This window comes from Nocardioides glacieisoli (assembly GCF_004137245.1).
Taxonomy (GTDB): Bacteria; Actinomycetota; Actinomycetes; order Propionibacteriales; family Nocardioidaceae; genus Nocardioides; species Nocardioides glacieisoli.
In genome coordinates this window covers 1-57,671 of record NZ_SDWS01000008.1, presented here as the reverse complement: position 1 = coordinate 57,671, position 57,671 = coordinate 1, and the positions used below count along the sequence as shown (strand labels likewise).

The 57,671-nt window shown below is 65.5% G+C and carries 52 protein-coding genes, 1 pseudogene and 2 riboswitches (1 of these 55 running past the window's edge); of the genes and pseudogenes, 34 read left to right on the top strand and 19 right to left on the bottom strand.

Features of this window, described 5'->3' with window-relative positions:
- The 4 genes from EUA06_RS16840 to EUA06_RS16825 all read left to right on the top strand — a co-directional run.
- Positions 1-382, top strand: partial view of a sugar ABC transporter substrate-binding protein gene (locus EUA06_RS16840; RefSeq protein ID WP_129477926.1) — the 3' portion only. 719 nt of this gene lie to the left of the window's left edge; the window shows 382 of its 1,101 coding nt (coding positions 720-1,101); its start codon lies beyond the left edge, outside the window; the stop codon is at positions 380-382.
- Between the two features lie 102 nt (positions 383-484).
- Positions 485-1,258: an ATP-binding cassette domain-containing protein gene (locus tag EUA06_RS16835; protein WP_129477924.1), complete on the top strand. Its 774-nt coding sequence runs from the start codon at positions 485-487 to the stop codon at positions 1,256-1,258.
- An 18-nt stretch (positions 1,259-1,276) separates the two neighbouring features.
- Complete coding sequence (locus EUA06_RS16830) at positions 1,277-2,560, top strand: sugar ABC transporter permease (protein ID WP_129477922.1); 1,284 nt, start codon at positions 1,277-1,279, stop codon at positions 2,558-2,560.
- A 9-nt stretch (positions 2,561-2,569) separates the two neighbouring features.
- Positions 2,570-3,799: an ROK family transcriptional regulator gene (locus EUA06_RS16825; protein WP_129477920.1), complete on the top strand. Its 1,230-nt coding sequence runs from the start codon at positions 2,570-2,572 to the stop codon at positions 3,797-3,799.
- Positions 3,800-3,809: 10 nt separating this feature from the next.
- Here EUA06_RS16825 and EUA06_RS16820 read toward each other — a convergent pair whose 3' ends face one another.
- Genes EUA06_RS16820 through xylB form a run of 3 tightly spaced genes read right to left on the bottom strand, consistent with a single transcriptional unit; the run spans position 3,810 to position 7,596 of the window.
- Positions 3,810-4,991: an ROK family transcriptional regulator gene (locus EUA06_RS16820; RefSeq protein ID WP_129477918.1), complete on the bottom strand. Its 1,182-nt coding sequence runs from the start codon at positions 4,989-4,991 to the stop codon at positions 3,810-3,812.
- Between the two features lie 23 nt (positions 4,992-5,014).
- Entirely contained in the window at positions 5,015-6,181 is a 1,167-nt protein-coding gene (gene xylA / locus EUA06_RS16815) for a xylose isomerase (RefSeq protein ID WP_129477916.1), read from the bottom strand.
- Complete coding sequence (gene xylB, locus EUA06_RS16810) at positions 6,178-7,596, bottom strand: xylulokinase (RefSeq protein ID WP_129477914.1); 1,419 nt, start codon at positions 7,594-7,596, stop codon at positions 6,178-6,180. The genes xylA and xylB overlap by 4 nt, the downstream gene beginning before the upstream one ends.
- Before the next feature lie 172 nt (positions 7,597-7,768).
- Between xylB and EUA06_RS16805 the strand changes: the two genes are divergently transcribed.
- Complete coding sequence (locus tag EUA06_RS16805) at positions 7,769-8,881, top strand: SGNH/GDSL hydrolase family protein (RefSeq protein WP_242498209.1); 1,113 nt, start codon at positions 7,769-7,771, stop codon at positions 8,879-8,881.
- On the opposite strand, the gene EUA06_RS16800 is transcribed toward EUA06_RS16805, so the two are convergent.
- Positions 8,844-10,079, bottom strand: a complete 1,236-nt coding sequence (locus EUA06_RS16800; protein WP_129477910.1) for a helix-turn-helix domain-containing protein — start codon at positions 10,077-10,079, stop codon at positions 8,844-8,846. The genes EUA06_RS16805 and EUA06_RS16800 overlap by 38 nt on opposite strands.
- Positions 10,080-10,201: 122 nt before the next feature.
- Between EUA06_RS16800 and EUA06_RS16795 the strand changes: the two genes are divergently transcribed.
- Both EUA06_RS16795 and speB read left to right on the top strand, forming a co-directional pair.
- The gene (locus tag EUA06_RS16795; RefSeq protein WP_129477909.1) at positions 10,202-11,533 is read left to right on the top strand and encodes a serine hydroxymethyltransferase; all 1,332 of its coding nucleotides are present in this window, start codon (positions 10,202-10,204) and stop codon (positions 11,531-11,533) included.
- A gap of 46 nt (positions 11,534-11,579) precedes the next feature.
- Positions 11,580-12,590: an agmatinase gene (speB, locus tag EUA06_RS16790; RefSeq protein ID WP_129477907.1), complete on the top strand. Its 1,011-nt coding sequence runs from the start codon at positions 11,580-11,582 to the stop codon at positions 12,588-12,590.
- A gap of 9 nt (positions 12,591-12,599) precedes the next feature.
- On the opposite strand, the gene EUA06_RS16785 is transcribed toward speB, so the two are convergent.
- From EUA06_RS16785 to EUA06_RS16775, 3 genes are all read right to left on the bottom strand, one after another.
- Positions 12,600-13,490, bottom strand: coding sequence for a hypothetical protein (locus tag EUA06_RS16785; protein WP_129477905.1), 891 nt, complete (start codon positions 13,488-13,490; stop codon positions 12,600-12,602).
- Between the two features lie 17 nt (positions 13,491-13,507).
- Entirely contained in the window at positions 13,508-14,296 is a 789-nt protein-coding gene (locus EUA06_RS16780) for a L,D-transpeptidase (RefSeq protein WP_129477903.1), read from the bottom strand.
- Between the two features lie 79 nt (positions 14,297-14,375).
- Entirely contained in the window at positions 14,376-14,912 is a 537-nt protein-coding gene (locus tag EUA06_RS16775) for a hemerythrin domain-containing protein (RefSeq protein ID WP_129477901.1), read from the bottom strand.
- Positions 14,913-15,050: 138 nt separating this feature from the next.
- Between EUA06_RS16775 and EUA06_RS16770 the strand changes: the two genes are divergently transcribed.
- Positions 15,051-15,230, top strand: a complete 180-nt coding sequence (locus EUA06_RS16770) for a hypothetical protein (RefSeq protein ID WP_129477899.1) — start codon at positions 15,051-15,053, stop codon at positions 15,228-15,230.
- Positions 15,231-15,627: 397 nt separating this feature from the next.
- Positions 15,628-16,029 (top strand): annotated as a pseudogene (locus tag EUA06_RS16765) (MaoC family dehydratase); the annotation flags it as partial.
- 411 nt (positions 16,030-16,440) lie between these two features.
- On the opposite strand, the gene EUA06_RS23425 reads toward EUA06_RS16765, so the two are convergent.
- Together EUA06_RS23425 and EUA06_RS23420 are read right to left on the bottom strand one after the other, a co-directional pair.
- Positions 16,441-16,563, bottom strand: a complete 123-nt coding sequence (locus EUA06_RS23425; RefSeq protein ID WP_207208401.1) for an Lsr2 family DNA-binding protein — start codon at positions 16,561-16,563, stop codon at positions 16,441-16,443.
- A gap of 157 nt (positions 16,564-16,720) precedes the next feature.
- Entirely contained in the window at positions 16,721-16,906 is a 186-nt protein-coding gene (locus EUA06_RS23420; protein ID WP_129478203.1) for a LysR substrate-binding domain-containing protein, read from the bottom strand.
- 1,113 nt (positions 16,907-18,019) lie between these two features.
- Between EUA06_RS23420 and EUA06_RS16750 the strand changes: the two genes are divergently transcribed.
- The 9 genes from EUA06_RS16750 to EUA06_RS16710 all read left to right on the top strand — a co-directional run bounded on the left by EUA06_RS16750 (position 18,020) and on the right by EUA06_RS16710 (position 27,800).
- Positions 18,020-18,826 (top strand): ABC transporter ATP-binding protein, encoded by an 807-nt coding sequence (locus EUA06_RS16750; protein ID WP_207208400.1) that lies wholly within the window; start codon positions 18,020-18,022, stop codon positions 18,824-18,826.
- 165 nt (positions 18,827-18,991) lie between these two features.
- The gene (locus tag EUA06_RS16745; protein ID WP_165354427.1) at positions 18,992-19,918 is read left to right on the top strand and encodes a LysR family transcriptional regulator; all 927 of its coding nucleotides are present in this window, start codon (positions 18,992-18,994) and stop codon (positions 19,916-19,918) included.
- A 162-nt stretch (positions 19,919-20,080) separates the two neighbouring features.
- Positions 20,081-21,535, top strand: coding sequence for an NAD(P)/FAD-dependent oxidoreductase (locus EUA06_RS16740; protein ID WP_129477895.1), 1,455 nt, complete (start codon positions 20,081-20,083; stop codon positions 21,533-21,535).
- On the top strand, positions 21,528-22,316 hold the full coding sequence (locus tag EUA06_RS16735; RefSeq protein ID WP_129477893.1) for an FAD-dependent oxidoreductase: 789 nt from the start codon (positions 21,528-21,530) through the stop codon (positions 22,314-22,316). The genes EUA06_RS16740 and EUA06_RS16735 overlap by 8 nt, the downstream gene beginning before the upstream one ends.
- Before the next feature lie 278 nt (positions 22,317-22,594).
- On the top strand, positions 22,595-23,431 hold the full coding sequence (locus EUA06_RS16730) for a class II fructose-bisphosphate aldolase (RefSeq protein ID WP_207208399.1): 837 nt from the start codon (positions 22,595-22,597) through the stop codon (positions 23,429-23,431).
- A complete protein-coding gene (locus EUA06_RS16725; RefSeq protein WP_129477889.1) occupies positions 23,428-24,246 on the top strand; it encodes an HAD-IA family hydrolase in 819 nt (272 codons plus the stop codon). The genes EUA06_RS16730 and EUA06_RS16725 overlap by 4 nt, the downstream gene beginning before the upstream one ends.
- Complete coding sequence (gene eutH, locus EUA06_RS16720) at positions 24,237-25,511, top strand: ethanolamine utilization protein EutH (RefSeq protein WP_129477887.1); 1,275 nt, start codon at positions 24,237-24,239, stop codon at positions 25,509-25,511. Before EUA06_RS16725 ends, eutH begins: the two co-directional genes overlap by 10 nt.
- Positions 25,508-26,503 carry a phosphotransferase gene (locus EUA06_RS16715; RefSeq protein ID WP_129477885.1) on the top strand — a complete coding sequence of 332 codons (996 nt, stop codon included), beginning with the start codon at positions 25,508-25,510 and terminating at the stop codon, positions 26,501-26,503. Before eutH ends, EUA06_RS16715 begins: the two co-directional genes overlap by 4 nt.
- Entirely contained in the window at positions 26,478-27,800 is a 1,323-nt protein-coding gene (locus EUA06_RS16710) for a transaldolase family protein (RefSeq protein ID WP_129477883.1), read from the top strand. Before EUA06_RS16715 ends, EUA06_RS16710 begins: the two co-directional genes overlap by 26 nt.
- A 302-nt stretch (positions 27,801-28,102) precedes the next feature.
- On the opposite strand, the gene EUA06_RS23100 is transcribed toward EUA06_RS16710, so the two are convergent.
- From EUA06_RS23100 to EUA06_RS23090, 3 genes are read right to left on the bottom strand one after another with little or no spacing between them, the layout of a single operon-like run.
- Entirely contained in the window at positions 28,103-28,519 is a 417-nt protein-coding gene (locus EUA06_RS23100) for a permease (protein WP_242498208.1), read from the bottom strand.
- The gene (locus EUA06_RS23095) at positions 28,516-29,013 is read right to left on the bottom strand and encodes a permease (RefSeq protein WP_242498207.1); all 498 of its coding nucleotides are present in this window, start codon (positions 29,011-29,013) and stop codon (positions 28,516-28,518) included. Before EUA06_RS23095 ends, EUA06_RS23100 begins: the two co-directional genes overlap by 4 nt.
- Positions 28,992-29,372, bottom strand: coding sequence for a permease (locus tag EUA06_RS23090; RefSeq protein ID WP_242498206.1), 381 nt, complete (start codon positions 29,370-29,372; stop codon positions 28,992-28,994). Before EUA06_RS23090 ends, EUA06_RS23095 begins: the two co-directional genes overlap by 22 nt.
- A gap of 705 nt (positions 29,373-30,077) precedes the next feature.
- Here EUA06_RS23090 and EUA06_RS16700 point away from each other — a divergent pair.
- From EUA06_RS16700 to EUA06_RS16650, 11 genes are all read left to right on the top strand, one after another.
- The gene (locus tag EUA06_RS16700; protein WP_242498205.1) at positions 30,078-31,439 is read left to right on the top strand and encodes a glutamine synthetase family protein; all 1,362 of its coding nucleotides are present in this window, start codon (positions 30,078-30,080) and stop codon (positions 31,437-31,439) included.
- Between the two features lie 10 nt (positions 31,440-31,449).
- The gene (locus EUA06_RS16695) at positions 31,450-32,811 is read left to right on the top strand and encodes an aldehyde dehydrogenase family protein (RefSeq protein WP_129477881.1); all 1,362 of its coding nucleotides are present in this window, start codon (positions 31,450-31,452) and stop codon (positions 32,809-32,811) included.
- Positions 32,812-32,875: 64 nt separating this feature from the next.
- Complete coding sequence (locus EUA06_RS16690; RefSeq protein ID WP_242498204.1) at positions 32,876-33,670, top strand: 3-oxoacyl-ACP reductase; 795 nt, start codon at positions 32,876-32,878, stop codon at positions 33,668-33,670.
- Positions 33,670-34,368, top strand: a complete 699-nt coding sequence (locus tag EUA06_RS16685; protein ID WP_129477879.1) for a gamma-glutamyl-gamma-aminobutyrate hydrolase family protein — start codon at positions 33,670-33,672, stop codon at positions 34,366-34,368. Before EUA06_RS16690 ends, EUA06_RS16685 begins: the two co-directional genes overlap by 1 nt.
- A gap of 207 nt (positions 34,369-34,575) precedes the next feature.
- Positions 34,576-35,391 carry a FadR/GntR family transcriptional regulator gene (locus tag EUA06_RS16680; protein ID WP_129477877.1) on the top strand — a complete coding sequence of 272 codons (816 nt, stop codon included), beginning with the start codon at positions 34,576-34,578 and terminating at the stop codon, positions 35,389-35,391.
- A 139-nt stretch (positions 35,392-35,530) separates the two neighbouring features.
- Positions 35,531-35,627: riboswitch (glycine riboswitch) on the top strand.
- Position 35,628: 1 nt separating this feature from the next.
- Positions 35,629-35,726: riboswitch (glycine riboswitch) on the top strand.
- Positions 35,727-35,775: 49 nt separating this feature from the next.
- Positions 35,776-38,658: an aminomethyl-transferring glycine dehydrogenase gene (gene gcvP, locus EUA06_RS16675; protein WP_129477875.1), complete on the top strand. Its 2,883-nt coding sequence runs from the start codon at positions 35,776-35,778 to the stop codon at positions 38,656-38,658.
- Entirely contained in the window at positions 38,655-39,770 is a 1,116-nt protein-coding gene (gcvT, locus tag EUA06_RS16670) for a glycine cleavage system aminomethyltransferase GcvT (protein ID WP_129477873.1), read from the top strand. The genes gcvP and gcvT overlap by 4 nt, the downstream gene beginning before the upstream one ends.
- Before the next feature lie 60 nt (positions 39,771-39,830).
- The gene (gcvH, locus tag EUA06_RS16665; protein ID WP_129477871.1) at positions 39,831-40,205 is read left to right on the top strand and encodes a glycine cleavage system protein GcvH; all 375 of its coding nucleotides are present in this window, start codon (positions 39,831-39,833) and stop codon (positions 40,203-40,205) included.
- A gap of 1 nt (position 40,206) precedes the next feature.
- Positions 40,207-41,478 carry a serine hydroxymethyltransferase gene (glyA, locus tag EUA06_RS16660; RefSeq protein WP_129477869.1) on the top strand — a complete coding sequence of 424 codons (1,272 nt, stop codon included), beginning with the start codon at positions 40,207-40,209 and terminating at the stop codon, positions 41,476-41,478.
- Between the two features lie 16 nt (positions 41,479-41,494).
- A complete protein-coding gene (gene lipA / locus EUA06_RS16655; RefSeq protein WP_129477867.1) occupies positions 41,495-42,424 on the top strand; it encodes a lipoyl synthase in 930 nt (309 codons plus the stop codon).
- The gene (locus EUA06_RS16650; RefSeq protein ID WP_129477865.1) at positions 42,421-43,794 is read left to right on the top strand and encodes an L-serine ammonia-lyase; all 1,374 of its coding nucleotides are present in this window, start codon (positions 42,421-42,423) and stop codon (positions 43,792-43,794) included. The genes lipA and EUA06_RS16650 overlap by 4 nt, the downstream gene beginning before the upstream one ends.
- A 154-nt stretch (positions 43,795-43,948) precedes the next feature.
- On the opposite strand, the gene EUA06_RS16645 is transcribed toward EUA06_RS16650, so the two are convergent.
- Positions 43,949-44,689: a FadR/GntR family transcriptional regulator gene (locus EUA06_RS16645; RefSeq protein ID WP_129477863.1), complete on the bottom strand. Its 741-nt coding sequence runs from the start codon at positions 44,687-44,689 to the stop codon at positions 43,949-43,951.
- Positions 44,690-44,953: 264 nt separating this feature from the next.
- Here EUA06_RS16645 and EUA06_RS16640 point away from each other — a divergent pair, with 264 nt between their 5' ends.
- From EUA06_RS16640 to EUA06_RS16630, 3 genes are all read left to right on the top strand, one after another.
- Positions 44,954-46,585, top strand: a complete 1,632-nt coding sequence (locus EUA06_RS16640) for a flavin-containing monooxygenase (RefSeq protein ID WP_129477861.1) — start codon at positions 44,954-44,956, stop codon at positions 46,583-46,585.
- Positions 46,582-47,985 carry a glutamine synthetase family protein gene (locus EUA06_RS16635; RefSeq protein WP_129477860.1) on the top strand — a complete coding sequence of 468 codons (1,404 nt, stop codon included), beginning with the start codon at positions 46,582-46,584 and terminating at the stop codon, positions 47,983-47,985. The genes EUA06_RS16640 and EUA06_RS16635 overlap by 4 nt, the downstream gene beginning before the upstream one ends.
- 164 nt (positions 47,986-48,149) lie before the next feature.
- Positions 48,150-48,917: an alpha/beta hydrolase gene (locus EUA06_RS16630; protein ID WP_165354426.1), complete on the top strand. Its 768-nt coding sequence runs from the start codon at positions 48,150-48,152 to the stop codon at positions 48,915-48,917.
- Between the two features lie 468 nt (positions 48,918-49,385).
- Here the strand turns inward: EUA06_RS16630 and EUA06_RS16625 are convergent, their stop codons facing one another.
- Both EUA06_RS16625 and EUA06_RS22530 read right to left on the bottom strand, forming a co-directional pair.
- Entirely contained in the window at positions 49,386-50,066 is a 681-nt protein-coding gene (locus EUA06_RS16625; RefSeq protein ID WP_165354425.1) for an HAD family hydrolase, read from the bottom strand.
- A 29-nt stretch (positions 50,067-50,095) separates the two neighbouring features.
- The gene (locus EUA06_RS22530) at positions 50,096-50,485 is read right to left on the bottom strand and encodes an SDR family oxidoreductase (protein WP_165354424.1); all 390 of its coding nucleotides are present in this window, start codon (positions 50,483-50,485) and stop codon (positions 50,096-50,098) included.
- A 672-nt stretch (positions 50,486-51,157) separates the two neighbouring features.
- On the opposite strand from EUA06_RS22530, the gene EUA06_RS23415 reads away from it, so the two are divergent.
- Positions 51,158-51,559, top strand: coding sequence for a response regulator (locus EUA06_RS23415; protein WP_129477854.1), 402 nt, complete (start codon positions 51,158-51,160; stop codon positions 51,557-51,559).
- 987 nt (positions 51,560-52,546) lie between these two features.
- Here the strand turns inward: EUA06_RS23415 and EUA06_RS16615 are convergent.
- From EUA06_RS16615 to EUA06_RS16600, 4 genes are all read right to left on the bottom strand, one after another.
- Positions 52,547-52,981: a hypothetical protein gene (locus tag EUA06_RS16615; protein WP_129477852.1), complete on the bottom strand. Its 435-nt coding sequence runs from the start codon at positions 52,979-52,981 to the stop codon at positions 52,547-52,549.
- A gap of 105 nt (positions 52,982-53,086) precedes the next feature.
- Positions 53,087-53,371: a hypothetical protein gene (locus EUA06_RS16610; RefSeq protein ID WP_129477850.1), complete on the bottom strand. Its 285-nt coding sequence runs from the start codon at positions 53,369-53,371 to the stop codon at positions 53,087-53,089.
- Between the two features lie 1,326 nt (positions 53,372-54,697).
- Entirely contained in the window at positions 54,698-55,033 is a 336-nt protein-coding gene (locus EUA06_RS16605) for a hypothetical protein (protein WP_129477848.1), read from the bottom strand.
- A 563-nt stretch (positions 55,034-55,596) separates the two neighbouring features.
- Positions 55,597-56,553, bottom strand: coding sequence for an IS481 family transposase (locus EUA06_RS16600; RefSeq protein ID WP_129477846.1), 957 nt, complete (start codon positions 56,551-56,553; stop codon positions 55,597-55,599).
- 637 nt (positions 56,554-57,190) lie between these two features.
- Between EUA06_RS16600 and EUA06_RS16595 the strand changes: the two genes are divergently transcribed.
- Positions 57,191-57,613, top strand: coding sequence for a hypothetical protein (locus EUA06_RS16595; RefSeq protein ID WP_129477844.1), 423 nt, complete (start codon positions 57,191-57,193; stop codon positions 57,611-57,613).
- The last annotated feature ends 58 nt before the right edge of the window (positions 57,614-57,671 follow it).

The following is a 57,671-nucleotide window of genomic DNA, read 5'->3' as shown; positions in this document are numbered from 1 at the left end:
CGGTCTCGGTGGCGCGGCGATCAGCATCCTCGAGGGCGCCGGCCAGGCGGGCAAGGTCCCGGTCACCGGCCAGGACGCCACCGTCGAGGGCCTGCAGAACGTCCTCGCGGGCACCCAGTGCATGACGGTCTACAAGTCCGCCACGCAGGAGGCCGGCGCGCTGGCCGACGTCGCGATCGCGCTCGTCAACGGTGAGGACGCCGAGGTCACCGGCAGCACGGTCGACTCCTCCGACGACAGCGAGGTCCCGTCGATCCTGCTCGAGCCGCAGGCCATCACCAAGGACAACGTCGGTGACGTGATCTCCGACGGTGGCCAGTCGGCCGATGACGTGTGCACCGGCGAGTTCGCCGACCTGTGTGCCGAGGCCGGGATCTCCTGATCCCCTGATCCACCCTTCGCGGAACGACGCCCGGGCCGCACCACGGCCCGGGCGTCGCTCCGCTGATTCGCACAACTTATTCCTGTCGATCGGAGTACGACCATGGAACCGCTCCTGCAGCTGCGCGGAGTCAACAAGAGCTTCGGTGTGGTGCACGTCCTGCACGACGTCGACTTCGCCGTCTACCCCGGACAGGTCACTGCCCTGGTCGGCGACAACGGAGCCGGCAAGTCCACGTTGGTCAAGATCATCGCCGGCATCTACGGCCGCGACAGCGGCGACTACCTCTTCGACGGCAAGCAGGTCGAGGTCCACGGTCCCCGTGACGTGGCCGCGCTCGGCGTCGAGGTCGTCTACCAGGACCTCGCCCTCTGCGACAACCTCGACATCGTCGAGAACATGTTCCTCGGTCGTGAGGAGACCACCCGCTTCGGGCTCGACGAGGTCTCCATGGAGACCCGCGCCCGCGAGACCCTCGCCTCCCTCTCCGTGCGCACCGTGAAGTCCGTGCGCCAGAGCGTCGCCAGCCTCTCCGGCGGCCAACGACAGACCGTGGCCATCGCCAAGGCGGTCCTGTGGAACTCCAAGGTCGTCCTCCTCGACGAGCCCACCGCCGCCCTCGGTGTCGCCCAGACCCGGCAGGTCCTCGACCTCGTCCGCCGTCTCGCCGACCGCGGCCTCGGCGTCGTGCTCATCTCCCACAACATGGGTGACGTCCTCGAGGTCGCCGACCGGATCACCGCTCTCTACCTCGGCCGGGTGGCCGCGGACGTCTCCTCGAAGGACGTCACGCACGGCCAGATCGTCGAGCTCATCACCGCCGGACGATCCGGTGACCTCGGCATCGCCGAGAACCCCGCGACCGCGACCGTCTGAGAAGGACCGGAGACCACCATGACCGTCGACCCCGACACCCAGTCCACCCCCGCAGCCCCCGTCGCGAGCGGCTTCGACAACGACAACCGCCAGGCCGGCAGCATCGGCGAGTCGGCCCGCGACTACGTCAACCGCCTGCGCGGCGGCGACATGGGCTCGCTGCCCGCCATCCTCGGCCTCGTCGTCCTGATCGTCATCTTCGCCTCGCTCAACGACCGGTTCCTCACGACCTACAACATGGCCAACCTGGTCGTGCAGGCCAGCGCGATCATGGTCCTGGCGATGGGCATCGTCTTCGTGCTGCTGCTCGGGGAGATCGACCTGTCGGCCGGTGTCGCCGGCGGCGCCTGCGCGACGATCACCGCCCTGATGCTCATCGACTACGACTGGACGTGGTGGCTGGCGACGCTCGCCGGCGTCGCGTTCGGCATGGTGGTCGGCCTGGCCATCGGCGCGCTCGTGTCGTTCCTCGGCATCCCGTCGTTCGTCGTGACCCTCGCGTTCTTCCTCGGGCTCCAGGCGGTCCCGCTCAAGCTCATCGGCTCGGGCGGCTCGCTCCGCTACAACGACCCGGTGCTGCGCGGACTGTCGATCAAGAACGTGCCCGTCACGGCCGGCTGGATCGCCGCGGTGGTGATCGTGCTCGCCTTCGCCGCGCTCTCGCTGTGGCGCTACCGCTCGCTGTCGGCCAAGGGCCTGGTCCACCCGCCCATCGGCCTCGTCGCGATCCGCATCGCCGTCCTCGCGGCCATCGTCCTCGGGCTCACCGCGCTGCTGAGCGCCAACCGCGCGCCCAACCCCAACCTCTTCGAGATCAGCGGCATCCCGTGGGCGGCTCCGGTCGTCATCGCGCTGCTGCTCTTCTGGACCTTCATCCTCACCAAGACCCGTTTCGGCCGGCACCTCTACGCGGTCGGTGGCAACGCCGAGGCCGCTCGCCGGGCCGGCATCAACGTGCGCCGGGTGCGCATCATGGCCTTCGTCATCTGCACCGGCATGGCGGCCCTCGCGGGCCTGCTCTCCGCGTCCTACACCGGCAAGGTGTCGCCGGGCTCGGGTGGCGGCAACGTGCTGCTCTACGCGGTCGCGGCGGCGGTCATCGGCGGCACCAGCCTCTTCGGTGGTCGTGGCCGCGCGATCGACGCCGTCATCGGCGGACTGGTCATCGCGACCATCTCCAACGGCCTCGGGCTGCTCAACCAGGCGGCCTACATCAACTTCGTGGTCACTGGTGGCGTGCTGCTCCTCGCCGCGAGCGTCGACGCCATCTCGCGTCGCCGTCGCTCCTCGGCGGGCGTCTAGGTCACGACCTTGAGCCCGCAGCGGCGCTCGGGCCTCGGCACCAACCAGGAGGCCATCCGGCGCCACAACCTCGGCACGGTGCTCCGGCACGTGCACAGCGCCGGTGAGATGTCGCGCGCCGAGCTGACCGCCATCATGGGCCTCAACCGCAGCACCATCGCGGGTCTGGTCGGCGAGCTCGAGTCGCTGGGAATCTCCGAGCGCACCACGCCGGTGGAGGGCGCGCGCCAGGGCGCCGGCCGGCCGTCGGCGGGCGTACGGATCGCCGAGGACGGGCCCTACGTCATCGCGGTCGACCTCGGCGTCGACCGTGCGGTCGTCGCCCGGGTCGGTCTCGGCGGCCGCATCCTGCAGCGCGCCCAGGCGCCCGTGCACAGCGACGGCGAGGCCTGGCAGGTCGGTGCGGCCGTCGCCGCCCTGATCCGCACCGTCGTCGCGGACGCCCCCGCAGCGTCCGCTCTGGTCGGCATCGGGATCAGCGTCCCGGGCCTGGTGCGCCGCAGCGACGGACTCATCCGGCTGGCCCCCAACCTCGAGTGGCACGACGTGTCGTTCGGCGGCATCGTGCTCGCGGCGTTGGGGCTGGACGTCCCCGTGTCCCTGGCCAACGACGCCGACCTCGGCGCGCTGGCCGAGCACACCCGTGGCGCCGGCGTCGGCACCGACGAGCTCATCTACCTCTCCGGCAACGTCGGCGTCGGTGCCGGGATCATCACCGGCGGCCACCGGCTCGAGGGTGCAGGCGGCTACGCCGGCGAGGTCGGCCACCTGCGCTTCAACCCCCAGGGCCAGACGTGCCACTGCGGCAACCGCGGCTGCTGGGAGACCGAGGTCGGCGCCCACGCCATCGCCGCCGCCATCAAGTGCCCGCTCGACAAGGTGCCCCAGCTGGGCGAGGTGCTCGACGCCTTCGACAAGCCGTCGCCGGCGCTGCGCGCGACCGGCACCGCACTGGGCCAGGGCCTCGCCAGCCTGGTCAACATGTTCAACCCGCAGACGGTGATCCTCGGCGGCTACTTCCGCTCGCTCTACGTGCTCGTCGGGCGCGAGGTCGACGCCGGACTCGCCGAGCGGGCGCTGCCGGCTCCCCACGAGTCGGTGACCCTCGCCCTGCCGGGTCTGGGCCAGGACTCGTCCCTGCTCGGAGCGGCGGAGATCGCGCTGGAGCCGCTCTTCGTCGACCCGGTCGCCGCGCTCGGCACCGCCATCGACGACGTACGCTCCCGCCTCGCCGGCTGACCCACGACCGTCAGGCGGGGAGGTCGATCTCGCCCGCCAGCACCGGGCCGAAGGACTGCTCGGCCGCACCGAGTGCGGCGGCCTCGATGCCGAGCGTGCTGGTGCGCAGCTCGGGCCTGACCTGGGCGGTGGAGACGAGCCGTTCGTCGAGGGTGCGTCGTGCCGGGTCGAGGACGAGGTCGCCCAGGGGCGCGAAGTAGCCGCCCATCACCACGACCTGGGGATCGAGGACCGTGCTCAGCACGGCGATCCCGAGGCCGACGTCGCGGCCGACCCGCTCCAGCCCGGCGCGGACGTCTGCATCCGTGCGGGCGCGCTCGGCCACCGACTCGGCGGTGAGCAGCGGGGTGTCCAGCTCGGGCATCCCGACGGCCGCGAGCATCGCGTGCAGACCGATCGCCGCCTCCCAGCAGCCGCGGCGGCCGCAGCCGCACAGGGCACTGGAGTCGCCGACGGTCATGTGGCCGACCTCGCCCGCGAACCCTGCGCCGCCGCGCACGAGCTCACCGTCCTGCACGATCCCGGCGCCGATGCCGACGGTGCCGGTGACGTAGAGGGCGTGGCTCGTGCCGCGGGCGGCGCCGTGGTGCGACTCGGCGTACGCCGCACAGTTGGCGTCGTTGCTGACCTCCACCTGCTGGTCCGGGACGAGCGATCCCAGCGCGTCGGCCAGCTCGCCCCACTCGACCCGCAGGTTGGGCGCCCAGGCCACGGTGCGGTTGTCGCCGCGGACCAGGCCGGGCACCGCGAGGGTGGTGCCGACCAGTGTGCAGTCGGGTCCGACGTGCTCGTCGAGCGCCGAGCGGGCCAGGTCGCGGAGGTCGTCGCTGGTCCCACCGGACCGGCTGGTGCTGGAGACGACGCCACCGGCGAGGTCGAGCACGACGGCCGACACGTAGTCGACGTTGAGCTCGAGGCCGAGCGAGACGAACCGGTCACCCCGGAGCGCGACCGGCCGGCCGGGGCGCCCGCGCACGCCCGGACGCGACCCCTCCTCGGCGACGGCCCGTGCCGCCTCGAGGTCCGCGACGATGGCGCCGACGGTCGCCTTGGCGAGGCCGGTGTGCGCCGCCAGCTCGGACCGCGTCGACGGTCCGAGCTCGCGCAGCGCCCGGAGCACGGCGCCCGTGTTGGCGCGCCGCAGCCCCTCGGTGCCGGACGTCGAGCGGCGCAGTCCCTCGGCGTCGGTCACCGCACGCAGGTGTGGCCGCACGGTCAGCGGACGCCGTAGAGGTGCTCGAGCGCCAGCTGGTCGAGCAGCTCGAAGCCGCCACCGATCTGGGCCAGCTCCTCGGGGTCGCGCAGGTCGGCGGTGAGCAGGCCCTTCCAGCCCTCGTCCTCCGCGACGGTGGGGACGCCGAGCTCGGGCACCTTGGCGGCCTCGAGGGCTGCCTGCACCTCGGGGTCGGCGCGGAACGCCTTCACCTTCTCGCGCAGGATGAGGTAGTTGCGCATGTTGGCGGCAGCCGACACCCACACGCCGTCCTCGTCCTCGGTGCGGGCCGGCTTGAAGTCGAAGTGGACGGGGCCGTCGTAGCCGCCGGCCAACAGGGTGTCGACCACCCAGAAGGCGCCGCGGACGTTGCCGGCGCCGAAGCGCAGGTCCTGGTCGTACTTCGGGCCGTTCTGGCCGTTGAGGTCGATGTGGAAGAGCTTGCCCTGCCACAGGGCCTGCGCGTAGCCGGCAGCGGCGTTCATGCCGGCCATCTCCTCGTGCCCGATCTCCGGGTTCACCCCGACCAGCTCGGGACGCTCCAGCCGCTCGATGAACGCCAGGGCGTGGCCGATGGTCGGGAGCAGGATGTCGCCGCGGGGCTCGTTGGGCTTCGGCTCGATGGCGAAGCGCATGTCGTAGCCCTGCTCGGTGACGTAGTCGCCGAGGAGGTCGAAGGCCTCCTTCATCCGGTCCAGCGCGACCCGGGTGTCCTGCGAGGCGCCGTACTCCGCTCCCTCGCGACCGCCCCACGCGACGTAGACCTTGGCGCCGAGCTCGGCGGCCAGGTCGACGTTGCGCATCACCTTGCGCAGCGCGAAGCGGCGGATGTCGCGGTTGTTGTTGGTGAATCCGCCGGACTTGAACACCGGGTGGCTGAAGAGGTTGGTCGTCGAGGTGGTGACCACCAGGCCGGTGTCGGCGAGGCCCTTCTTGAAGCGGGCGATGATCTGGTCGCGGGTGGCGTCGTCGCTGCCGAAGGGGATCACGTCGTCGTCGTGGAAGTTGACGCCGTACGCCCCGAGCTCGGCGAGCTTCTCCAGCGCGTGGACGGTGTCCATGAGCGGGCGGGTGGCGGGCCCGAACGGGTCCACGCCCTGCCAGCCGACGGTCCAGAGGCCGAAGGAGAACTTGTCCTCGGGGGTGGGCGTGGGGATCTGGGTGCTCATCGGGTGCCTTCCGTTGCAGTTGCCGTGTGGGTTGTCCATGACTCGGTGCGATCGCGCAGGTCTGCGTAGACCTCGCGGACGTGGGGGGTGGGGTCGGCCTCGAGGACCGTGGTCTCGGCGGCGGACCAGGTCGGCGGCTCGGTCGTCCCGGCCAGCGCCCAGGCGGCCTGCCGGGCCGCACCGAGGGCGACGTACTCACCCGGGGGTGGCAGCACGACCGGGCAGCCGAGCACGGCGGGGGCGAGCTCGCGCACGGCCGCGCTCTTCGTCGCGCCACCGACCATGAGCACGCGCTGCGGGGTCTCGCCGGTGGCGGCGACGAGCCGGTCGACGGCGTCGGCGAGCGAGCAGAGGAGTGCCTCGTACGCCGCTCGCGCGAGGTCGGCGCGCGTCGTGGCGGGCGTGAGCCCGGTCCAGGTGCCGACGGCGTCGGGACGGTTGGGGGTGCGCTCGCCGCCGTAGTAGGGGACGAAGGTCACCCCGCCGGCGCCGGGCGCTGACTGCAGGGCCAGCGCCGCCAGCTCGTCGTGGTCGACGCCGAGCCAGCGGGCCTGGAGGTCGAGGATGCCGGCGGCGTTCATCGTGGTGACCATCGGCAGGAAGCCGCCGCTGGCGTCGGCGAAGCCGGTGACCACGCCGCTGCCGTCCGCGACCGGCACGCTGCTGATGGCGGACGCGACGCCGGACGTGCCGATCGAGACGAGCACGTCGCCGGGCTCGAGCGCCATGCCGAGCGCGGCGCCCATGTTGTCGCCGGTGCCGCCGGCGATCGCCGCTCCGCTCCTCGTCGTGCCGGCCGCCCGGCCGGGCGCGACGAGGCGGGGGAGGTCGGCGCCGTGCCCGAGCGCCTGCTCGAGCAGGTCGGGCCGCCACTCGCCCGCGGCGGTGGCGAAGTAGCCGGTGCCCGAGGCGTCGCCGCGGTCGGTGAACGGCTCGGTGCCGTCGGCGCCCAGATGGAGCGAGACGTAGTCGTGGGGGAGCAGGACGCGCGCCACCCGCGCGGCGTTCTCCGGCTCGTGGTCGCGCAGCCAGCGCAGCTTGGCGGAGGTGAACGAGGCGACGAGCACGCTGCCGATCGCGTCGGCGCAGGCCTGCGGTCCGCCCATCTCCTCGATCAGCTCGACCGCTGCGTCCGCCGACCGGGTGTCGTTCCAGAGCAGGGCGTCGCGCACCGGTGCACCGGACTCGTCCAGCGTGACCATGCCGTGCTGCTGGCCGGCGACCGCGACGGCGTCGGCTCGTTCGAGCAGGCCGTCGGTCGCCTCGTCGACCGCGCTCAGCCAGGTCCGCGGGTCGACCTCGGTGCCCGGCGGGTGCGCTGCCGCACGAGCCTCGACGACCTCGCCGCTGTCGGCGTCCACGAGAAGGGCCTTGGTCGACTGGGTGGAGGAGTCGATGCCCAGGATGAGAGCCACGTCACTATTAAGTATGAGTCTCGAACTAATGTCAAGGTGGTCTGGCTCGGGTGACGGCACACGACAGGGCGCGGTCGGAGGGTGGCGGCACACGACATCGAATCGAGGGTCTGGGATGTCGTCCGCCGCCACCCGGGAACGAGGGCCGGGAGGCTGGCGGCAGACTGGCGCCGTGATCGACCCGAACCTCGTCCACGGTGCGCTCGAGCTCGCGCGCACCGACCGCGGCCTGCTCCCGCACCGGCTCCCGACGTGGGCGCGGGCGCAGACCGACGACCCGCAGCTCCACCTCGTGGAGGCGCAGCCCGCCGGCGTACGACTCGCGCTGCGGACCACGGCGACGCGCATCGAGCTGGACGTGCTGCCCACGAAGCGGCGCTATCCGGGCACGCCGCCGCGGCCCGACGGGTGGTACGACGTGCTCGTCGGCGGCGAGCTGGTCGAGCGGCTCCAGGCGCCGGGCGGCAACGTGCTCGACGTCGAGATGATGACCGGCGCGAGCACGTTCACGGCCGGCGAACCGACGACGCTGACGATCTCCCTCCCGGGTGGCGAGCAGGACGTCGAGGTCTGGCTGCCGCACGACGAGCAGACCGAGCTCGTCGACCTGCGCGCCGACGGCCCCGTCGAGCCGCTGCCGAGCGACAGGCCCCGGTGGCTGCACCACGGCAGCTCGATCAGCCACGGGTCGATGGCGACGCACCCGACCGAGACCTGGCCTGCCGTCGCCGCGCGCCTGGCCGGGCTCGACCTGGTGAACCTCGGCCTCGGTGGCAGCGCCCTGCTCGACCCGTTCGTCGCGCGCACCATCCGCGACACCCCGGCCGACCTCATCTCGGTCAAGCTCGGCATCAACCTCGTCAACCAGGACCTGCTCCGCCGCCGCGCGCTCGGCCCGGCCGTCCACGGCTGGCTCGACACGATCCGCGACGGCCACCCGGAGACGCCGATCCGGCTCATCTCCTCGATCCACTGCGCGATCCACGAGGCGACGCCCGGACCGAGCTCACCCGACATGGCCGCCCTCGCCGAGGGTCGGTTGGCGTTCGTCGCCGCCGGTGACCCCGCGTCGGTCGCGAGCGGCAGCCTCACCCTCGAGGTCGTCCGGGAGGTCCTCGCCGAGGTGGTCGAGCGACGCGGCGACCCGCACCTGTCGTACGTCGACGGGCTGGGGCTCTACGGCGCCGTCGACGCCGAGCGGCTGCCGCTCCCCGACAACCTCCACCCCGACTCCGCCACCCACCGCCTCATCGGTGAGCGGTTCGCGGCGCTGGGGGACTGGTAGGCCGGCAGGCCCTCTCCGCCAGGCGGTCGCTCCACGCGTACCTGTCCCGGGCCGCCCGGATCCGCTGGGCCTTCAGTGCCAGGTGGGCGCCGGAGCGGGCGAGCCCGTCGTCGAGGTCGATCCCGTGCATCCGCGAGATCTTGTCGAGGCGGTAGTAGAAGGTCGTGCGGTGGATGCCGAGCGCGTCGATCGAGCGGGCCGCGCTCCCGGCGTGGTCGAGGTACACCTCGAGGGTGTGCCGGAGCATCTCGGCGGACCGGTCGCTGGCTGCGACGGGGCTCGATGCGTCCCACGCGATCGGCCCGGCGGCCAGCAGGTGGGCGTAGATCCCCAACGCGTCCCAGCCGCAGGTCGCTGGTAGCGCCGGGTCGACGGCGGCGCAGTCCGCGGCCAGGATCGCGCGCGCGGCGGCCGTGGACAGCGCGGCCTCGCCATTCTCCCGGTCGCCGTCGCCGCGCGCGTCCGCGGCTGCCCAGCCGAGGGTGCACGGCTGGTCGACGCTCGCGAGCAGGTGTCGTACGTCGCCGGGGCCGGGGCCGGCACCCGCGGGCCGGCCGATGACCAGCAGGGTGCGACCGTGCCGGGTCGAGCGACCGAGCTCGGTCCGCAGGTGTGGCACGTCGGTGGGTGCTGTGGTCGGCGCCGGAGCGCGGCGGCCCCGCAGGTCGACGACGGGAGCGAGCGCGAGGAACACCAGCCGACCGGCGACGGCGGGGGTGCGCTCGGCCGCCATGTCCAGCAGGGCCGTCGTCGACCCCTCCTCGAACAGGTCGGCCACGAGCTCCGCCGGGTCGACGCGTGCCTCGACGCCCAGCAGCTCGGCGAGCCGGTGCCCCGCGGCCTCGAGTGACCGCAGCGAGTCGTCGTCGAGATCGGCGCCGGGGTGCAGCACCCACACGTGGCCGACGAGCCGGGTGCCGGACCACAGCGGGAGGCAGGTGCGCTGCTCCATCCCGAGCGCCGCGTTGGCCGGGACCGCGACAGGTCCTGTGGCGTCGTCGATGCCGTGGCTGCGCTGGTAGGCCAGCACCGTGTCGGGGACGTGCCGACTCAGGATCGCCTCGATGCGTACGACGTCCGCCCCGGGCCGCTGGCTGCTGTAGCCGAGGAGGCTTCCGTCGACCGCGTCCAGGCTGACCGAGCACCCCAGCTCGCCCGCAAGGGAGTCGAGCCGCTGCTGGAGCTCGTCCGCGTCCATCCTACAAGTGTAGGACGCTCTGGCATCAGGTTGAGGCACGACTCCGATGACCGTGGCCGCGTGGTCCTCCTAGGTTCGGGGGCACCGGCGCACGCTGCCGCCCGCCTGATCCTGGAGCCGTCATGACCGAGACCCTCGCCCCCCGCCCCTGGCTGCCCGCACCGGTCAGCAACCGGGTCGCGGAGTCGACCGCCGCGCTCGGTGGGCTCGACGCGACCGGTGTGCAGGGCCTGCTCGCAGAGCTGGTCGCGGAGAACGGCCGCATCCACGACGAGACCTGCCTCAACCTCAATCCCGCGACCAACCGGATGAACCCGCGGGCCGAGGAGATGCTGTCCGCGCGCCTCGGCTCCCGCGCCTCGCTGGGCTACCCGGGTGAGAAGTACGAGACCGGCCTGGAGGCCATCGAGCAGATCGAGGTCATCGCCGCGGAGCTGGCAGCCCGTGTCTTCCACGCCTCCTTCGCCGAGGTCCGCGTGGGGTCCGGGGCGCTGGCCAACCTCTACTCCTTCATGGCGGTCTGCGAGCCGGGCGACACGATCATCGCGCCGCCCGCGACGATCGCCGGGCACGTCACCCACCACGGCGCTGGCGCGGCCGGTCTCTACCGGCTCCGCACGGTCCCGGCGCCGGTGGACGCGTCGACCTACACCGTCGATCTGGTCGCCCTCGCGGAGCTGGCCCGGGTGGAGCGCCCGCGCATGATCACGATCGGCGGCAGCCTCAACCTCACCCACCACCCCGTCGCCCAGATCCGCGAGATCGCGGACGATGTCGGGGCCGTGGTGCTGTTCGACGCCGCGCACCTCGGCGGCGTGATCGCCGGTGGCGCCTGGCCCAACCCGCTCGACGAGGGCGCACACCTGATGTCCATGAGCACCTACAAGAGCCTCGGGGGGCCGCCCGGGGGGCTGCTGCTGGGCAACGACCCCGCGCTCGCCGAGCGCATCGAGGCCATCGCCTACCCCGGGCTCACTGCCAACTTCGACGCGGGCAAGACCGCGGCGCTTGCCCAGACGATGCTCGACTGGCAGGTCGCCGGCCGGAGCTATGCGCGCGCCATGGTCGACACCGCGGCCGCGTTGGCCGAGGCGCTCGTGGCGGCCGGCGTCCCGGTCTTCCGCCGCGACACCGTGGTCACCCGGTCGCACCAGTTCGCCGTCGAGGCAGCGGCCTACGGCGGTGGGCAGACCGCCGCGGCCCGCCTGCGTCGTGCCAACCTCCTGGCCTGCGGCATCGGCCTGCCGATCGACCCGGTCGAGGGCGACCTCAACGGGCTGCGGATCGGCACGCCCGAGCTGGCGCGCCTCGGCATGACGGTCGAGGACATGCCCGTCCTGGCCGGCTTCATCGCGCGGGCGCTGACCGGCGAGCCCGAGCCGGTCGCCGCGGAGGTCACGGCCTGGCGCAGCGACTTCCGCGACATCCACTTCACGACCGACCGGCCCGACTGACGAGTCATGGGTCCGCTCCGTCGACGAGTCACCCTAGAGTCCCCCCATGGCTCGCTACGGCGCTCAGTTCGGTCCCGACATCACCTTCCTCGGCGTGCCCGCCTGCGACCTCGACGACGAGTCGACCTACGCCGGCGCCGACGTCGTCGTGGTCGGCGCACCGTTCGACGGTGGTACGTCGCACCGGCCGGGCACGCGGTTCGGGCCGCAGGCGATCCGGATGACCGACTACCTCCCGCACGACGGCTCGCGGCCCTCGCTCGCGCTGCGCACCGACGGGCTCCAGGACCTGCGCGTCGTCGATGCCGGTGACGTGGAGATGCCGCCGGGCGACATCGAGCGCGCACTCGGCGTGCTCGAGGCAGCGGTGGAGAAGGTCGCCCGCGCCGGCGCGATCCCGGTCGTCCTCGGGGGCGACCACTCGATCGCGTTCCCCGACGCCAAGGGCGTCGCCAACGTGCTCGGCCACGGCCGGGTCTCGATGATCCACTTCGACGCGCACGCCGACACCGGCGACATCGAGTTCGGCTCGCTCTGGGGCCACGGCCAGCCGATGCGCCGCCTCATCGAGTCCGGGGCGCTGCGCGGCGACCGGTTCCTGCAGATGGGTCTGCGCGGCTACTGGCCCGGTCCCGAGACGCTCGACTGGATGGCCGCGGAGAAGATGCGGTCCTACGAGATGACCGAGATCGTCCACCGCGGCCTCGAGGAGTGCCTCACCGAGGCCTTCACGATCGCGACCGACGAGTGCGACGGCGTCTTCCTCTCCGTCGACATCGACGTCTGCGACCCGGGCCACGCACCGGGCACGGGCACCCCGGAGCCGGGTGGCCTGTCGGCGCGCCAGCTCCTCGACGCCGTACGCCGCATCTGCCTCGAGCTGCCCGTCGTCGGGGTGGACGTCGTCGAGGTCAGCCCGCCCTACGACCACGCCGACATCACCGCGGCGCTGGCCAACCGCGTGGTGCTCGAGGCGCTGTCGGCCATCGCCCGCAGGAGACAGGACGAGCGCGACGGGACCACCTGGGACCCGTCGCGCCCGTTGCTGGACCGCTAGCGCGGCTGCTCAGCCGGTGACCGGCGCCGAGGTCTTGACCGGGGTGGGCTTGGGCGCCTGCTTGGTCTTGGTGGGCTTGGCCGGAGCCGGTGCCTGCTGGACGACAGGCTCGGCCTGCGGGCCACCGCAGGTGGCCGAGGCGAGGACGGCGACGACCTGGCCGCCGACCTCGAGCCGGAGGCCCTCGACGGTGAAGTTCTCACCGTCGGGCACCTGGTGGTTGAGGGTGATCCTCGCGACCGCGGCCAGCTCCGGCGGCAGCAGCTGGGTCTCGGGGGCGATCTCGCCGGCGAGCACCGGCTGCGGAGCACCGAGCACCTTGACGTCGCTCAGCGTGACCGTGCCGGTCTGGTCGGTGCACTGGGTCTTCAGCGTGCCGACGGTCGCGAGGTCGAGGATGTCGGTGTCGACCAGCTGGTTGCAGAAGGTCTGCGCAGCCTCGACGGTCGGCACCTCGACGACCGTCCCGAGGCCAGGGACCTGGTTGATCGCGTCGTTGAGCGGGGTGAGCACCTCGTTGACCTGACCGGCCTGGCCGAGGCCGGCGCAGACCTGGTTGAGGTTGGCGATGCCGTCCCTGACCTCCGGCGGCAGCTGCGCGAGGGCGCTGCCGAGGGTCAGGTTGGTGATCGCGGCCGAGGCGACGTCGTCGCCCGCGCTGACCTCGAGCACTCCGCCGGCGGCGAGTGGGCCGAGCTGCGCGGGCAGCGAGCCGCCACCCGTCTGCGTGCTCGTGCCGTCGGACGCCACCGCCGGCTGGCCGGGCGTGCCGCCGACCGAGGCGCCGTAGGCCGACGAGCTCGACACGGGGTCGCCGCTCGCGTTGGACGCCGTGACGACCAGCAGGGCAGTCGCGGTGATCGCGAGGCCGGAGAGGCCGGCCTGGAATGTCGTACGCATCTGTTCCTCCGTGGGTTCTACTGCTGATCGATGATGACGAGGGTGCCGAGCGGCACCTGGCTGAGCTGGTCGAGGGCGTCGGCGGGCACGCGGATGCAGCCGTGGCTGATCGCCTTGCCGAACACGGACGTGTTGGGCCAGCCGTGGAAGGCAACGGTCCCGGGACCGCCGCCGTAGGTGTCGAGGGTGGCGCTGTGGGTGCCCAGCGGCAGGATGAGGGGAGAGAAGTCCTGCTTCTCGTCGACGATCGAGCCGAGCAGGAAGGTGCGGCCCGTCGGTGTCGGCGTGCCCGGTGCGCCGACCGCCACGGTCCACTCGCCCAGGGTCTTGCCGTCACGGAAGAGCTGCATCCGGCGCGAGCCGACGTGCACGCGGACGACGTACGGCGTGTAGCGCTCGACGAGCTGCGCGGTCCGCAGCCAGCCGATCGACCCGTTGGGCCGGGATGGCAGGAGCACCTGCGTCCAGCCCTCCTGCTGGTCGATGACCGGGAGCCAGGTGTCGCCCATCTGCGTCGGGGTGATCTTGGCGAACGGCTTGCGACCGGGGGCGGCGTAGACCGGGAGCACCCGGCGCGGGTGGACGACGGTGCCGTCGGTGGCGGCCATCGGGTCGGGGTCGAGCGGGGCCTGCGGCAGCTTGGCCTTGGTGGTGGACGCGACCAGCTTCGTCAGGTCGACGTCGGCGCGCTCCTCGGGCTGGTTGCCCCAGGACGTGAGGACCGCGATGACGGCGACGACGACCACGAGCAGCAGCACGGTGTTGCTGCGCGAGCCGGCGGCGTCGGTGGTCTGTCGGTCGGTCATGAGGTCCCTCTCTCCCGACCTGACCAACGATGAAGTGACCGATTGGTAACGGGGGACCTACGACCGGAATTTCACCGTGCTAGACGCCGAGGCCGAGGATCCCGAGCGGCTCGGCCATCTCGATCTCCTCGTAGGTGAAGTGCGACTCGAGGTCGCGGCGCAGATCGGCCACCGCGTCCACCAGCTCGGCGACCCGCGACGGATCGGCGTGCACGGCCACCGCAAGCCCGTCGACGCGCTCGAGGTGGTCGTGGATGACGAGGTGCTCCTCGGCCAGCCGCGCCGCCACCGGCGCGTACACCTCGAGCGTCGCGACGGCCGGGAACATCGCCTGGTCCTCGATCGAGTGGTGCATCGTGAGGAACTGGCACACCTGCCGGCACAACCCGGACGCCTGCTGGGCGGTCAGCGCCGGCGCGAGCCCGTGCACCCCGGCGCGTACGTCGTCGACGTCCCCGACCCCGTCGCGCACCGCCTCGACCGCCCGGGTCATCGCCTCGAGCTGCTGGCGGAAGTGGTCGTGGATCTGCTGCAGGTGCAGGCCGCCCACCCGCTGGCGCGGCGTCAGCTCGACGGAGCCCGCCACCCGCGGTCGGGTCGAGTCGTCGATGGGCACAGGGTCGAGCCTAGGTGCCGACGGTCGGGCGGACAGCGCGCACCGGGACCTCCGGCCCCTCTGATTGGGCCACGTGGACCTGACTAGAGGCCCCGACCTCGCGAGAGCGTGGTCGCACACCACGAACCGGAGGTCCCCATGCCCGCGCACCAATATGTCCAGCACGACTGGCCCCCCGCCCTGTGGGCGCTGCTGCTGCTGATCCTGGCGACCCTGGTCGTCGTCGGGATGGGCCTGTTCCTCTGGGGCGCGGCTCGTCCGAAGCGAGCCCAGTTCTCCGGTGCACCTGCTGCGGACGCACGAACGGCCCGGTCGTGACGACCGGGCCGCTCCTCGTTCTGCGCGCCTGTAGGGATTCGAACCCCAAACCTTCTGATCCGTAGAGAGAACGTTGTGGGCCGCAGGTGCGGCATTCAGGCTTAGCGGCGGGCATGGTCATGCGCTTCCTTTGGTAGATCAAGGCACATCGGAGTACCGGAGTGTGTCCAAGGTGTGTCCAAGACGATTACGGTCTCCTATGACTGGGACAGGACGTCCAAGCGGTCAGCGGTGCTGCGAATAAGTACTCGCCATTGCACTGGTGGCGAGGACGAGTACCCGGGGGTCGCGCCACGAGCAGTGAGGGCGGCCGTGGCCGCGACCCAGTCCAGGCCGGCATCCGCACGTCCATCAAGTACAGCCGGCCGGCGTCGCCGACCTTGAGCAGGCCGTAGGCACTCACCTCGGCCACTCTGAGTGGCTCACGGTAGACCGGATCGACGGGTTCGCCCACGCTACCGGCGATCACCAGTGGATGCACGTTGACCCGAAAAGGGCCGCTGCCGGTCCGTTCGGGTCGACAATCGCCCACGGATTCCTCACCCTGAGCCTGCTGCCCAGGCTAACCTGGCAGATCTACAAGGTTGTAGGTGTCAGCGCGGGACTGAACTCCGGCGCCAACAAGGTGCGCTTCCCCTCTCCAGTGCCGGTCGGATCCAAAGTCCGGGCCGGCGTCGAGCTACTCGAGGTCACACCCATCGCCCTCGGCTACCAGGTCGCCACGCGCGTGACGATCGAGCGCGAAGGGGGCGACAAGCCGGCCTGCGTGGCCGACGTTCTCGCGGTGATGGTGCCTTGATGACCGCGAACGTGTCGCCTGGGCTCGCGCCTCCGTGCGCTCGGTGTCTGGTTCGCCAACCACCTCTCTGGCGCAGGCGCCGAGTTGCAGGCCAAGATGTGACCTATCCGTGCAGCAGTCCCTCCACTGGGGTCAAAAGCAGGAGCGCCGTAGCCCTCACCGATCGAACGGCGTCGCATCACAGAGCGTTACTAACGAAAACGAGCAAGCGCCGACAAAGAGTGTTCGCCATTGCAGTGTAAGTCCAAGCGCAGAGTCGAGTCGCTGTCCGGCGTGTCCGCGCGGCCGGGCCTGCCTCATTACACACGCCATGACTAGCTAGTGGCTATCTAGATCACGGGCGGAATGTAGATACGCGGCCGTTCTTTAGGCAGCTGGGACCAAGCAGCTAGTACGACTCGCCCGGGCGCCCTAGTTCGCCGCGTCGTATTGGTCGATGACCGATGAAGAGACTCGTCCTCGGTCTGACACCTGCAGTCCTTGCGCGCGGGCCCATTCGCGGACCGTCGCTAGGTCCTTTCGTCTGTCTGACACGAGTGACGTTCTGGGGGATCGGGTCAACCTCCGTTCCCGCGCTGAAATGCCAGCAGTGGGAATGGTCTACTGCTGGCGTGGTGCCGAGCCTGCGTCCGGAGTAGGAGGTTCACACCACCGGCGGGGCCGCTGCCCGGTTCCCGGGACGCAACGCATATCACCGCAGGTGACAGCGCACGTGACCCGACCCGAACTTCAGCCAATGACGAACTTCCGCGGTCGATCCCACTGACACGTGCACAATGACATCGGGACACTGCTGCTGGAACTCCTCGATCATGTGTGGGACCACATAGGTTCCGGGTCCTGAAGACGCACCGATCTCGAGCGTGCCAGTGCGCAGTCCCGCATGGGTACGGACGGTCGCTACGGCTCACGCACGCGGGTCGCGTGTTGGCCGTGTACGCCTCCCAAGCACTCTCTAACCTCACTGAACGCCGCCGTCCTCGATGATTTCTCGCTTCTGGTTCAGGAGCCTGGCTGGGAAGGTCGCGGAAATTGGGGGGGGACGCTGCGTGCCAAGGGAGAGTCGGGCGAAGGTTCACCTGAACGCGACTTGCTGCGGTCGTTGGTGAGGTTTCGGCGACGTGGTGACCGCTCCGAGTGGCGATATCTCATAGATAGCTGTCAGTAGGTCGATGTCAATACAGGAATGAACGATCGGATGAGTGAGCAGACGATTAGTTAACAGGCGCGGCTTAGGGCGCGGAGATAGCCGAGCGAGGTCGGCACGCGCGCGCCGCGCGGGAACTGAGGACGATGGAGCCTGCCCCGCTAGCCCGGACACCTGATCTGTAGCGATGATCGCTGCCGGAAGGAGTCCAACAGATGCCTGCACCACACCCGTCGGAGTTTCGTCGTGGGGCGATCGGTCTGGCACGTCAGCCCGGGGCTTCGGTGGGCCAGGTTGCCGAGGACCTAGGGATCAGCGAGTCCGGGCTTGCGCCGCTGGATCAGCCAGGACGCCGTCGACACCGGCCGCAAGGAAGGGCTCTCGAGCAACGAGCGTGAGGCGTTGGTCCGGCTGCGTCGGGAGAATCGTCGTCAGCAGATGGAGATCGAGATCTCAAGAAGGCAAGTGCCTACTTCACGCAGGAGAACGTGCTCCCAAAATAGGGTTCCGGCTCGTCCACGAGCTCGCCGCGAACGGGTACCCCGTTGCTGGGACCTGCTGGGTCTTGAAGGTCTCTCGGTCCGGGTACTACGAGTGGCGCGACCGACCGCCGTCGAAGCAGGACCTTGACGACGTGTACCTCGCCAACGCCATCGTGGACATCCACGCCATGTCACGGGCCTCTACGGCGCCGACGGCTCCACGCCGAACTACGACTGGGCCTTGGTGTCAGGTCCGGCGCAAACAGGGTCGCCCGGTTGCTTCGGGTGACCGGTCGGCGCCGGATCAGCCACCGACACAAGCGTCGTCGCAAGCCCGCTGAGGCGGGTCCACCAGGATCTCGTGCAACGACGCGTCGTCGCTGCTGGACCGGACCTGTTGTGGTGCACCGACATGGAAACGGTGCACTTGCATGGAATGGCTGACCGGGGACCAAGTCAGCTTTCAGGTGGGCAACAGCAGCGTGTAGCCCTGGCCCGGTCTATCGTGTTCAAACCCTCCGTGCTACTGATGGACGAACCATTGGGCGCGCTGGATCGTAAACTTCGAGACAGCATGCAATTAGAGGTGCGCAGGATCCATCGTGAGGTTGGAAGCACTGTTATCTTCGTGACCCACGATCAGGAAGAGGCGCTGGCTCTTTCCGATCGCATTGCGGCTTTTTGTGATGGCAGGATCGAACAAATCGGCACCGGTAGAGAGTTGTATGAATCTCCGGCTTCCATCTTCATCGCAACGTTCCTCGGGGAGTCCACGTTAATTGCGGGGAAGGTAAGAAGCGATGGTCGGGGTTCTCTTGTCGAAGGTGCGGCAAAGGTCCGCGTGAACGGCTCTTTGCCTGATGGGTCAGCAGGTGTCGTTATGGTGCGGCCGGAGCGGCTCCGACTGGAAGCTGCGGGAGCGGTCTCGACTGCCGCGGAGCAAAACGCAGTCGAGGTTACGGTACTGAACGAGATGTACTTGGGTTCCTCGCGCAGGCTTGGCGTCCTATTGCCTGACGGGACCACCGGCCTGGTCAGGGAGCCAGCTAGTACGGCCTCTGCAGTTCGTGCCGGAGACCGTGCCGTTCTTCGATGGCCTGTGAAGGACGGCGTCCTCCTAGTTGCAGACCCTGCGGTGGAAGCGGTCAGCGCATCGCCCGCCTCCTAAGAAGGGCACGTGGCCCCGGGACCGGTCGGCCGGTTAGTGCCAACCGAGGCCACTGCCTTCCGATGGCCCGGGGTCTGCCTTGGGGTGCCGTGGCAGCCTGGGAGATCAAGACCCTGCCCCTGCCGAGCGGTTGGGCTAGAACGATGCGCCACAAGGGGATACGAAGTGCCGTCACTGCAGGATGTCTGGAATGTCACTCGTCTGAGGTTGCTTGTAGAGCTGGAGAAGTGCAGCAGCTTGTCGCAGGCGGCCGAGGCGGTTGGTGTCAGCCAACCTAGCGCCAGCGAGCATATTCGCTTGTTGAACGCTGCCGCGGGAGAACCGATTGTCGAGCGCTACGGACGGTCGCTACGGCTCACCCACGCGGGTCGCGTGTTAGCCGTCTACGCCTCCCAAGCGCTCTCGAACCTCAATGCCGGCGAGTCCGCCCTTGCCGCCCGCGCGGGACTGCGCACCGGCACGCTCGAGCTCGGCGCGTCTTCGGTGCCTGGAACTTACTTGGTTCCAGACATCATCGAGCAGTTCCAGCAGCAATGTCCCGATGTCAACGTGCACGTGTCGGTGGGATCGACCGCGGAAGTTCGTCAATGGCTAAGTTCGGGTCGAGTAACGTGCGCTGTCACGTGTGGTGATATGCGCGACGAGCGCCTGACAGTGACCGCCCTTGGCCCTGATGAGATCGTCGGTGTAGCCAGACCCCGCTTCCTTGACCTGTCCTCGGACGGCTATGTGGACGCCGCCGCACTCGATGATTTCACGCTTCTAGTTCAAGAAACTGGCTCAAGCACCCGGGAGTACGCCTTGGGACTTTTGTCGGGGACTGACTACTCGTTCCGCAACGTATGGGAACTGGGTTCGGTGGACGCGGTCAAGCGGGCGGCGCGTCGAGGCCGTGGAGTCGGCTTCCTCTCCACTCACACCATTGCGGACGAGCAACGGCGCGGGGAGGTCGTCGCTTTCCGGGTGACGGATTTGCCTTCGCCAGCGCGGCGAGTGTGTTGGGTCCGGCTGACGCGGGCATCTGTCAGTCCCGCCGAAACGTACTTCGAGTCGATGCTGCGGTCGCACCTCTCCCGCGCGGGTGGAGTGTAGTCGTAGCCCGACGTATCGGGTTATCTGATACATTACGGGCCGGAACTCCCATCTGCCGATGTGGTAGGCGCGAGTGCCGAGGATTCATTGACGCGACTTATAGTCCGCTCCTATCGTTCAACGATCGTAATAGTTGATCCCGGATGACTTTAGGAGCGGCGGATGCAATCAAGCGGCCTCCCACTTGTGGAGACTCCAGATGTCCTGATCGTGGGGGCGGGTGTCATTGGTACGTCGATTGCTATGGCGCTCTCCCATCTTGACGTGGACGTTGCGGTCGTTGAGCGGCGACACGACGTCGGCGAGGAGACCTCCCGCGCCAACAGCGGTATCGCTAATTGCGGCTGGTCTCTTGCGCCGGGCAGCCTTGAGGCGCAGTTGGTATGTGCCTCAAGTCCGCGGTGGGATGACATTGCCTCAAGGCTAGGTGTCACGTTTCGCCGGGTGGGCCTGACTCTTTTGGCCTTCTCGGAGGAGGAGGCATCCGGGATCTCGGCGTTGTGCGAACGAGCCACGGAGAACGGCGTCACAGTGCGAGAGGTGCGCGGTGATGAACTCGCTGAAGTTGCTCCGCATGCCTCTGGTCGGGCGGTAGCCGGCATCTATGTCCCCGATGAGGGGGTCGTCGACTCAGTGCGTTTGCCAGTCGCATTCGCCGAGCTCGCCTCCGTTAACGGGGTGCGCTTCTATCTGGGGGAGTCGGTGGTTTCAGCCTCTCTAGGCAATGGACAGGTCGAAGAGGTGCTGACGACAAAACGTCGCTTCCGGCCGCGGTTTGTCGTGAACGCCGCTGGCCTGGGGGCGGACTTCGTTTCGAAGTCTCTAGGCGGCGACGAATTCTCCATCACCCCGCGCCGAGGGCAGTGGGTTCTGCTCGATAGGGAGTTCGGGAAACGAGTTCCGTCAATCCTCACCGGAATGCCGGGGAAGCTCGGTCACGGTCCGATGGTTATCCCGACCGCCCACGGGTCGGTGCTCATCGGTCCGGACGCGGAGGACCTCGAAGACAAAACAGATAGGTCTACGACCGGAGCAGGTCTTGACGACGTGGTGGATCGGTGTCGTGTCTTGATGCCGGACATTGACACCAAGTTCGCTATCAAGACCTTCGCGGGTCTGCGACCCCACAGCGACAAGACGTACCGCGTCGGCTGGTCTGAGACTGCAGGGAACCTCCTCCAAGCCGCGGGCATTCGCTCGACGGGGGTCTCCTCATCGCTGGCAATGGGAGACCACATCCGCGATTTGCTCGTCGGAGCGGGGCTCAGCGATCGGCTGGACGCGGGAGCTCGTAACGACCTCGATTACACGCCACCGCTATGGGCGGACGGCGACTACGCGCGGGTTGCTAAGGACCCGTTGGGCCGCACGGTGGTGTGTGCCTGCGAGAAGGTCACCGCTGCCGACATCCACCAAGCCCTGCGGGAGCCGTTGCCGGCGACATCCATCGGGGGAGTGGCCAGACGGACCCATGCGACGTGGGGGCGTTGCCAAGGTTCGGCGTGCCTGTCCGGAGTCTCATTCATCACCTCGCTCTATACCCCAGGAGAGGCGTGGGAAACGCCGATGCATGAGCCGGGATCAACGCTTGGCGCGGGGGTGACGACCGGTGAGTGACGTGGTCGTTGCGGGTGCTGGACGTACCGGAATGTTGGTGTCGCGGATGCTAGCGGAGCGTGGAATCGGTGTAACGCTCGTCGAGCGATTGCCGGCTCCGGGGGGCCAGGAGCCGGAGACCGATGCCGCTGAGCTTGCTCGGGCCGCATCGCGCGCCGGCGTGCGGATGATGCTTGGCACTCTCGCGGCCGAGTTCCGCCAGGATCAGGTCCATACCCTGGGGGTAGAGGGTGCAGTCACGCTGTCGGCCGATGCACTCGTCGTGGCTACGGGATCTCGGCCTCAAACGCGTGCCGAGCTTGGCATCGCAGGGGAGCGCGGTGCCGGGGTCATGCCCGGGTCCGCGACCCGGCACCTCCTGGACTCGGGTGTGCTTTTGGGCCGTCACCCGCTGGTGATCGGAGACGGTCATTTGGCTGAGGAGCTCTGTTCGGCCTTGGGCTCTGCCGGCGCCATCACGGTGACGTCGGTTCGAGCCGAGTCGGACGGGGTTGATCCATGGCCGGGCACGAACACCTTCACTGATGCCCGGGTTCTGAGCGTGCACGGTTTTCCCCGGGTGAACCGGGCAGTGGTGTCCCAGGGCGATCGCCTGACCCATGTGCACGCGGACGCGGTGATCTTGGCTGCCAGCCGGGTTGCGATGCGCAACATCGAGGGGGCTGTGTTCGGAGGGCCCCACGTCGTCGAATGCTTCAGCCTCGCCGAACCCAAGACGTTCGACAACGCCGAAGCAGCGGCGATGCAGGCCTGCGAACAAACCATGCTCACGTTGCTCTGACCGTTAAAAACGCCTGATCAGGAGACCCCAATGCAAGTGCTTTCACCAGTTGGAGAGTTCAAAGTCGCCGTCGACGGCGTACGTATTCGCGACGGCCGGCTGGTTGTCCACATGTCCATGGGCGCCTGGCGCTCCGAGGCCACGCTCGAGCGTGGTGACCTGCCCTACGTTGGTGTCGCCGCAAGCTTGCTCTTCGGCACGTTCTATATGGGTCGTCAGTCAGTAAAAGTCGCCCTCAAGGCCCGAGAGTTGGGCTCACGATGACTGTGGCTAAGTTGGTGCCCGTCCTTGGGGCCGCCATGGCGGGCGGCTATGGCGTTCTGGCGGTCAATATCGTGAACGGGCTGACGCTCAGGGCGGTGGTTGATGCGGCCGAAGAACTACGCGCACCGGTGATAGTTCAGACGTCTGTCAAGACGGTCCTTTCGCAAGGTATTCCCGAGACCATGTCCATGTATCGCCACGCCGCCGAGCGCGCGACCGTCCCGGTGGTGCTCCATTTAGACCACTGCACCGATCGAAATGTGCTCCTCGACTGCCTGAAGGCTGGCTGGGGTTCTGTGCTTTTCGACTGTTCGGGTCGCACGCTCGAGGAGGCGACCGAGCAAACCAAGCAGGTAGTGGGGGAGGCTCGGAGCTTTGGGGCGGACGTCGAGGGTGAGATCGAGGGGATAACGGGTGTCGAGGACGGGGTCGGGAGCGACGACAAATCGGAGCTTTACCCCCTGGATGACGCAGTGCGCTTCATACGCGAGACGGGGATCGACTGCTTCGCGCCGGCCATTGGCAACGCCCACGGTAACTACCCCCAGCTTCCCAACCTGGACGTGGACCGGGTGGACTCGCTGGTGGACGCGACCGGGCTTCCTATGGCGTTGCATGGCGGGAGCGGGCTGAGCGACGACCAGTTTCGGGACCTGATCTCCCGTGGCTGCGCCAAGGTGAACATCTCCACCGCACTCAAGCAGGCATACATCGACGCGCACCGGGATTTCTTGGCGGAGAACCCGGACTGCCATGAACCCTTGACGTTGATGGCGTTTGTGTCGAGCCGCGTGAGCATGGTCGCGCAGGGGCTCATCAAGGTGTTCGGCAGCGAAGGGCGTGTCGCATGAGGGCGCTCATCTTCGATTGCGACGGCGTACTCGCAGAAACTGAGCGCGACGGACACCGGGCGGCCTTCAACCGAATGTTCGCCGCGGAGGGTGTCGACTTCGAGTGGACTGAAGACGACTACGCCTCGGTGCTGAGCGTCGCAGGCGGCAAAGAGCGACTGCGCCGGTTATGCACCGACGCGTTCGTGGAGCGACACGGGCTACCGACCGAGCAGGCAGCACTTGATGAGCTCGTGGCTTTGTGGCATCGACGCAAGACGCAGATTTTCTTGGACCTCGTCGCCGAGGGGCGGATGCCATCTCGCGCCGGCGTCCGACGCCTCGCTTCTGAGGCGCGCGCCGCTGGGTGGCGTTTAGCCGTGGCGTCCACGTCCGCTGTCGTGTCGGTGGAGGCAATCGCTGAACAGGTGCTGGGCCAAGAGTTGCTGGGTGAGTGCGTGATCGCTGCCGGGGACATGGTGGAGAACAAGAAACCCGCGCCGGACATCTACCTCCATGCGGCACGTCTGCTGGGGATCGACGCACACCACGCCGTGGCCGTGGAGGACTCGCACGTCGGGGTGACGGCCGCCGTGGCCGCCGGCATGCGCGTAGTAGCAACAGTCAGTCATTACACGGCAGATGAGGACTTGACTGCAGCCGACATCGTTGTCGACGGCCTCGGGGAGCCCGACGGTGCTGCAATCGCGGTGTACAAGAACGACACAAAAACAAAAATCAAAAATCATGTCGCTTTGGAGCACGTCGCCTCGTTGTTGGGTCAATCAGGGGCTATGCGTGGAGCGGCCCTGCCGAAGGTGGACTCATGGAAATAATCAGCGACACCGTCATCTACATCATGATGGCGTTCGTCCTGATCGGCGCGGTTGCGGCCATCAGAGACGATCAGGGGGGCATTGGCAAAGAGTTCATGCAAGGCCTGCACTCGATCGGCTATTTGTTCATCCCCGTCGCCGGAGTGATGGCCTCGCTTCCATACCTGAGCATCTTCGTCGAGAAGGTCCTAGGGCCAATCTGGTCGGCTCTAGGAGCCGATCCGGCCATAGCCGCCACGACGTTCATTGCGTCCGATATGGGTGGCTATCAGCTGGCAGAGGCAACGGCCCAAAGTGACGGCGCCTGGATCACTGCCATGGTCACCGGCTACATGGCCGGAGCGACAATTGTGTTTACAATTCCGGTGGGCTTGGCGATGTTGCAGAAGGCAGACCACAAGTATATGGCACTTGGCATCATGTCCGGGATTCTCACGATCCCGATCGGTGTCGCGGTGACTATGCTCATGGTCTTGGCCACCGGGGCCGATATCCGGTCGGAATCAAGCACCACCGGGCCAGCGGACACGCCGATCTCCGGGCTTGATGTGGGCGCCCTCGTCGGCAATCTAGTGCCCCTTGTCATCGTCGTGCTTTTGATCGCCGCCGGTCTAAAATTCTTGCCCGACCTCATGATCAAGCTTTTCATGGGTTTCGGCCGATTCATTGACGCGGCGGTCAAGATCATTCTGGCCCTGTCAATCGTTGAGTACTTCACCGGGGTCTTTGCGCGTGTTTTTGGTTCCTGGGGCTTCGATGCCATCATTGCCACTGAGGATAATACGTTCCGAGCGCTGGAAGTCGCTGGATACGTTGGAATTATGCTCGCCGGGGCCTTCCCGATGGTTTACGCAATTCAGAAATACATGTCGCGGCCGCTAAACGCAGTGGGTTCCAAGTTCGGCATCAGCCAGCCAGGTATGGCTGGAATTCTAGGTGGATCGGCCAACGTGCTGGCTTTGTTCCACCTGATCAAGGAGATGCCCCCGAAGGACAAGGTGCTGGCCGTAGCCTTCGCCACCACGGGGGGATTCCTGCTCGGCGACCACCTGTCGTTCACAGCAAACTTCCAACCGAATCTGATTGTCCCCGTCCTGGTCGGCAAGTTGACGGCTGCCCTTCTCGCTATGGCGCTGGCCTACAAAATCGCTGTGCCAACCGCCCGCCGACTGGAGGCAACCGACCTCGAGCCTGGCCTCGCCTCAAACCCCCCAGTTGCGGGGCTTGGGGCGACCGGGACAGAGACGCGGGGGTCTGACGAATGACCCAATCCCTGAACAACGTCGCGGCTTGTGACCCGCCGTGCGTCCGACAGGCGGTAGCCCGGCTGTGGCCAGGAGCCACCTGGTCCGCGGAGCCGCTTGACGGCGGCATGACGAATCGAAACTTCAAGGTCGAGGTACAGATAACCGACCGAGAGCAACGTACGGTGGTCGTTCAGGAGCAACTGCCGGACGCGCTCGCAGCACGGGTCGGTATTCATCGTGAGAACCAAGTTCGCGCCATGGCTATGGTGCTGGACTTGGGTTTGGCACCCGAAGTGCTCGGACAGTGGACAGAACCCCGGGTTCTAGTCTCCGATTTCGTAGAAGGCGCGTTGCTGTCCGCGGTCCCGGATCGGGTTCATGCGACCGCGCTGGTGGGTCAAGCCCTAGCAAAGCTGCACAAGCACACGCAAGGCGTGGTGATGACGGGTCCTATTTCCGACCCATACAGCGGCACCGCGTGGATCTTCAATCAGGTCAAGGCCGAGGCCCCGGCCACGGCGGAGACGTTCGCGTGGACGATGGACATTCTCGCCCGCATTCAGGCTGCGTGCGGGCCGTACACGCCCAGTCTGCTCCACTCGGATGTCTCCGAGGGCAACGTGATCATTCTTCCCGACCGGGCGGTGCTCATCGATTGGGAGTATGTCGGAGCGGGCGACCCCTACTACGACGTAGGAGACTTCGCGGAAAAAGTGAAGCTCTCGAGCTCGGAGGAGGAGGCGCTTCTGTGCGCCTACGACGGCGTCCTAGTGCCCACTTCGTTGGCTATGGCGCGCTTGTATCGGTTTGTCAGCATGCTGCGCGAGGCATTGTGGTCCGTCCGTGCAGGTACGACGGGCTTCACAGAGTTCGACTACGTCAGTTACGCACGTGCATGCCTAGCGAGGATGAGAGAAATTGCACAGTCCTCGGAATTCGCTGACAGCTTGCACCTACTCGAAAGCACCAATCAAGGAGAAATGAATGACTTGCGCCAACGGCACAGCTGACCGCGTAGACCTGGATGCGACACGGTTCGAAATCAGAATCGGACACGAAGGCTACGTCCGGCGGCTCCCGGAGCGGGTCACCCGCACCAGCACCGCCGGCAAATTGGAGGTCACCGACCGGTTCCGGGAGGTAGTGGACCTCTTCGGCGAGGACCACCAGGACACCCCCGCAGGGTTCCGCATCGAGACGGCTACCCACGGTTCAGTCACCAGCGTCGACCTCGTCCGAGACATCGGATACGAACGGGGCGGCACGCCCCGGCCAACGCCGCTGCTGTTCTCGGCCGACTCCGCCAACCCCTACGAGGTCTCGGATTGCGCGCCCCTGATCGCCAACGTCACCTGCAACCCTGGGATCGTCTACGACCTCTTCATCAATAACCCGGACGCAAACATCGGCGGGCACTTCACGACCCTCGACGAGGTCCTTGTGGAGTTGAGCAAGGCGGCCGGACCAGGATGCGATGTCTCAGTCGAGATCGCGAACCCTTATGGCGACATCAAAGAGATTCTGGAGGAGGTCGCGCGCTACGAGGAGATCCTGACCCGGCACCGACTGGTGGTGAAGGTTCCTCATACCGGCCCACTCTCTGCAGACACGGCTGGCGACCTTCTCAAGGGCAACGGATTACTTCGCAAGCGCTACAACTCGGGTGCCCCGCGCGACATGCTGCGGGGCCACGCGCTCGCTCGGCAATTGCACGACCTTGGGCACCGGGTGAACTTCACCTTGATGTTCGAGCCGCACCAAACGCCGTTGGCGCTGCAGGCGCGCCCCTACTTCATCAATGCCTTTGTGCGGCACCGAGCTGACGCCACGAGGCGGATGCGTGGATTCGTCGCTGCCTACGACGCGACTTCAGACGAGCAGTTCGTCGCGGACCTCAGGGACTACCTCGTTCGCATGGACTACCTCGGTACCGACGACGAGGCCTTGGACCTCCTGACGGTCCTGCGGTTGACTCGCACACTTCTGCGTCAGCGAGCCGATGGCCCCGACGACGGTATGGACAGTGTCCGCAGGTCGCTGCGCTGGCTATCCACCACACACTTGCCGGAGACCCGTCTGATCGTCTGTTCGATGGACGGCGAGCAGATGTTTCCGGATCTCATGACCATGCTCAGTGAACCCGAGTTCTTACCACTGCACCGGCGGGTGCTAGTTACGGCCGACCCGGCCTACCTGGCTCGGTGGACTACCAGCCCACACGTAGTGACCTACCAGCGTCGATTCCTGTCCGCCGTCCGTTCGGCACCGGACGCACTCAGCGCCGGCACATCGTCATCCAGTTCCTGAGCGTCCACCAATCGTGTTAGCTCCACAGGAGGCGATAGCCCGGGTCCCCGTGGCGGGTTCCGCGATGGGCGACCCCCGCCAAACCGGGCGACCGCACCATTCCGAGCCGCCACGAGGGACCCGGGGTGGCTACCGGTCCCTTCGGGAAACTGGGCCAGTTACGCGTGATCGGGCCAGCCCCAAGACGTCCGCCTCACCGTTCGGTGCCGCCATTTGCCCCTTGGTTTTGAGTTCACCCAGTTCCGTCCCTGACAAGAGCTGTGCAGCATCTCCCAATGGGACTAGTCGACCGTTGAGACGGCTCAGGACAGCTCGGATTCAGCCTGCTGAATGGCCGCGAACTCCTCCTCGGGCGCGCTTGCGACGAGGCGGTGTCGGCTGTAGAAGCAGAAGTAGGCCAGGGCAACAACGAAGATGAGCGCCGTGATCCCGGCCGCCTTCTCATCCACGAAGAACGTCGCAATCACTGCCGTCAGCGCGAGGGTTAGCGCAACGCCGGTCGTGACGACTCCGCCGGGGGTGCGGTAGGGCCGCTCGAGCTTGGGCTCGCGGATCCGGAGCAGGATATGCGAGACCATCACGAGTACGTACGACACGGTCGCACCGAACACAGCGATGTTGATCAACAAGGCGCCGTTCTCAGTGATTGCTGCGAGTAGGAACCCGATCGTTCCTGGCACGACCAGTGCCAGGTAGGGCGTCTTCCGGGCTCCGGTCACCGAAAGGATCCGCGGGAGATAGCCCGCCCGGGAGAGGGCAAACGGCCCGCTAAGCCCACGTAGTTGACGAAGTCGGCTACCCAGGTGTCCCCGCCAAAGGCGGATCGGATGGCCTCGGGAAGAGGGTTGTCCGAGTCCGCAATCGCCGAGGACCCGGCACCGCCGGGGGCGATGAACAGCATCAGTGCAGCGGTCACGAGCAGAATCGTCATCGCAGTGATCCCGCGTGGCATGTCCCGCTTCGGGTCGTTGGCCTCTTCTGCCGCCAACGGGACTCCCTCGACCGCAAGGAAGAACCAAATTCCGTACACCAGTGCTCCTAGAACGCCGGCATACCCGAACGGAATGAAGCTGTTTGCGCCGGCCGCGCCTGTCGGCTCGATGTCAAACAGGTTAGCGAACTCAAACTTCGGAGCCATCGCGATCACAAAGACCACCAGCGCAACGAGGGCCACGGCCGTAATGGCAAACATCAACCGCAGTGCCTCACCCACGCCGTACAGGTGGATTCGACGAACACGCCATAGCACGCCAGGTAGATCGGCCACCCACTTGTCAGGCCGAACAAGCCAAGAGCCTCAATGTAGCCGCCGATGAACACCGAGATGGCCGCTGGAGCTATGGCGTACTCGATCAAGATGGCCATTCCTGTTGCGAAGCCTCCAAGCGGCCCCAACGCCCGGCGCGCGAAACCAAAGCCAGCGCCCGCCACTGGCAGAGCGGACGCAAGCTCGGCCAGGCCGAAGACCATGCACGTGTACATGGTTGCCATTAGGACCGTCGCGATGAATAGACCGCCCCACCCGCCCTCTGCCAGCCCGAAGTTCCATCCGGCGAAGTCGCCCGAGATCACGTAGGCGACCCCGAGCCCCGCGAGTAGGACCCACCCCGCAGCGCCTCGGCGCAGCTGGCGATGCTCCAAGTAGTCAGAACTGACTCACTCGTAGTCGACTCCACGCCCTCGACGTCGTTCAGTGCTCATGCGGCTCCCTGTCCCTGTCCTCATCGGTACGGCACCTCGCGCTACGCGCGCAAAGGGGCGACGACCACGCCTTTACAACCTGGCGAGCAGGGTGACGCGCGCCACACACACGTGTCAACCTGCCCGTGGCTTGAGGCCGAGGGCCCCCTGCACTTCGGCCTAAAGGATTGCCACCAAACCATTGACATGGCGAGGACCACACTGCTTCCATGGTGGCAATGGACTGCAGTTAGGCCAAGCCGGCCGCCAGCGGTCCTCGGGACTTCCTCGACCGCAACACGGCGAGGCGGGCACGTCAGCGCAGGCGAAGCCCGAGATGGCGGGGTAATTCGGGCATGTTGCGAGACCGGCACAGCACGTGTCCTGAGACTAAAACAGGAGCTGAACTCGGTTTGCTTGAACTCATCATTGGCGCGCTTACCAACCATTAGTCGTTGACGCTCATTCTTGTACCTTAAGACACTGTTGGATCGAACACGATGGGAACGCGCCGCGTTCGGACCCCTCAATGGTGTATTACACGGCCATTGCTTGACGGACAAGCGACGCAGGCCTGCTTACGAAAGGGATGGCTTAGTGACACAGCGAAACGCGCGGCTCTTAAGCGCAGACGAACTCGTAGCACGTATTGAGGCGGACCTGATCGACACGGTGATCGTGGCGTTCACGGACATGCAGGGACGGCTCCTGGGCAAACGCTTCCACGGTCGGTACTTCGTGGATGTGGTTGCAAAGCATGGCACCGAGGGGTGTAACTACCTACTCAGTGTAGACGTTGATATGAACACGGTTGAGGGATACGCCATGAGCTCGTGGGAGAAGGGCTACGGAGACATGGAGTTCGCCCTCGACTTCGACACAATCCGCGTTCTTAATCATCTGCCAAAGACCGCAATTATCCAGTGCGACCTAACGTGGCTCGACGAGAGTCCCGTGATCCAGTCGCCACGCACGATCCTGAAAGCGCAGGTTGAGAAGGCAACGCAAGCCGGCTACGTCGCCAAAGCGGGTACCGAGCTGGAGTTCATCGTCTTCGATACAACCTACGAAGAGGCCTGGTCGTCCCACTACCGGGAACTGACACCTTCTAACCAGTACAACGTGGACTATTCGATCCTCGGCACTTCTCGCGTCGAGCCACTCCTACGCGACATCCGTAACACGATGTACGCGGCGGGCATGGATGTTGAATGCGCGAAGGGGGAATGCAACTTCGGTCAACATGAGATCGGCTTCTTGTACGACGATGTCGTTGCTACCGCCGACAACCACTCGGTATACAAGACCGCCGCCAAGGAGATCGCCGCGCAGCACGGCCAAGCGCTGACGTTTATGGCTAAGTATAACGAGCGTGAAGGCAACTCCTGCCATATCCACCTGTCGCTGCGTGGCCTGGAGGACCAGATCGTGTTCTGGCGCGACGGCGCCCGCACACCGCTGTACGACCAATTCATCGCGGGGGTCCTGACGACGATGCGAGACTTTACGTTGCTGTACGCGCCGAACATCAATTCATACAAACGTTTCGCCGACGGTTCTTTCGCCCCGACCACCGTCGCGTGGGGACTCGACAACCGCTCCTGCGCGATCCGGTTGGTGGGGAAGGGAGCGGGGGCGCGGCTGGAGAACCGCGTGCCTGGCGGTGACGCGAACCCATACCTAGCTCTCGCGGCGATGCTGGGCGCTGGCCTCTACGGCATCGAGCACAAGTTGGAACTCGAGCCGGAGTTGACCGGAAACGCGTACACCTCCGACAAGCCAAAGGTCCCGAACACCCTGCGTGAAGCGCGCGACGCCTTCACCACGTCGGCGGCCGCCAGGCAAATTCTCGGCGACGAAGTTGTCGATCACTACACCACCATGGCCGACGTCGAACTCAAGGCCTTTGAAGCGTCCGTCACCGACTGGGAGCTGCGTCGCAGCTTCGAACGCATGTAAGGGAGCCCCCGTGAGCAACACATATACCGTCGTGAACCCTGCGACTGAACAGGCCGTCACAGATGTGCAAATGGCCGACCTCGCGGCCGTTGATGCCGCAATAGACCGAGCGGCCGCAGCCCTGCCAGCCTGGCGGGCCATCACGCCTGGGGAGCGCGCCACTCTGCTGCGTCGATTTGCTTCGGTTGTCGATGCGCACGTGGAGGAACTTGCCGAACTCGAAGTACGCAATTCCGGCCACACGTGGGGCAACGCGGTGTGGGAAGCGGGCAACGTCCGCGACGTGCTCAACTACTACTCGGCGAGTCCAGAACGTCTGACTGGACACCAGATTCCCGTGGGTGATGGTGTCGACATAACTTTCCACGAGCCGCTTGGTGTCGTCGGCATCATCGTGCCGTGGAACTTCCCGATGCCTATCGCGGCCTGGGGCTTCGGTCCTGCGCTGGCGGCCGGCAACACCGTCGTCCTTAAACCGGCCGAGCTGACTCCGCTGACCGCCATCCGTCTGGGTGAGTTGGCGCTGATGGCCGGCCTGCCTGAGGGCGTTCTCACGATCGTGCCCGGACGAGGATCGATTGTGGGTGAGCGGTTCGTGACCCACCCGACCGTTCGCAAGGTATGCTTCACCGGCTCGACGGGGGTCGGTAAACGCATCATGGCTGGCTGTGCCGACCAAGTGAAGCGCGTGACGCTCGAGCTTGGCGGTAAGAGCGCCAACATCGTGTTTGCGGACGCCGACCTAACTAAGGCCGCGGCAGCTGCGCCGTCCGCAGTGTTCGACAATGCTGGGCAGGATTGCTGCGCCCGCTCCCGCATCCTTGTGGAGCGCTCCGCCTACGACGAGTTCGTATCGCTGCTCGAACCGGCCGTGCAGGGCATCAAGGTACTCGACCCCTCTGATCGCTCCAGCGAAATGGGCCCCCTTATCTCGGCGGCACAGAAGGCCACCGTGCAGGGCTACGTCGACGACGTTGAGGTAGCTTTCTCCGGCTCGCGCCCCGACGGCCCCGGGTTTTGGTTCGCACCGACGGTGGTCTTGACGGACGATCCAAGCGAGCGCATCTGGCGCGATGAGGTGTTCGGTCCGGTCGTGGCGGTGATGCCCTTTGACGACGAGGCGCAGGCAGTTCAGCTTGCCAACGACACCGAGTTTGGCTTGTCCGGGTCGATATTCACGCGGGACGTCGGTCGGGCGTTGCGAGTTTCGCGCGCCGTCGAGGCCGGAAACCTGAGCGTCAACTCTCATTCGGCCGTGCGCTACTGGACACCGTTCGGCGGGTTCAAGCAATCCGGCCTGGGCCGCGAGCTCGGTCCCGACGCGCCCCACTCGTTCACTGAGGTCAAGAACGTCTTCATCAGTAACGAGTAGTTGGGCCCCACCGGCGAGCGGAAGTTGGCGTTCGCCCCTCACGTAACCGTCTCCCGATTATTAGATGATCATCGAAAAGGAAGTGGAAGTCATGGCAGGACGCATCGAAGGCAAGGTCGCCGTCGTTACCGGGGGTTGCTCCGGCATCGGCCTGGCGGTCGTGCAGAGGTTCGCTGCAGAGGGCGCGAAGGTGGTCATCGGCGACGTCGACGACGTAAAGGGGCCTACGATCGCTGAGCAGGTCGGCGGCACCTACGTGCACGTGGACGTTACAGACAAGCAGCAAGTCGACGCACTGTTCGAGACGGCGTTCACCACCTATGGATCGGTCGACATCGCGTTTAACAACGCCGGGATCTCGCCGCCGGAGGACGCCTCGATCCTCGACACCGAACTGGAGGCGTGGAAGCGGGTCCAGGAGGTCAATCTGACCAGCGTTTACCTGTGCTGTAAGGCTGTGCTGCCCTACATGCTCGAGCAGAAAAGCGGCTCCATCATCAACACCGCCTCGTTCGTTGCCGTGATGGGTGCGGCTACGTCGCAGATCTCGTACTCGGCGTCGAAGGGCGGTGTGCTGTCGATGTCGCGCGAATTGGGTGTGCAATTCGCTCGCGAGGGCGTCAGAGTCAACGCCCTGTGTCCAGGACCGGTCAACACGCCCTTGCTGCAGGAACTGTTCGCAACGGACCCGGAGCGTGCCCAGCGCCGACTGGTACACGTTCCGCTCGGCCGGTTTGCGGAGCCCGCGGAGATGGCCAATGCTGTTTTGTTCTTGGCTTCCGACGAGTCGAGCTTTATCACCGCCTCTACCTTCTTGGTGGACGGCGGCATTTCAGGCGCCTACGTTACCCCCGTGTGATGCACCCGGTCATCGGCATATCTGCCGCTCGTGAAACCTCGCAATGGGGGGTGTGGGACGAAGTAGCGGACGTTCTGCCCGCAAGCTATTCGCAGTCTGTGGAACGGGCCGGCGGGGCGCCGGCGCTGCTCCCCCCGAGCGCCCCGCGGGTAGCCGCATCGGTGGTACGTCGGCTGGACGGGCTCGTGATCGCCGGGGGCCCCGACGTGCAGCCGGTGAGGTACGGGGAACGGCCGCACGAGCGGACTATGGGCTGGCGCGAGGACCGTGACGCGTGGGAGCTCGCCCTCCTCGACGAAGCGGGCAGAATCAACCTGCCCGTGCTAGGCATCTGCCGAGGCATGCAACTCATGGCGGTGCACGCTGGGGGAGTGCTTGAACAGCATGTGCCTGACCGCGTCGGCTCACAGCAGCACTCGCCGGGTGGGAACTCGTACGGCGACATCGCGGTTGACATCGTTGTCGCCAGCCGACTGGCTCGAGCTATAGGGGCGCGGGGCGCAGTGAGGTGTCACCACCATCAAGCGGTCAGCGCCCATCCGGGCTTCGAACCAGTCGCCTGGGCCGCCGACGGGACCCTGGAGGCGATGGAGGACCCGCAACACCCGTTCCGGCTCGCAGTGCAATGGCACCCGGAGACCCAGGAGGACGCGGGCTTGTTTGGCGCATTGGTCGCAGCCGCGGCGGCGGCTCCTTGATCGACGTCCCGGTCGCGGTGCATTCACCCGTCCAGCGAACGAGCTTGACGGGCGCCACGCGCCCTCCTCGCTCCACGGCTCGGCTGGTAGACGTTCGGTTTGCGGCTCAGACGATGGACGGTGCTGTGGGAGGGCCGCCCTGCCACGTGAGACCTACGTTGACGACTTCCGGGAGCATTGGCGAGCGAAGGCACCAAGGTCGCGACTATGGTGACCGAAATGAATGAGGGGTCCGCCAACGAGGCCCTGCTCCGACCGGTCCGGTCGGGCAACGTCTTTGAAGAGACCGTCAACCGGCTGTTGCAGCTGGTGTGGCTTGGCGTGTATGAGCCCGGTGACGCCCTGCCGCCCGAGCGGGAACTCGCAAGTAAACTGGGAGTAAGCAGGGACACCGTCCGGCAGGCGATCAAGTCACTATCGGACGCGGAATACTTCACCACCAAGCGCGGACGGTACGGAGGGACGTTTTTCGCAGACACGGTGCCGACGCGCCACTCGACGGTGTCGAGACGTGTGTGGACGCCAGCGGACATCGCTGACCTGCTCGGCATGCGTGAAGTCCTCGAGGTTGGGGCCATCCGGTTGGCTTCGAGGCGAACCCTGACGGCTGTGGAGCGCGACGTGCTGTGGATGCGTCTCAGTGAGGTTGAGCAGGCCGGACCCGACGATTATCGAAGGCTGGACTCCCGCCTGCACCTGACTTTCGCAGAACTGGCAGGGGTACGAACGTTGACCCCACTTTTAGCCGACAACCGCATGGCGCTCAACGAACTGCTCGATCAGATACCGCTGCTCGGCCCCAACATTGCGCACTCCAACCACCAGCACCGTGCCGCCGCGATGGCCGTGCTGACAGGCGACGAGTCAGGCGCAGCCGAAGCAATTCAGGAACACCTGTCGGGGACGGCGGCCCTTCTCCATGGGTTCCTGGACGGGGCGCCGACGCGCCAGGGCAACGGGGATCGCGACGCGACCGATCTTGTTGAGACCGGTCCCCATGGGCCGCCCGGGCCCCCCTCCTAACGCACCCTGTCGACGTGTCTTTACAGCTTGACCCACCAGGGTCGTGATACTTACGCTGAGCCCCATCCCGTGGTCCGTTGACATCACTCGGTGCCACGACTACGTTCTAGACTTAGATAACTGAAGACTATTCGCCGCTTGAACCACAGCGGGAGAGTCCTTCCTCTGCTCGAGGGGGGCGCCGAAGGAGCAACTCTCCCCGAGAATCTCTCAGGCCCCGTTACCGCTGTCGTGAGGCGAACTCTGGAAAGTCAGGACTAGTGTCCTGCACCCACGGTGCAAGTTGCCCACTCGGCAGCGAAGCTCTCAGGTTTTCCGATGACAGAGCGGGGAGGCCACCCACCAGGTGTCGCATTCGCGGCCCTAGGACCAGGAGCCTCTGCTATGACATCGTTGAATGCAGACGACTACGACCGCGGTTTTGTTGGTCGTCACATCGGTATTGACGCCGAAAGTCGCGCCAAAATGCTCGCCGAGATCGGTTTTCCGGATATGGACAGTTTGATCGACACGGCTGTCCCTGGGAAAATCCGCACCACCACCGGTCTTCGTCTGCCGGAACCGGCAACGGAGGCCGAAGCGGCCGAAGAACTGGCGACCCTTGCGGGAAGCAATGTCGTTTCGGTGCCAATGATCGGTCTCGGCTATTACCCATCGCTTACCCCAGCGGTGATCCGGCGCAACGTGCTTGAGGATCCGGCCTGGTACACGGCCTACACCCCTTACCAACCCGAAGTCAGCCAAGGCCGACTTGAGGCGCTGCTGAACTTCCAGACGATGGTCGGCGATCTGACGGGTCTGCCCATGTCCAATGCCTCCCTTTTGGACGAGTCCACTGCAGTGGCGGAGGCCGTTATGGTCATGCGCCGGGGATCGACGTCAAAGTCCAGCAAGGTGCTGGTCGACACGGACACGTTGCCGCAAACCCTCGACATTCTTCGGACACGCGCCAACGCAGTTGGAGTGGAGATCGTCGAAGTCGACGTTACCCAGCCGCTGCCGAAGGATGACTTCTTCGGCCTTGTTCTCTCCTATCCCGGCGCCTCCGGAGCGGTGCGTGACCACCGGCACCTCGTGCGCAGCGCGCAGGACCGCGGCGCCCTAGTCACCATCGCCGCCGACCTTTTGGCCCTGACCATGTTTCTCTCGCCGGGAGAGTGCGGCGCCGATATTGCGGTCGGATCAACCCAGCGCTTCGGGGTGCCGTTGTTCTACGGTGGCCCTCACGCCGGCTACATCGCGGTGCGTGACGGGTTGCAACGTCACCTTCCCGGACGATTGGTAGGTGTCTCTCGGGACAGCGACGGGAAGCCCGCCTACCGCCTGTCGCTGCAAACGCGAGAGCAGCACATCCGTCGCGACAAGGCGACCTCCAACATCTGCACCGCCCAAGTGCTGCTGGCCGTCGTAGCTTCCATGTACGCCGTCTACCACGGCCCTGTCGGGCTGAGACGAATCGCGGAACGGGTCCACGCCCATGCCAACGCCATCGAAAGCGGGCTCCGAGAAGTTGGTATCCCGGTCGTACATGGCGCTTACTTCGATACTTTGCTGGTGCGCGTCCCGGGCCATGCCGACGAGGTGCTTGCGGCCGCGGCCGCTAAGGGCCTACGGCTGCGGGGGGTGGATTCCGACCACGTCGGAGTCAGTTGCTCCGAGATCACCACCAGCTCACACGTGGACCTGGTACTTGAGGCGTTCAGCACCCTTGAGCAGGTCGACGTGATGGATCAGGGGAAACCCGATGCCATGCCCTCGACACTGCGGCGCGAGAGTCCGTTCCTCACTCATCAGGTTTTCCACAGCTATCGTTCAGAGACCGAGATGCTGCGGTACCTACGTCGCCTTTCGGCTCGCGACTTTGCGCTGGACCGAGGCATGATTCCGCTGGGTTCATGCACTATGAAACTGAATGCGACGACCGAGATGGAGCCGATAAGCCTGCCCGGCTTCGCGAACTTGCATCCGTTCGCCCCCGCCGAGGACGCCCCCGGATACACCGAGCTTGTGCGCCAATTGGAGGGGTGGTTGGCCGAAATTACCGGGTATGCCGCGGTGTCAATTCAGCCCAACGCCGGCTCGCAGGGGGAGTTAGCCGGACTTTTGGCCATTAGGGGTTGGCACCGGGATCGCGGAGACGAGCAGCGTGATATCTGCTTGATCCCTTCTAGCGCGCACGGGACGAATGCGGCGTCCGCGGTCTTGGCGGGGATGCGAGTCGTTGTCGTGGGTTCTCACGACGATGGCACGATCGACTTGGGGGAGCTGGAGAAAAAGTGTATCGAGCACACTGACAACCTGGCCGCCATCATGGTGACCTACCCGTCGACGCATGGTGTCTACGAGGACAGCATCACCCAACTCTGCGACGTCGTGCACGCGCACGGGGGACAGGTGTACGTGGATGGGGCAAATCTCAACGCCCTACTTGGTATCGCCAAACCCGGCGAGTTCGGAGGAGACGTCTCCCACCTGAACCTGCATAAGACTTTTTGCATCCCCCATGGTGGAGGGGGACCCGGGGTCGGGCCGGTCGCGGTAGCGGAACACCTAGTACCGTATCTGCCGACCCACCCCTTACATCCAGACGCCGATCGTCGCGCGAACCACGGAAGCATCAGCGCTGCTCCCTACGGGTCAGCCGGGATCCTTCCCATCCCGTGGGCGTACATCCGGATGATGGGTGGCTCTGGCTTAACCGAGTGCAGCCACGTTGCCGTGCTGAACGCGAACTATGTCGCCCATCGACTGGCGTCACACTTCCCAATTCTGTTCACCGGCGAAGATGGGTTGGTCGCACACGAGTGCATCGTCGACATCCGACCCGCCACTGCGAAGACCGGGGTCACCGTCGAGGATGTCGCCAAACGGCTGATCGACTACGGCTTCCACGCCCCCACGATGTCTTTCCCCGTCGCGGGCACGCTGATGATCGAGCCGACCGAGTCTGAGAGCCTCGCGGAGATCGACCGGTTCTGTGATGCGATGATCGCAATTGCAGCCGAGATAAAGCAGGTAGCCGCGGGCACCTGGTCGGTGGAGGAGAGTCCGCTGCGCCACGCGCCGCACACCTTGGCGGATCTCGTGGGTCAATGGGGGCGCTCGTACCCGCGAACAGTCGGCGCGTTCCCGGCCGGCGTGGATCCCGACAAGTACTGGCCCCCCGTGGGGCGCATCGAGAACGCGCATGGTGACAGGAACCTTGTCTGCTCTTGCCCGCCCCCTGAAGCGTATGCGGCTGTGGGACCACAGGGAGCTTCGGCATGACGTCGCCTCTAGCGGCAAGGACCACACCGCTGCATGACATTCATCGGCAACTCGGCGCGACGCTTACAGACTTCGCCGGTTGGTCTATGCCGCTGAAGTACACGTCTGAAGTCGCAGAACACCACGCGGTCCGACGCGCGGCGGGGATGTTCGATCTGTCCCACATGGGTGAACTCGAGTTGAGTGGCCTCGAGGCCGGAGCCGCCCTCGACTACGCCTTGGTCAGTATGCCGTCACGCATGCAGGTTGGTCAGGGCCGCTACTCCATGCTGGTTTCCGCCAACGGCGGCATCCTCGACGACCTCATCGTGTACCGACTCACTCAAGAGAAGTTCATGGTTGTTGCCAATGCCGCCAATGTGCGGACGGTGTACGAGGAGCTGGTGGCACGGGCAAGCGGTTACACGAGCGAGGTTCGCGACGCCTCCGCGGAGTGGGGCCTGATCGCGGTCCAGGGGCCCTCGTCGGCGCTGATTGTCGCCGAGGCGACCAGGGATGACGTGTCGGGTCTCCCCTATTACTCGGTCGCTGGAGCCAGGGTGGGTAAGCATGATGTGCTGCTGGCCCGTACCGGGTATACCGGCGAGGACGGCTTCGAGGTGTACTGCGCGGCGGACGCTGCCGTTGAGATCTGGTCGGAGTTCGCCGTTCTGGGCAGCCCGCATGGGCTGGTTCCCGCTGGGCTTGCGTGCCGTGACTCTCTTCGGCTCGAGGCGGGTATGCCACTTTATGGTCAGGAGCTGACCTCTCATTTAACTCCGTTTGACGTCGGTGTCGGAAAGGTGGTTGTGCACGACAAGCCCGGCGGCAGTGTCGGTGCTGCGGCGCTCTTAGAAGCCCGTGACGTCGACCGTGCTCGCCGTCTGATCGGTCTGGCTAGTGTCGGGAGGCGCGCACCGCGAGCCGGACATGCCGTGCTCCGGCCCGGCACCGGTGAGCGAATTGGGACCGTTACCAGCGGTGTCCCGTCGCCGACCCTCGGGCATGCAGTTGCCATGGCGATCGTCGACGCAGATGACGTAGAACCAGGCACCAAACTTGAAATTGACGTCCGCGGGCGGACCGAGCAAGTCGAAGTGGTCAAGCTTCCGTTCTACCGACGCGATCGCTGATGCGCGTGTCGTGGCACGAACCCACCCGGGCAGACAACTACTAGCTTGCAGGAGATTCCTATGACCATCCCAACTGACCTCAGCTACACCGATCAGCACGAGTGGCTCAGGTTCGACGGCGACAACGCGCGCGTCGGAGTGACCGCTTACGCATCCCAAGCCCTCGGCGACGTCGTGTTCATCGAGCTCCCGGCCATCGGCAGCAAACTTTCTGCTGGCGAGCCTTGCGGCGAGCTTGAATCCACGAAGTCCGTCAGCGATCTCTTTGCTCCTGCTAACGGAGAAGTTGTCGAGATCAACCAGGCGGTGGTGGACAACCCGCAACTGCTTAACGACGACCCGTTTGGTACCGGATGGCTCTTCGTCATGCGCTTAGAGGGCGAAGCCCAACTGCTGGATGCCACGGCCTACGACAAACTTACGACCGAGGGCTGAAATGACCATGCTCAACGAGTCTTTGGCGTCCTACGACCCGGAAGTTCACGCCGCGATCCGAGCGGAACTAGACCGTCAGCAGTCCACCCTGGAACTCATCGCAAGCGAGAATTTCGCACCCGTTGCGGTGATGGAGGCTCAGGGGTCGGTCCTGACGAACAAGTACGCGGAAGGCTACCCCGGACGGCGTTACTACGGGGGATGCGAGCACGTCGACACCATCGAGCAGCTCGCCATCTCGAGAGTAAAGGAGCTGTTCGGCGCGGAGCACGCCAACGTTCAGCCCCATTCTGGCGCCCAGGCCAACGCCGCCACCATGGCCGCCCTGCTCCAGCCGGGTGACACCATCCTCGGTCTGGACTTGGCACATGGCGGACACCTCACTCACGGCATGCGCCTCAACTTCTCAGGCAAGCTGTACAACGTCGCGGCCTATCACGTCGACGACACTACCTACCGCGTGGACATGGAGGAAGTACAGCGATTGGCGGTGGAACATCGGCCGAAACTGATCGTAGCCGGTTGGTCGGCCTACCCGCGCCACCTGGACTTCGCCCATTTTCGCAAGATCGCCGATGAGGTGGACGCGTATCTCATGGTCGACATGGCCCACTTCGCCGGCCTCGTCGCGGCTGGCCAGCATCCCAACCCCACGCCTTTTGCCGATGTCGTGACCACCACCACCCACAAGACGCTGGGCGGGCCCCGCGGTGGTGTCATTCTGACCAATCATGCGGATCTGGCAAAGAAACTCAACAGCGCCGTATTCCCCGGCCAACAAGGTGGGCCTCTTGAGCACGTCATCGCGGCGAAGGCCGTGGGTTTTAATATGGCGGCGTCGCCAGAGTTCCGCGACCGACAGATCCGCACCCTGCTGGGTGCAAGCATCATTGCCGATCGGCTGGCTGCTCCAGGCATGGCAGAGGCCGGGGTATCGGTGCTCACAGGAGGCACCGAGGTCCACCTGGTGCTTGTAGACCTTCGTGAGTCGGAGCTCAATGGTCAGGAGGCCGAGAACCGGCTCCATTCAATTGGACTCACTGTGAACCGGAACGCCGTGCCATTCGACCCCCGCCCGCCGATGGTCACCTCAGGGCTGCGTATCGGCACCCCAGCGCTCGCTACGCGGGGGTTCACGGAGCAGGACTTCGCGGAGGTCGGTGACATCATCGCCGGGTCGCTGGTGCCAGCGTTCGACGACAAGGTGGCGAACCGGTTACGTGACCGCGTAATCAACCTAGCGGCCGCTCGACCGCTGTACCCGGAGCTCTAGGATGACTAGCGCAACTATGAACCTCCCGCCGGAGGGGCGTAAGTTGCTGCGGCTCGAGGTGCGCAACTCCGGGACCCCGATCGAGCGCAAGCCGGAGTGGATCAAGACCCGGGCGAAGATGGGACCGGGGTACACCGCGCTGCAGAGCCTGGTGAAGTCCGAGGGCCTGCACACGGTGTGCCAGTCCGCAGGCTGTCCGAACATCTTCGAGTGCTGGGAGGACAAGGAGGCCACCTTCCTCATCGGTGGCGACCAGTGCACCCGCCGCTGCGACTTCTGCCAGATCGACACGGGCAAGCCGCAGCCGCTCGACCGTGACGAGCCCCGTCGGGTCGCGGAGTCGGTGCAGAAGATGGAGCTGAAGTACGCCACCATCACCGGCGTCGCGCGCGACGACCTGCCCGACGGTGGCGCCTGGCTGTACGCCGAGACCGTGCGCGCGATCCACGAGCTCAACCCGGGCACCGGCGTGGAGAACCTCATCCCCGACTTCAACGGCGAGCCGCACCTGCTGCGCGAGGTTTTCGAGTCGCGCCCCGAGGTCCTGGCCCACAACGTCGAGACCGTCCCGCGGATCTTCAAGCGGATCCGTCCCGCCTTCCGCTACGAGCGGTCCCTCGACGTCATCACCCAGGCGCGCGACTTCGGCCTGGTGACCAAGTCCAACCTGATCCTCGGCATGGGCGAGACCCGCGAGGAGATCAGCCAGGCACTGCGTGACCTTCACGACGCCGGCTGCGAGCTGATCACGATCACGCAGTACCTCCGCCCCTCGCTGCGCCACCACCCCGTCGAGCGGTGGGTCAAGCCGCAGGAGTTCGTCGAGCTCAAGGACGAGGCCGACCAGATCGGCTTCTCCGGCGCCCTGTCCGGTCCGCTGGTCCGTTCGTCCTACCGTGCGGGTCGCCTGTACAACTTGGCCATAAACCGGAGGAACGATCGATGACACTCAGTGCGTTCGACCTTTTCTCCATCGGAATCGGACCTTCGTCCTCACACACGGTCGGCCCTATGCGGGCCGCCAAACGGTTCGTCGATGATCTCGTGGCCACGGGGACGTTGGGTGACGTCAGGCGAGTACGGGCCCAGCTGTTTGGCTCTCTCGGGGCCACTGGTCGCGGTCACGGCTCGCCCAAGGCCGTCATCCTGGGTTTGGAGGGTGAAGACCCGGCCGAGGTGGACACAGATGCCGTTGATGCCCGAGTCGCCCGCAACAACGACGACGGGGTGATCACGCTTGCTGGCACGCACAGAATTCCTTTCAATTCGAAGACAGATTTGGTGCTGCACCGACGCAAGTCACTGCCTGCGCATCCCAACGGAATGACCTTTGAGGCCTACGACGCTGGCGGGTCCATCGTGGCCGAGCGCACGTACTACTCCGTGGGCGGCGGCTTCGTCGTCGACGAAAGCGCAACAGGCGCCGACCGCGTGGTGCCAGATTCGACCCCCGTCCGCTTTCCCTTCTCCACCGGCCGAGAACTCCTGTCCATCTGCGCGCGTGAGGGCCTGAGCATCAGCGACGTGATGCTGGCCAACGAGTTGGCGTGGCGCACCGAGGCGCAGATCCGTCAGGGTCTACTTAATTTGTGGTCGGTAATGGCGGCTTCTGTGGAGGCAGGGTGCCGCCGAGAGGGCGTCCTCCCCGGCGGGCTCAACGTGCCCCGGCGAGCGCCAGACTTGCACCGTGACCTCTCGAGCGGGCGAGGATCCGGTGACCCCTTGAGAGTGATGGACTGGGTGAACCTTTTTGCCTTGGCCGTGAATGAGGAGAACGCTGCTGGTGGACGCATTGTCACCGCACCGACGAACGGCGCGGCGGGGATTGTCCCCGCTGTGCTCCACTACTACGTCCAGTTCGTGCCTGGCGCGGACGACGATGGGATTGTTCGCTTCCTGCTCACAGCTGCGGCCGTCGGCATCCTGTTTAAAGAGAATGCGTCCATATCCGGGGCCGAGGTAGGCTGCCAGGGCGAGGTCGGGTCGGCCTGCTCCATGGCTGCTGGGGCTCTGTGTGAGGTGCTGGGCGGAACTCCTGAACAGGTAGAAAATGCCGCCGAAATTGGCATCGAGCATAATCTAGGACTGACGTGTGACCCCATCGGCGGCCTGGTGCAGATCCCGTGCATTGAGCGCAACGCGATCGCCTCGGTCAAGGCCATCAACGCGGCACGGCTTGCTTTGGGCGGAGACGGTTCCCATAAAGTGAGTCTGGACAAAGCGATCCGGACGATGCGTGAGACGGGCCGTGACATGCTCTCCAAGTACAAGGAGACCTCGCGTGGCGGCCTCGCGGTCAATCTGATCGAATGCTAACAAGCACCAGCGAAACACCGGTGTTGATTGAGCCCACCAAGCGGTTCGTCCACTCAACAGCAGTGAATGCCGCGTATGGTGTTTTTGTGGGCTAGCGTTGTCAGGTTCGGGGTGCGCTCAAGGCGACTACTTGCATTTTGGTGCGCTTGAGAAATCAGGTGGTGCGCTCTCCATTGCGATCCGGAGCAGGTTCCTGCCCGGTGTCGCTCAGGATCGTTTCCACCTCAGCACGAGCCCGCGCGATGTGAAGCGTCATCGCGTCAGCCGCAGCTGGTGGTTCGCGTCGCTCGATAGCCTGCAGTACAGCGGCATGGTCATGGATGGATGATCGCTGCAGCGGTGTAAATGAGCGCCGATCAAGCGTGGAGAAGGCCACCGCTCGGGCGTCTTCGATCGCCTGTCGGAGGAGGTGGTTGCCGCTCATTCGGGCGACGGTCAGATGGAACTGCGAGTCTGCCCTACGGAAACTGTGTACGTCAGTGCTTGTCGCCATAGCAGCCTGGCAAGCGGTCAACTCATCGAGATCCACTTCCAGGTGGCGTTCGGCCGCTAGTCGTGCGGCCGTGGACTCCAGGGCCAATCGCAACTCGAAGACTTCACGGACTTTTTCCTCATGTCTGGAATCCGCGCGTCGCAGACCGTCGATGTTGGGTGCCACTGATGTTCCGCCGCTACCACGTGTGGTCACCAACAAGCCCTGGCCCTGCAGGACTCGCAGCGCTTCACGGACTGTCACCCGGGACACGCCCATACCCTCGGAAAGCGCCCGCTCGGCTGGAAGCCGGTCTCCTGGAACCAGCAGACCCAAGGTCAAGGCGCGCTGGATCCTCGCCGCGACGGCCGCGTATGCGGGCGGCGTATGAAGCGGGGCCACGAGAAAATCGTCATGTGACATCGCTTGCACCTTACTCGTCCGACCCCCTAAGGTCCCATGGTATGCAAACCGCACCAACGATGCCGGGCTGATCCCGCCGACATGTGGGCCCCGAGTCCGAGGCCATTCCCCGAGCGGCGCTGCTAAGGACGGGTGAAACATACCGTCCCTATACGCTCGTCGGCTATCTCGTTAGAGGGACTCGATGAGGTCTATTCGCCTTGCAGGCCCCGTCGGGGACCTGAGCTCCCGGCAGCACCGCCGTCGTCACTCGAAAGGACTCTGATGGAACCGACGAGGAAACTCGATGTCGTGGTCGTGGGAGCAGGCTTCTCGGGGCTTTACATGCTGCACCGACTGCGTGCGCTCGGCATGAGCGTCCAGGTTATCGAGCGTGCGCACGACGTCGGGGGGACCTGGTACTGGAATCGTTACCCCGGTGCCCGTTGCGACATCGAGAGCATTGACTACTGCTACTCCTTCGACGACGAACTCGTCCAGGAGTGGCGTTGGAGCGAGCGGTACGCTGCCCAACCCGAGATTCTCAGCTACCTCGAGCACGTGGCGGACAGGTTCGACCTACGCAAACAGATCTCTTTCAACACCAGTGTGGTGTCGGCTACGTGGGACGAGGCGCAACGTGCATGGCACGTCACCTGCGACAACGCTGAGTCACTGATCGCGACCTACGTCGTCATGGCGACCGGCAACCTGTCGTCCGTCAAGCAGCCAGAAATTCTGGGCCTAGAAGAGTTCGCGGGGGAGTGGTTCCACACCGGCCGCTGGCCGCACCGGCCGGTGGACATGACCGGAAAGCGGGTCGCCGTCGTAGGAACGGGTTCGTCGGGTATTCAGACGATCCCCCAGGTCGCGGAGGACGCCGACCAGTTGTACGTTCTCCAACGGACACCGAACTACAGCATGCCTGCGCACAACCGTCCGCTGAGCGACGATGAGTGGCGCGAGCTGACCGCGGACTGGCGTGAACGGCGCCGCGTTTGCGAACTCTCCGAGAGCGGCGTGCCGGTGGATGCGCCAGACAAGTCCACAGCACAGGCCACACCCGAGGAGCGCCGGCAGCGGTTTGAGCAGGGTTGGCAGCGGGGAGGTATCAGCGCGCTGTCCTCGGGTTTCACTGACTTCTTCACAAGTGAGGAGGCCAACAAAGTCGCGCAAGACTTCGCTCGGGAGAAAATCCGTTCAGTAATCCGCAATCAGGACGTGGCGACAATGTTGTGTCCTAGTCACCACATCGGCACAAAACGAACCTGTACGGACATCGGCTACTTCGAGACCTACAACCGCGACAATGTCGAACTTGTGGACGTCCGCTCGAACCCGTTGGTGAAGATCACCACGGCGGGCATCCAGCTTCGTGACCGCCAGATCGACGTCGACACCATCATTTTCGCGATCGGTTTCGACGCCATCACCGGGGCGCTGACGGAAGTCGAGATTCGCGGTGTCGGGGGCCATCTCCTCACCGACAAGTGGGTCCACGGGCCGCGTACCTACCTCGGCATCCAGACCGCCGGATTCCCAAACTTGTTCATGATCACTGGCCCGGGCAGCCCCTCAGTCCTGAGCAACATGGTGGTCTCCATCGAGCAGCACGTGGATTGGATCACGGACTGCCTGAAACACTTGAGCGGGAACGGGATGAACCGCATCGAAGCATCGGTGGACGCTGAGGATCAATGGGCGCAGCACGTCGCCGACCTCGCTGCCAACACTCTCTACCCCGAAGCCAACTCCTGGTACGTCGGAGCGAACATTCCCGGCAAGCCACGCACATTCATGCCGTACGTTGCAGGCTGCGGCCGGTACCGACGCGAGGTCGAGGACGTCGCTGCCCGCGGCTACGCCGGCTTCATGTTGAGCGGCTCCAGTTCGGCCAAGAAGGAAGTCGACGCATGATCAACCTTCAAGATGAGTTGCAGAAGGACCCCGACCTGATCGCCTGCCTCAAGCGGCACGGAGTCCGCACCGTCATCGTGGGCGGATGCGATACACATGGCGTCATGCGCGGCAAGCGGATGCCGACCGGCCAATTGTCCCGCATGCTTGAACACGGCATGCCGCTCTGTGATGTTTTTTGGGTGATGCACGTCGACGAGTCCGGCCTTGTCGCCAAGCCACAGGGACTCAATGGGTACTTCCCGACTGAGCGGCTTGGCTACCCCGATATCTTCGCGAAGGTCGATCCGGCGACCTTGCGCCTAGTTCCCTGGCACGAGGACACGGCACTGCTCCTCGCTGACTGGCATCTGCCCCACGATGGTGGACACGTCCCGATCTCGCCCCGGAGCGTGTTACGCCGTGTCGTTGAACGCACTCGCTCGATGGGATTCGAGCCGATGAGCGCGTTGGAGCTGGAGTTTTACCTGCTCAAGGAGAAAGTCGGCACTAAACATCTCAAACGTGCTGACGAACTAGTTCCTTTGCAGGAGGCGCCCAGCACCTACGGCGTCGTCCTGGGATCCCACCAGGAGACGATCGGTGCCATTATTCGCCAGCGCATGCTGGAGTACGGGCTGCCGATCGAGGCGTGTAACCCCGAGACGGGTCCGGGACAGTTCGAAATCACCCTGCAGTACGACCAGAGTCTGAAGTCCGCCGACGATGCCTTTCTCTTTAAGTCCGCAGTCAAAGAGGTCGCTGCCCAGCACGACCTCCTTGCCACTTTCATGGCGAAACCCAACGGAGCCTGGGCGGGCAACAGCTGTCATATTCACGTCAGCCTGCGAGACAAGGAGGACGGCGGGGCCTTCTTTGCCCCGGATCAGCCCCACCAGATCTCTGCGACTATGCGGCACTTCGCGGGGGGTGTACTCAGCACGATGGCGGAGTTCACGGCATTGATGGCGCCGACGCCGAACTCGTACCGTCGCTATGTCCCCTATTCCTGGGCGGGTACTACCGCCACCTGGGGCATCGATAATCGCTCCGCTGGCGTGCGAGCGATCTGCGAAGGCGAGAACGGCACCCGACTTGAGCACCGTCAGCCGGGAGCTGACGCCAACCCCTACATCGCCACGGCTGCCCTCCTGGCCGGTGGGCTCCATGGGGTGCACAACAAGCTGGAGCCACCAGGACTGACCAGTATTGACATCTACGCGCAGCCAGCCGAGCAGGTGCCGTTGCTGCCCACCAGCTTGGGGGAAGCCCTGGACCTTCTGGACGCGAGCGCCGTCGCTCGCGAGTGGCTCGGCGAGGATTTCATTGACCACTTCCTCGCCATGAAGCGTGCGGAGCTGAAGGCCCAGTCGATCGCAGTCACTGACTGGGAAGTGGCCCGCTACCTCGAGGCGCTGTAGTGCCGGCAGTACCCGGCCGTGAAGCCGCTGCGGCTCTTGATGAGGCAGCCGACCGCGCCCGGCCGAGCCTGCATCTGATGTCGCCGGCGCGGGCCCGCGATTGCTATGAGCGAGAGAGTGCGCGAACCGGCGAAGCACCGCTACCGGTGTCCGATGTTCGGGACGTGGCGGTCAATTCGCGCGTGCAGGCGCGGCTCTACCGACCGACGGAAGGCGCCCTGCCCGTCGTGTTGTTCTTTCACGGGGGAGGTTGGGTGGTCGGCAGCATCAACACGCACGACCAGATGTGTCGTGAGTTGGCCCTGAGAAGCGGATGCGCTGTGCTCAGCGTGGGCTACCGGCTCGCACCCGAGTACCCCTTCCCCGCAGCTGTCGACGACGCCGAAGCAGCGCTGTCATGGGTCCGAGGGCATGGCGGGGAACATGACCTTGACATCGACCGCCTGGCTGTGGCGGGCGACAGCGCCGGCGGGAACGTCGCCGCTGCGTTGACCATCCGGGCACGCGCGATGGGCGTGCCGCTTCGTCTGCAATTGCTGTTCTACCCGGTCACTACGACCGACCTCAGCGTCGGCATTGACCCGCAGTACGAGGGCCTCGTTTTATCGCGGGAAGAGTTGGCGTCGCACCAGGACCACTACCTGCCGAACGATACTGATCGGCATCGTGCGGAGAGCTCACCTCTTGACTGCGCCGACCTGCGGGGGCTCGCGGAAGCTGTCGTCGTCGTTGCCGAATGCGACCCGATTGCGCCGCAGGGACTGCGCTACGCCGAGGCACTTCAGGCAGCGCATGTGCCAGTGACCGTGCACCTGCATCCCGGCAGCATCCATGGGTTCGCCCAGTTCCCAGGCGCTTTCGAGACCGGGAGGACTGCTCTAGGGCAAGCAGCCGACGCCCTCCAACGGGCGTTGCTCGACGAACGCGCGTGAACAACCTGCGAAGGTGCTACGCCGCAGCGGTCTTCGACGAAGCGTCAGGTATGAAAAGAAGTCAACGCCCATCAAACGGTGCCCGAGAGGGAGGTCGCATCGGCGCATGAAGCACAAGATCTCGCCGAGTCCGAAAACTGCGCAGCGAGTCTTCTGCCGCAACGCGTCGACTGAAAGCAGATCAATGCCCGTCTCGGCGCCGTCGTCACGATCCGAAACGGCGTCGCCTCAGGCCGTGCTGACAGCGGCTCCAGGCGGCATCAGCGCCCTGCCTGTGTGATTGATCTTCCCCGGGTAGATAAGAACGCGCGGCGACAACAATTGAGGCGTCGGCGATCAACCTGTTGCCTCGAGGAGACGGAGGGTTATCCACGCACAAGACGAGAGACAGAATCTGAACGCACGTGCCCGTTGCAGTTGACCGACCCTTCAGTAGCAACTCGAACGTGGTCGCTCTTCTTCGTCCGCTCAACCATCGAACAGGTCGGCGCTTAGGCGCCGGGTGGTCGCGACGCCCCGAGCAAGCACTTGAGGACGAGGGTTTTCCCCGGTGACGGCAATGCAGCGCATTCCGGCGGCAAGCGCGCCTTGGATACCCGGGACGGAGTCCTCGAACACAAGAACGTCTTGGGGTTCGACACCCAGTAGCGCCGCACCTTTGAGGAACCCCTCGGGGTTAGGCTTGCCGTGCTCGACGTCTTCCTCCGTGACGAACAAGTCGATGTACTCGCCGGTCGAACAACTGTTCAAGACCCCAAGGACGTCGTCACGTTGTGCGCCTGTCACGATCGCCATAGGAACCTCGAGGCGCGCTAGGTGTGCCACCAGTTCCGCAGCCGAATCGGTGATCGGAGAACGTTCTGCTGTTAGCTTCTTGTAGCGGTCTCCGTGCCTCGCCAGCAGCTGGTCAACCAGGACCGAGTCGCCGCCGCCATGCGTGCGAACTGCGGTTTCGACGATTTCGCGGTCGCTGTGTCCAAGTAGCCGTTCGGAGTATTCCTCCGGAGTCATCTGCCACCCGAGGTACTTGCGGAAGAGATCGGTGAAGCTGCTCAGCAGTATGGACTCGTCGTCAGAGAGGGTGCCGTTGAAGTCGAAGATGACAGCACGGTGTGTTCGTCTGCTCCAGTCGTTGACTATGTCCTTCACCGATGGGCGGCTGGGGTCGGTAGTTGGCATCACAGCACCGCCGTTACGTAGGGCGCCGAGATGTCGCCGTCGATGAGGAAAGCTGTTGGCATCGAGGATGAGCCCTCCATGGCCAAGAGTGAGTTGGGGCCGAGGTAGGTGTCGATAGTCGAGACGTCCTCGAGCGGGCCGAAGCGGGCGGTGCCGAAAGCAATACCAACGCTGTCGCCGTGGCGAGGTGCGGTCTCGAGAAGGTTGTCTACCTTGTCCTTCTTCGTGCCGTTCATGGGCGCGAAGCACGTCCATCCTTCATCGGCAGCAGCTGCCTTACGAGCCGCAGAGGCTAGCTCGCCAGTGATGACCGCAGCTTCTTCGGCGATTTCCGTGCCGATGGCCGGGCCGGCCTCAAGGGCGACGCGATCCTGCAGTTGGGTGATCATGTTGCCTGCTCCTCGATTGCGACGAAGATGTTTATGGCTTTGGAAGGTATTGATGTCGATGCGCTCCAGTAAATAGTCTAGTCTTTTGGGAGCCTATCAACTGTTGCCCCTCCGCAGGTGGCGCTACCCGTGAGCCAGCGCTGCGCGGCACGTAGGTGTGGACCGACTCAGGGAATGCTGTCGGGTCAGCGCTGACCTTAATGTGGTCATGCGCCGCGGTGGAGAGGTGCCGGCCACCTCTCCACCACGGCGCACCTCGACGAGCAACGCAGGAACCTTCTCGCGCACACGTTGGCTCGATGTCCGAGATTGGGATGCGGTGACCCAACAACTCATCACGCGCCTGGGTGCTGCCGGCGACGGCGATCATTTCCAAGGTGTGGTCATCACGGGCGATGCTGATCGCGGCGACCTCGAACCCAACCAGGGTGTTCGCCCGCCCGATCATTCTATCCAGTTCGGCTACCAACCAGTACGGGAGTTCTGCTTCTCGGACAGCAGTACGAGAGCCGGTCGCGAACACAGCATCGGCCGTGAAGCAGGTCCTCGGCAACCAACTCTCCGTCGATCACAGGGTGGTCACAACGGTGCCATTAGCGTTCCCCGAGTGGGTCAGACACTCGGGCAGCTGCGCTTCTTGGTGGTCGACGACACCACGAGCTTCGTGAACTCATGGTTCGTATGGTCGAGTCCGCTGGACACGCCGCTGACGAAGCGTGCGACGGCCTCGAGGCCGTCGGAGCGCTCTCCGCGCGACGCTACGACGTCATGCTCCTCGACCTTTCGATGCCCCGCATGAACGGCGAAGGCGTCGTGCGGTGGCTGAGCAACCACCCCGACCGAGCCCAAGGTCTGCGAACGGTCGTCGTAAGCGCCTGGGCTGGCGACAAACGCGGCGCGCTGCAAGAGCTTGGAGTCACAACGGTCCTGACCAAACCGTTTCGACGACACCACCTCACCGCCCTCATCTCCGAAATCACCAGCACGCCGCGCCCCAACGACAAAGGTTGCGCGTACCTTCCGCGGGACGCGCGCCCTGTGATTCCGCAGGACAGACCGTTGTCGGAGTCGTAGGAAAAGAAAGGTGGCGTGCCGGCCGATCAATACCCAGTCCGCACGCCTTCCTCGGGCGCCACTGCATGCTGACCCACCCGGTCGTCTGTAGACGTAACGACGGAGGGCGCCCGTCTCGGCCAGAATGACGCCGTGCGTGTGAGCGCAAGGGAGAGAAGTCTTGATGCGATGGGACGTCCGGTGCCTCCGGGCTGCAAGACCCAATCGGAATGGTCGGAATGGGCTCGGCGTGCGACTTTTCAGTGAGCGGCAACTCGGTGACACCGGCGACGCCCGCGGTCCTCTCCGCTGAGGCAGCGACGGCCCTTCCTGGTGCAAGATCGGAGGCGTCGACAAGCCAGATCTCGTGTTCCAAATCAATGCGAAGGTGGCTTCGCGCTCCGCCACGACGGGAGTCGTCGGAAGCTGCGCGTGGTGTGGCTGTAGGTAACGACAGCCGCGGCGCCGATTGCCTGCTATCGACCTTGCGTCACTCGCCATGCGGGCGGTCGCATCTGCTCCACCTTGCCGCCCTTGCCGGCCCTACTGTGCCGATAGTAGATGGACCCGTCATCGAGGAGGACTAGGAGATGGCCAGCTCCCCGCTTGGCTTTTCTGTAACTGAATCGGCACGTTTGAGCGGTCCCGTCAGTTCTTTGCCTAGACGGTGCTGCGACCCGGGTGACTGACGAGGGTTTCGCTCAAGCTCTGAGTAGTGGGAGGTGCTGCCGTTCGCAGTTGAGCCCGGCAGGCATGAGTGTGGCGTGCAACCTAGACAGGTCGCGTCCTATGACTTGGACGGAACTTCGCCGCATCCCGGTCGAACGGACGCCAGAGCCGCACCACGCCAACCCGCGCCCGTCAGGAACGCGCTTGGTGGACCTGGATGCGGCTGGACGGCACGTGGTCGCTGCGAGCTCAGCAACTGCTGCTATGTGCCGCAGGGCGCGGTGCTTGGCGCGATTCGTCCAGCGCACCTGAGGGTACTGACGCGGTTGCCGGACGCCCCTATTCCTGTGTGGGACGAGTCCCGTTGACATCGGAGGCCGTGAAGCGAGCGCGGGCGCGGGCCAGGCTCATCCCGTCTGTGGCGTGGTGATGGTCGTCGCCCGAGAGCGACTGGAGGTGGCTGAGGACGTCTCGTAGTCCTGAGATGCAGTCCTCGAAAGACAGAGACGCGTCGACTGATGGTTCGAGTGCCGCCAGGAATGACTGGTTCAAGAAGTACGAGTAGCCGGTCGTCATGTGCGTCCACCAGCAGGCGCCGAAGGCGCGTGCTTGGGACGCCTCGTAGTTGTTCCGCAGAACCCAGTCCGTCCTCAAGAGGTTGTCAATCGGGAGGGTCGCGTTCGCATCGATGGCCAGGGCGAGTCCGCTGAAGTGGTCGACGCGGTGTTGGGCGATGCTGCTTGGCTGGTGGGTGGTGCCGGTGATTTCGAGCATGGGTGTTCCTTTGAGTGAGTCTTGGTTTGAGGAGGGGGTGGCGCGGGGCTCACCGGTGAGGGTGGGCCCCGCGCCGCATGTTCGTTTGGCGTGGCAGACCGGAAGTCAGGCCTGAGCGGCTTCCAGGGCTGCCCCTCGCGCCAGGTCGACCTTGAAGCGTGCCCACGCGACTGCGCCCTCCAGGGCGGAGCGCACTTCTGCCTCCGACAGGTCCTGCATGGAGGTGTGGAACTCCTCCATTTCGAGTGCGAGCGCTTCTCCTTCGGCGATGCGGCCCGCCTCGAAGTGGTTCGTCGCCATGCTCTCGGCGATGAGGAGCAGGCGGCCAATTTCACGCGCCCCGGTCAGGGGCTTGAGGGCCTGCGAGAAGGGCATGATGGGGATGGTCATGGTGGATCTCCTTGGTGTTTCGGTTGGCGTTCGACCCTGGTGGACCGCACGTGACAGCACGTCGGTCTAGCTATCGGCGTCCTGCTGCCGAAGTGGAACGGTTGAAGAGTGGCTTTTGAGATGGACAGGTCACGGACGTGGCCGTCGTTCGTGCCCGTCACGAACTCGGCTTCATGCATCACGAACGGCGTAAGCGTCAAAACCGGTTCTCGGGGGCTTCGAACCCTCGGCCCGTCATGAAATAAGCTGATCGTTGAGCGTCGTCTAAGTGCTTGGGAGGTAGGTCGTTGTTGGCGTCCGGCGTCAGGTTCGACCTGGCTCTCCACCCTTCCGGGTCGGCACCGACGCCGTTGGCGCCCGCCGCCATCGACGTCCCGACGTTGTTGTTACGCCGACGGCTCGCGGTGGACGGCACCCAGTACTGCTGTTGTTGCGACACCGTCTTGGAACCGACGACTGGCCGGGGGCGTCCTCCGGCTACCTGCGAGCGGTGCCGAGTGACCCGTAAAAGTGAACCCGCCCAAGTGCTGCCGGGGTCGAACTCCAGCAGCCATATACGACGACGGCTCCGTCCACGGGGGGTTCCGGCCCGTCGCTAGCGGGCGGGTCGTTGCAACATCAGTTGCCGGCCCAGGTCGTGACAGCGCTTCACCGCCTGGCCGAGGCGGTCGAGCGAGCCCCAAGCAACTGCACGGCACCACCTGGGAGGGCAAGCTGCTGCGTGAGGCACGCACGGTTGCCGACTGGCACCGCGGGAGGTTCGTAAGCGGTCCCGACCCTGGTGCCCAACGCACCGCGGATACAGGTCGAGATTGAGACGCCACTGTCGCGCACCAGGGAGCAGTTGTCGCGCCCGTTTGACGACGTCGTCGGCTTGGGAGGCTGTTGGTCGTCCTCAATCTGGAGAAGAGAGATTGCCCAGGCAGCACCACCGGCAGTGATGGCGACGGTGGCGGCGATCCATGTGAGCAGCAGGGCTTTGGCGAGCCGGTTGCTCCCCCGCACGGGGCGCGGCGACTGTTCAACCTTGCTGGAAGCGGATCGGAGCCAATGCCGAGACGGACGCGGGCTCGGAACTGCCAGGGTCCGGGATGAAGGGTTCGCCATCCTGGTCTGCAGGCGGGTGACCGTATCGGTATGCCGTGCTACGCGCCAGGTTGCGCAGTAGCTCTGATAGCGTTACTGCGGAAACCGTCGGCTGCCTCCGATGGGAACAACGAGCGCGCGATGTCGCGCCTGTATACCGGTTGAAGAGGAGGCACACCGCAATCGGCAGGGGAGCGGGCGCGCGTGTCTCAAACTGGGTCGCCACGGAGTGGCCCGCGGTTACTCGCCTAAGGCTTCGGTGATCGCGTCGAATGTGTCACGCCCGTCGGCAAGTTCTACTGAGCCGCTTGGCTCGGGCGGCAACTCCCCGTGATCCGACAGAACACCTGTCACTAGCGAGCGTGACTTGTGTAGGGCTTCGACTTCGTCATCCGCCTCCACCACGAATGTGACTTGTAGGTAGCCATCTTCGAAGTGCGTGTACGCGCCGAGGGACGGGTCGTTTCCTCCGTGGGATGCCAGGGCGGCGTCGTACATAGCGTGCTGCAGGTCGACCAAGTCGTCCGGTTCGCCGGGTAGGGGTACGTCGACTGTCGCCGTGAAGTAGAGGGACATGGCCCAAGGTTAGAACGGCTCCGGCGACAGCTTGGTCCAGGCGCCCCGCTGCGTTCCTGACCTCGTTCGCGCTGGCCTGGGCGAGCTAGCTTACGAGTTGTTGGAGCGAGCCTGCGTTGTTCGGTGTGGCGTACGACGAGTGGGACCGGGGGTGAGGCGTGGCGTGGCGCCCCGTTGAGCAACCGTCGCTTCCCGGGCGTGCGTGAGTCCGCCAATCCAGCCCGCCTGATGGAGCTGCGTGCGGTTCTATCCGCTGCTGGTGAGGACATCGCCAAGGTTTAAGGGGTCAGACTTCGGACGGGGGTCCGCCGGCGGCCGCTAGGTGGCCGGAGCAGTTCGAGTTCGCGTTGGTGGGTCGACGATGATCGACCGGCGTAGTACCGGCGTGACAGTCCGGAGTAGCCCGCCCAGTCAGAGGCTAGGTAAGGGACTGATGCGGGAGTCCAGCCAGAACGTGTTGGCGGCCTTCCGGAGAAACCCCAAGCGTCATTGCGGCGAGTTGCAGTTTGCTTGAACCCTTGGAACGGTGCCGTGCTGCGACTAGGTGTACTCGGCTGACAGGTTCATGACAGTCGGCTGATCGGGGGTAGTCCTCCGATGGCTGAGTGGCGTCGTCGAGTGTTGTAGAACTTCAGCCATGGCTCAAGTGCCGCGGTCCGCTCGTCGTTGCTGGTGAAGATCTGCCGGTAGGCCCACTCAACTTGCAGGGTGCGGTTGAAGCGCTCGACCTTGCCGTTCTGCCATGGGCAGTGCGGGCGGATGGTCAGGTGCTGGGCGCCGATCGCTGCGATCGCGGCGGCGAAGTCGGCCGAGATGATGTAGTTCTTCGCGTTGTCGCTGATCACCTGCCTGATGGTCACGCGGTGGCTGGCGAAGAATTCCGCCGCGCGGATCAGGAAGCCGGCGCAGGTGGTGCCTTTCTCGTCATCGAGGATCTCGGCGTAGGCGAGCCGGGAGTGGTCGTCGACAGCGGCATGGACGTAGTCGTAGCCCAGGCCGCGTTTGTTCCCTGGGCGTTCTGCACGTCCGTGTGCTTTCCATCCGCCGTCGGGTGGGATCCGGCCGATCTTCTTGACGTCGATGTGAACCAGGTCGCCGGGCGCTGAGCGTTCGTAGCGCAAGGCGGTGGTCTTGGATGCGCGGATGACTTCCCCGGTGAGCGGGTCACACTCGACCAATCGCGGCACGTCGTGGCGGCGCAGGATCGCGCCGACGGTGCGCGGTGCGATGCCGAGTTCGGGGCCGATCCAATCTTGCCCGCGGCGTTCAGCACGACGCAGCTCGAGCACTCGTTGCTCGACACGTGTTGGGGTGCGCCGTGGGCACCGGTGTGGACGAGAAGAACGATCGAGCAGACCGGCCTCGCCTTCAGCGCGGAATCGGGCGACCCAGCGATGTGCGCACTGGCGGGAGACACCGAGCTCCTTGGCGACGTGTGCGACTGGTCGGCCGTCCTCGATCACGCGGGAGACCAGCAGACGGCGACCGTGCAGGTTGAGACGAGCGTTAGCGTGGGCCACGAGGACCTCCTGGGCGAGCGGATGACTTAGACATCTCCACTAAGCCGGGAGGTTCTCCTCGTTCACAAGACCCGCACTGTCACCAACGTCTCTGCTGAGTACAACTAGGGCATGCGTCAAGGTCCTTGGCGAGTTCGGATGCGCCTCCATGTGTTGCACAGAGGGCATGTGCCAGCGGATCGACGGGGCCATTCGAGTCGATGAGCCGTTGAGGCACCACTGGCGAGTGACGCTCCAACGGCCCAGCTCGGCAGCAAGCCCACGTCTGCATCGCGTGCGCACTCGGCCAAGGGCGGTCCGTTGGGAACCTCGGTGCCCCCCGGGCAGCCAGGACCCTGGACGACGGTGGCCCACTCGTCATGTGGCGGGATGCCCTCAAAAAATCTGTCACGAGGCCTACAGGTTCGACCAGCACCGTCGATTCCTACTCCTGAACACCCCCGACCTCAGGAGTAAACATGAGCACTTGCTGCCCGCCCCGGTTGATCGTCGCCACGTCCGACGACAACGTCCCCCAACTGTCCCTCACCGTGGATGAGACGTGTTGGTGCGACAGCATCGCGGCGTCGTCCTTTGATGCAGAACCGAGTTCTGACTCGTTCACCCCGTCCGGCAAGGCCGTGGAAGGACAAACCTCATGAGCGACACGAACGAGCGCGTAGTTACCCACTACCTGAGTCCACCCGCGCAGTTGCCTTCCTGGGAACAAGCGCCTGAGGACCTACGAGCCATGCTCGGCTCGGGTCGAAGCCTGTTGCTCATTGGCAGGAACTCTTCGTCGAGCGGCCGAACCGGCGCCGAAGCGGCGGCAGCAGATCTGCACGGGGCGGCCCAAGAACTGCGCTCGCAGTTTCGCTTAGACGTCACGGAGTGCCTGCCGAGCATCGATGACCTCGCCACCGCACTGATGAACACGGCCGCACACAAGTCGGTGGACCCCGACGGGCTGGGCTTCATCAATCGCTATGTCTGTTTTGTCCTGCCGAACCACCAGATCGTCCTCAGTGTGTCCGCAGGGTCGGCTCTCAAACTTGACCACAAGGGTCTGCTGCACGGATAGGTGACAGTCGGGGTTAGGCCGCCTGGGTGGCAGCGGGCTTCATGATCAACTCGTATTC

Excerpts from the sequence above, each read along its gene's own strand:
- EUA06_RS16835 (WP_129477924.1), top strand. The coding sequence starts at position 485 with ATGGAACCGCTCCTGCAGCTGCGCGGAGTCAACAAGAGCTTCGGTGTG.
- EUA06_RS16830 (WP_129477922.1), top strand. The coding sequence starts at position 1,277 with ATGACCGTCGACCCCGACACCCAGTCCACCCCCGCAGCCCCCGTCGCG.
- xylA (WP_129477916.1), bottom strand. The coding sequence starts at position 6,181 with ATGAGCACCCAGATCCCCACGCCCACCCCCGAGGACAAGTTCTCCTTC.
- EUA06_RS16800 (WP_129477910.1), bottom strand. The coding sequence starts at position 10,079 with ATGGACGCGGACGAGCTCCAGCAGCGGCTCGACTCCCTTGCGGGCGAG.
- EUA06_RS16795 (WP_129477909.1), top strand. The coding sequence starts at position 10,202 with ATGACCGAGACCCTCGCCCCCCGCCCCTGGCTGCCCGCACCGGTCAGC.
- speB (WP_129477907.1), top strand. The coding sequence starts at position 11,580 with ATGGCTCGCTACGGCGCTCAGTTCGGTCCCGACATCACCTTCCTCGGC.
- EUA06_RS16785 (WP_129477905.1), bottom strand. The coding sequence starts at position 13,490 with ATGCGTACGACATTCCAGGCCGGCCTCTCCGGCCTCGCGATCACCGCG.
- EUA06_RS16780 (WP_129477903.1), bottom strand. The coding sequence starts at position 14,296 with ATGACCGACCGACAGACCACCGACGCCGCCGGCTCGCGCAGCAACACC.
- EUA06_RS16770 (WP_129477899.1), top strand. The coding sequence starts at position 15,051 with ATGCCCGCGCACCAATATGTCCAGCACGACTGGCCCCCCGCCCTGTGG.
- EUA06_RS16740 (WP_129477895.1), top strand. The coding sequence starts at position 20,081 with ATGCAATCAAGCGGCCTCCCACTTGTGGAGACTCCAGATGTCCTGATC.
- EUA06_RS16725 (WP_129477889.1), top strand. The coding sequence starts at position 23,428 with ATGAGGGCGCTCATCTTCGATTGCGACGGCGTACTCGCAGAAACTGAG.
- eutH (WP_129477887.1), top strand. The coding sequence starts at position 24,237 with ATGGAAATAATCAGCGACACCGTCATCTACATCATGATGGCGTTCGTC.
- EUA06_RS16715 (WP_129477885.1), top strand. The coding sequence starts at position 25,508 with ATGACCCAATCCCTGAACAACGTCGCGGCTTGTGACCCGCCGTGCGTC.
- EUA06_RS16710 (WP_129477883.1), top strand. The coding sequence starts at position 26,478 with ATGACTTGCGCCAACGGCACAGCTGACCGCGTAGACCTGGATGCGACA.
- EUA06_RS16690 (WP_242498204.1), top strand. The coding sequence starts at position 32,876 with ATGATCATCGAAAAGGAAGTGGAAGTCATGGCAGGACGCATCGAAGGC.
- EUA06_RS16685 (WP_129477879.1), top strand. The coding sequence starts at position 33,670 with ATGCACCCGGTCATCGGCATATCTGCCGCTCGTGAAACCTCGCAATGG.
- EUA06_RS16680 (WP_129477877.1), top strand. The coding sequence starts at position 34,576 with ATGGTGACCGAAATGAATGAGGGGTCCGCCAACGAGGCCCTGCTCCGA.
- gcvP (WP_129477875.1), top strand. The coding sequence starts at position 35,776 with ATGACATCGTTGAATGCAGACGACTACGACCGCGGTTTTGTTGGTCGT.
- gcvT (WP_129477873.1), top strand. The coding sequence starts at position 38,655 with ATGACGTCGCCTCTAGCGGCAAGGACCACACCGCTGCATGACATTCAT.
- gcvH (WP_129477871.1), top strand. The coding sequence starts at position 39,831 with ATGACCATCCCAACTGACCTCAGCTACACCGATCAGCACGAGTGGCTC.
- glyA (WP_129477869.1), top strand. The coding sequence starts at position 40,207 with ATGACCATGCTCAACGAGTCTTTGGCGTCCTACGACCCGGAAGTTCAC.
- lipA (WP_129477867.1), top strand. The coding sequence starts at position 41,495 with ATGAACCTCCCGCCGGAGGGGCGTAAGTTGCTGCGGCTCGAGGTGCGC.
- EUA06_RS16650 (WP_129477865.1), top strand. The coding sequence starts at position 42,421 with ATGACACTCAGTGCGTTCGACCTTTTCTCCATCGGAATCGGACCTTCG.
- EUA06_RS16645 (WP_129477863.1), bottom strand. The coding sequence starts at position 44,689 with ATGTCACATGACGATTTTCTCGTGGCCCCGCTTCATACGCCGCCCGCA.
- EUA06_RS16640 (WP_129477861.1), top strand. The coding sequence starts at position 44,954 with ATGGAACCGACGAGGAAACTCGATGTCGTGGTCGTGGGAGCAGGCTTC.
- EUA06_RS16635 (WP_129477860.1), top strand. The coding sequence starts at position 46,582 with ATGATCAACCTTCAAGATGAGTTGCAGAAGGACCCCGACCTGATCGCC.
- EUA06_RS22530 (WP_165354424.1), bottom strand. The coding sequence starts at position 50,485 with ATGATCACCCAACTGCAGGATCGCGTCGCCCTTGAGGCCGGCCCGGCC.
- EUA06_RS23415 (WP_129477854.1), top strand. The coding sequence starts at position 51,158 with ATGGTTCGTATGGTCGAGTCCGCTGGACACGCCGCTGACGAAGCGTGC.
- EUA06_RS16615 (WP_129477852.1), bottom strand. The coding sequence starts at position 52,981 with ATGCTCGAAATCACCGGCACCACCCACCAGCCAAGCAGCATCGCCCAA.
- EUA06_RS16610 (WP_129477850.1), bottom strand. The coding sequence starts at position 53,371 with ATGACCATCCCCATCATGCCCTTCTCGCAGGCCCTCAAGCCCCTGACC.
- EUA06_RS16605 (WP_129477848.1), bottom strand. The coding sequence starts at position 55,033 with ATGTCCCTCTACTTCACGGCGACAGTCGACGTACCCCTACCCGGCGAA.
- EUA06_RS16595 (WP_129477844.1), top strand. The coding sequence starts at position 57,191 with ATGAGCGACACGAACGAGCGCGTAGTTACCCACTACCTGAGTCCACCC.